47 protein-coding genes, 1 tRNA gene and 1 pseudogene (2 of these 49 only partly in view) are annotated in these 57,671 nt (G+C 57.7%); 28 read left to right on the forward strand and 21 right to left on the reverse strand.

The features are described 5' to 3' along the window. The 4 genes from ACSYSS_RS05765 to ACSYSS_RS05780 form a co-directional block, all read right to left on the reverse strand. A protein-coding gene (locus tag ACSYSS_RS05765) for a glycoside hydrolase family 3 protein (RefSeq protein ID WP_491703097.1) crosses the window boundary here: on the reverse strand, positions 1-2,240 show its 5' portion. Its footprint begins 664 nt before the window's first position; 2,240 of the gene's 2,904 nt are visible here — the first part of the coding sequence; the start codon lies at positions 2,238-2,240; the stop codon falls past the left edge of the window. 395 nt (positions 2,241-2,635) lie between these two features. Then, on the reverse strand, positions 2,636-3,730 hold the full coding sequence (locus ACSYSS_RS05770) for a glycosyltransferase family 2 protein (RefSeq protein ID WP_491704249.1): 1,095 nt from the start codon (positions 3,728-3,730) through the stop codon (positions 2,636-2,638). 266 nt (positions 3,731-3,996) lie between these two features. After that, positions 3,997-5,442 (reverse strand): amidohydrolase, encoded by a 1,446-nt coding sequence (locus ACSYSS_RS05775; RefSeq protein ID WP_491703098.1) that lies wholly within the window; start codon positions 5,440-5,442, stop codon positions 3,997-3,999. A 65-nt stretch (positions 5,443-5,507) separates the two neighbouring features. Next, positions 5,508-6,794 carry an MFS transporter gene (locus tag ACSYSS_RS05780; protein WP_491703099.1) on the reverse strand — a complete coding sequence of 429 codons (1,287 nt, stop codon included), beginning with the start codon at positions 6,792-6,794 and terminating at the stop codon, positions 5,508-5,510. A gap of 204 nt (positions 6,795-6,998) precedes the next feature. On the opposite strand from ACSYSS_RS05780, the gene ACSYSS_RS05785 reads away from it, so the two are divergent. Then, positions 6,999-7,862, forward strand: coding sequence for a TetR/AcrR family transcriptional regulator (locus tag ACSYSS_RS05785; RefSeq protein ID WP_491704250.1), 864 nt, complete (start codon positions 6,999-7,001; stop codon positions 7,860-7,862). Between the two features lie 139 nt (positions 7,863-8,001). On the opposite strand, the gene ACSYSS_RS05790 is transcribed toward ACSYSS_RS05785, so the two are convergent. Continuing rightward, complete coding sequence (locus tag ACSYSS_RS05790) at positions 8,002-9,918, reverse strand: C69 family dipeptidase (protein WP_491703100.1); 1,917 nt, start codon at positions 9,916-9,918, stop codon at positions 8,002-8,004. A 230-nt stretch (positions 9,919-10,148) separates the two neighbouring features. Between ACSYSS_RS05790 and ACSYSS_RS05795 the strand changes: the two genes are divergently transcribed. The 3 genes from ACSYSS_RS05795 to ACSYSS_RS05805 all read left to right on the forward strand — a co-directional run bounded on the left by ACSYSS_RS05795 (position 10,149) and on the right by ACSYSS_RS05805 (position 11,438). Further along, positions 10,149-10,433, forward strand: coding sequence for a mycoredoxin (locus tag ACSYSS_RS05795; RefSeq protein WP_491703101.1), 285 nt, complete (start codon positions 10,149-10,151; stop codon positions 10,431-10,433). A gap of 282 nt (positions 10,434-10,715) precedes the next feature. After that, positions 10,716-10,788, forward strand: a tRNA-Lys gene (locus ACSYSS_RS05800). Positions 10,789-11,222: 434 nt separating this feature from the next. Next, entirely contained in the window at positions 11,223-11,438 is a 216-nt protein-coding gene (locus ACSYSS_RS05805; protein ID WP_491703102.1) for a helix-turn-helix domain-containing protein, read from the forward strand. Positions 11,439-11,718: 280 nt separating this feature from the next. Here ACSYSS_RS05805 and ACSYSS_RS05810 read toward each other — a convergent pair whose 3' ends face one another. After that, entirely contained in the window at positions 11,719-11,889 is a 171-nt protein-coding gene (locus tag ACSYSS_RS05810; protein WP_491703103.1) for a hypothetical protein, read from the reverse strand. Here ACSYSS_RS05810 and ACSYSS_RS05815 point away from each other — a divergent pair. The 16 genes and pseudogenes from ACSYSS_RS05815 (at position 11,889) to ACSYSS_RS05890 (ending at position 27,622) form a co-directional block, all read left to right on the forward strand. Continuing rightward, entirely contained in the window at positions 11,889-12,143 is a 255-nt protein-coding gene (locus tag ACSYSS_RS05815; RefSeq protein WP_491703104.1) for a hypothetical protein, read from the forward strand. The two genes, ACSYSS_RS05810 and ACSYSS_RS05815, sit on opposite strands and share 1 nt — an antisense overlap. Next, positions 12,140-13,339 carry a helix-turn-helix domain-containing protein gene (locus ACSYSS_RS05820; RefSeq protein WP_491703105.1) on the forward strand — a complete coding sequence of 400 codons (1,200 nt, stop codon included), beginning with the start codon at positions 12,140-12,142 and terminating at the stop codon, positions 13,337-13,339. The genes ACSYSS_RS05815 and ACSYSS_RS05820 overlap by 4 nt, the downstream gene beginning before the upstream one ends. Before the next feature lie 99 nt (positions 13,340-13,438). Next, positions 13,439-13,849 carry a WhiB family transcriptional regulator gene (locus ACSYSS_RS05825; RefSeq protein WP_491703106.1) on the forward strand — a complete coding sequence of 137 codons (411 nt, stop codon included), beginning with the start codon at positions 13,439-13,441 and terminating at the stop codon, positions 13,847-13,849. Between the two features lie 170 nt (positions 13,850-14,019). Further along, the gene (locus ACSYSS_RS05830; protein ID WP_491703107.1) at positions 14,020-14,628 is read left to right on the forward strand and encodes a nucleotide-binding protein; all 609 of its coding nucleotides are present in this window, start codon (positions 14,020-14,022) and stop codon (positions 14,626-14,628) included. A gap of 297 nt (positions 14,629-14,925) precedes the next feature. After that, positions 14,926-15,807, forward strand: coding sequence for a hypothetical protein (locus ACSYSS_RS05835; protein ID WP_491703108.1), 882 nt, complete (start codon positions 14,926-14,928; stop codon positions 15,805-15,807). A gap of 227 nt (positions 15,808-16,034) precedes the next feature. Then, positions 16,035-19,910 carry an LPXTG cell wall anchor domain-containing protein gene (locus ACSYSS_RS05840; RefSeq protein ID WP_491703109.1) on the forward strand — a complete coding sequence of 1,292 codons (3,876 nt, stop codon included), beginning with the start codon at positions 16,035-16,037 and terminating at the stop codon, positions 19,908-19,910. 168 nt (positions 19,911-20,078) lie between these two features. After that, entirely contained in the window at positions 20,079-20,273 is a 195-nt protein-coding gene (locus tag ACSYSS_RS05845; protein WP_491703110.1) for a hypothetical protein, read from the forward strand. 7 nt (positions 20,274-20,280) lie between these two features. After that, a complete protein-coding gene (locus ACSYSS_RS05850) occupies positions 20,281-21,123 on the forward strand; it encodes a VirB6/TrbL-like conjugal transfer protein, CD1112 family (RefSeq protein ID WP_491703111.1) in 843 nt (280 codons plus the stop codon). A 16-nt stretch (positions 21,124-21,139) separates the two neighbouring features. Further along, complete coding sequence (locus ACSYSS_RS05855) at positions 21,140-21,523, forward strand: PrgI family protein (protein WP_491703112.1); 384 nt, start codon at positions 21,140-21,142, stop codon at positions 21,521-21,523. Beyond that, on the forward strand, positions 21,520-24,066 hold the full coding sequence (locus tag ACSYSS_RS05860; RefSeq protein ID WP_491703113.1) for a VirB4-like conjugal transfer ATPase, CD1110 family: 2,547 nt from the start codon (positions 21,520-21,522) through the stop codon (positions 24,064-24,066). The genes ACSYSS_RS05855 and ACSYSS_RS05860 overlap by 4 nt, the downstream gene beginning before the upstream one ends. 53 nt (positions 24,067-24,119) lie before the next feature. Further along, a complete protein-coding gene (locus ACSYSS_RS05865) occupies positions 24,120-24,650 on the forward strand; it encodes a hypothetical protein (RefSeq protein ID WP_491703114.1) in 531 nt (176 codons plus the stop codon). 81 nt (positions 24,651-24,731) lie between these two features. After that, positions 24,732-25,043 (forward strand): hypothetical protein, encoded by a 312-nt coding sequence (locus ACSYSS_RS05870; RefSeq protein ID WP_491703115.1) that lies wholly within the window; start codon positions 24,732-24,734, stop codon positions 25,041-25,043. Position 25,044: 1 nt separating this feature from the next. Next, positions 25,045-25,857 (forward strand): hypothetical protein, encoded by an 813-nt coding sequence (locus tag ACSYSS_RS05875; RefSeq protein WP_491703116.1) that lies wholly within the window; start codon positions 25,045-25,047, stop codon positions 25,855-25,857. Positions 25,858-25,949: 92 nt separating this feature from the next. Further along, positions 25,950-26,306: a hypothetical protein gene (locus tag ACSYSS_RS05880; RefSeq protein WP_491703117.1), complete on the forward strand. Its 357-nt coding sequence runs from the start codon at positions 25,950-25,952 to the stop codon at positions 26,304-26,306. A 57-nt stretch (positions 26,307-26,363) separates the two neighbouring features. Then, positions 26,364-27,050: pseudogene (locus ACSYSS_RS05885) on the forward strand (HNH endonuclease family protein); the annotation flags it as partial. Positions 27,051-27,457: 407 nt separating this feature from the next. Continuing rightward, a complete protein-coding gene (locus ACSYSS_RS05890) occupies positions 27,458-27,622 on the forward strand; it encodes a hypothetical protein (protein WP_491703118.1) in 165 nt (54 codons plus the stop codon). Between the two features lie 242 nt (positions 27,623-27,864). Here the strand turns inward: ACSYSS_RS05890 and ACSYSS_RS05895 are convergent, their stop codons facing one another. The 3 genes from ACSYSS_RS05895 to ACSYSS_RS05905 all read right to left on the reverse strand — a co-directional run bounded on the left by ACSYSS_RS05895 (position 27,865) and on the right by ACSYSS_RS05905 (position 30,737). Then, on the reverse strand, positions 27,865-28,854 hold the full coding sequence (locus tag ACSYSS_RS05895) for a hypothetical protein (RefSeq protein WP_491703119.1): 990 nt from the start codon (positions 28,852-28,854) through the stop codon (positions 27,865-27,867). A 96-nt stretch (positions 28,855-28,950) separates the two neighbouring features. Continuing rightward, complete coding sequence (locus ACSYSS_RS05900; protein ID WP_491703120.1) at positions 28,951-29,478, reverse strand: tyrosine-type recombinase/integrase; 528 nt, start codon at positions 29,476-29,478, stop codon at positions 28,951-28,953. 233 nt (positions 29,479-29,711) lie between these two features. Continuing rightward, positions 29,712-30,737: a zinc-dependent alcohol dehydrogenase gene (locus ACSYSS_RS05905; protein WP_491703121.1), complete on the reverse strand. Its 1,026-nt coding sequence runs from the start codon at positions 30,735-30,737 to the stop codon at positions 29,712-29,714. Positions 30,738-31,365: 628 nt separating this feature from the next. Here ACSYSS_RS05905 and ACSYSS_RS05910 point away from each other — a divergent pair. From ACSYSS_RS05910 to ACSYSS_RS05920, 3 genes are all read left to right on the forward strand, one after another. Then, entirely contained in the window at positions 31,366-32,034 is a 669-nt protein-coding gene (locus ACSYSS_RS05910) for an ECF transporter S component (protein WP_491703122.1), read from the forward strand. 9 nt (positions 32,035-32,043) lie between these two features. Continuing rightward, positions 32,044-33,189: a phosphotransferase enzyme family protein gene (locus tag ACSYSS_RS05915; RefSeq protein WP_491703123.1), complete on the forward strand. Its 1,146-nt coding sequence runs from the start codon at positions 32,044-32,046 to the stop codon at positions 33,187-33,189. Positions 33,190-33,362: 173 nt separating this feature from the next. Continuing rightward, the gene (locus tag ACSYSS_RS05920) at positions 33,363-34,331 is read left to right on the forward strand and encodes an ABC transporter substrate-binding protein (RefSeq protein WP_491703124.1); all 969 of its coding nucleotides are present in this window, start codon (positions 33,363-33,365) and stop codon (positions 34,329-34,331) included. 128 nt (positions 34,332-34,459) lie between these two features. On the opposite strand, the gene ACSYSS_RS05925 is transcribed toward ACSYSS_RS05920, so the two are convergent. Further along, positions 34,460-35,110, reverse strand: coding sequence for a TetR/AcrR family transcriptional regulator (locus ACSYSS_RS05925; RefSeq protein WP_491703125.1), 651 nt, complete (start codon positions 35,108-35,110; stop codon positions 34,460-34,462). Positions 35,111-35,276: 166 nt separating this feature from the next. Here ACSYSS_RS05925 and ACSYSS_RS05930 point away from each other — a divergent pair, with 166 nt between their 5' ends. After that, positions 35,277-36,557 (forward strand): MFS transporter, encoded by a 1,281-nt coding sequence (locus tag ACSYSS_RS05930; protein WP_491703126.1) that lies wholly within the window; start codon positions 35,277-35,279, stop codon positions 36,555-36,557. Between the two features lie 61 nt (positions 36,558-36,618). Next, complete coding sequence (locus ACSYSS_RS05935) at positions 36,619-37,551, forward strand: alpha/beta hydrolase (protein WP_491703127.1); 933 nt, start codon at positions 36,619-36,621, stop codon at positions 37,549-37,551. A gap of 108 nt (positions 37,552-37,659) precedes the next feature. On the opposite strand, the gene ACSYSS_RS05940 is transcribed toward ACSYSS_RS05935, so the two are convergent. The 8 genes from ACSYSS_RS05940 to ACSYSS_RS05975 all read right to left on the reverse strand — a co-directional run bounded on the left by ACSYSS_RS05940 (position 37,660) and on the right by ACSYSS_RS05975 (position 51,281). Next, positions 37,660-39,216, reverse strand: a complete 1,557-nt coding sequence (locus ACSYSS_RS05940) for an amino acid permease (protein WP_491703128.1) — start codon at positions 39,214-39,216, stop codon at positions 37,660-37,662. Positions 39,217-39,561: 345 nt separating this feature from the next. Then, a complete protein-coding gene (locus tag ACSYSS_RS05945) occupies positions 39,562-40,356 on the reverse strand; it encodes an ABC transporter ATP-binding protein (RefSeq protein ID WP_491704251.1) in 795 nt (264 codons plus the stop codon). A gap of 91 nt (positions 40,357-40,447) precedes the next feature. Continuing rightward, the gene (locus ACSYSS_RS05950) at positions 40,448-41,716 is read right to left on the reverse strand and encodes an ABC transporter permease (protein WP_491704252.1); all 1,269 of its coding nucleotides are present in this window, start codon (positions 41,714-41,716) and stop codon (positions 40,448-40,450) included. Between the two features lie 118 nt (positions 41,717-41,834). Next, the gene (locus tag ACSYSS_RS05955; protein ID WP_491703129.1) at positions 41,835-43,187 is read right to left on the reverse strand and encodes an ABC transporter permease; all 1,353 of its coding nucleotides are present in this window, start codon (positions 43,185-43,187) and stop codon (positions 41,835-41,837) included. 109 nt (positions 43,188-43,296) lie between these two features. Continuing rightward, positions 43,297-44,571, reverse strand: coding sequence for a Fe-S-containing protein (locus ACSYSS_RS05960; RefSeq protein ID WP_491703130.1), 1,275 nt, complete (start codon positions 44,569-44,571; stop codon positions 43,297-43,299). 193 nt (positions 44,572-44,764) lie between these two features. After that, positions 44,765-45,412: an iron transporter gene (locus ACSYSS_RS05965; protein WP_491704253.1), complete on the reverse strand. Its 648-nt coding sequence runs from the start codon at positions 45,410-45,412 to the stop codon at positions 44,765-44,767. 52 nt (positions 45,413-45,464) lie between these two features. Continuing rightward, positions 45,465-47,459 carry an FTR1 family iron permease gene (locus tag ACSYSS_RS05970; protein WP_491703131.1) on the reverse strand — a complete coding sequence of 665 codons (1,995 nt, stop codon included), beginning with the start codon at positions 47,457-47,459 and terminating at the stop codon, positions 45,465-45,467. A 207-nt stretch (positions 47,460-47,666) separates the two neighbouring features. Next, a complete protein-coding gene (locus ACSYSS_RS05975; protein WP_491703132.1) occupies positions 47,667-51,281 on the reverse strand; it encodes an RCC1 domain-containing protein in 3,615 nt (1,204 codons plus the stop codon). A gap of 530 nt (positions 51,282-51,811) precedes the next feature. Between ACSYSS_RS05975 and ACSYSS_RS05980 the strand changes: the two genes are divergently transcribed. From ACSYSS_RS05980 to ACSYSS_RS05990, 3 genes are all read left to right on the forward strand, one after another. Continuing rightward, a complete protein-coding gene (locus ACSYSS_RS05980) occupies positions 51,812-52,546 on the forward strand; it encodes an MIP/aquaporin family protein (RefSeq protein WP_491703133.1) in 735 nt (244 codons plus the stop codon). A 284-nt stretch (positions 52,547-52,830) separates the two neighbouring features. Continuing rightward, positions 52,831-53,826 carry a class 1b ribonucleoside-diphosphate reductase subunit beta gene (gene nrdF, locus ACSYSS_RS05985; RefSeq protein WP_491704254.1) on the forward strand — a complete coding sequence of 332 codons (996 nt, stop codon included), beginning with the start codon at positions 52,831-52,833 and terminating at the stop codon, positions 53,824-53,826. 272 nt (positions 53,827-54,098) lie between these two features. After that, on the forward strand, positions 54,099-54,785 hold the full coding sequence (locus tag ACSYSS_RS05990; protein WP_491703134.1) for a DUF4234 domain-containing protein: 687 nt from the start codon (positions 54,099-54,101) through the stop codon (positions 54,783-54,785). A gap of 141 nt (positions 54,786-54,926) precedes the next feature. Here ACSYSS_RS05990 and ACSYSS_RS05995 read toward each other — a convergent pair whose 3' ends face one another. The 3 genes from ACSYSS_RS05995 to zwf form a co-directional block, all read right to left on the reverse strand. Next, a complete protein-coding gene (locus tag ACSYSS_RS05995; protein WP_491703135.1) occupies positions 54,927-55,832 on the reverse strand; it encodes a 6-phosphogluconolactonase in 906 nt (301 codons plus the stop codon). Between the two features lie 348 nt (positions 55,833-56,180). Next, complete coding sequence (locus tag ACSYSS_RS06000) at positions 56,181-57,269, reverse strand: glucose-6-phosphate dehydrogenase assembly protein OpcA (RefSeq protein WP_491703136.1); 1,089 nt, start codon at positions 57,267-57,269, stop codon at positions 56,181-56,183. Next, on the reverse strand, positions 57,266-57,671 hold the 3' portion of the coding sequence (zwf, locus tag ACSYSS_RS06005) for a glucose-6-phosphate dehydrogenase (RefSeq protein WP_491703137.1). The gene runs 1,130 nt beyond the window's last position; the window shows 406 of its 1,536 coding nt (coding positions 1,131-1,536); its start codon lies beyond the right edge, outside the window; it ends in the stop codon at positions 57,266-57,268. Before zwf ends, ACSYSS_RS06000 begins: the two co-directional genes overlap by 4 nt.

Consider the following 57,671-nt stretch of genomic DNA (forward strand, 5'->3'; position numbering starts at 1 on the left):
TCGGAGTAGTATTCGAAGTTTCGTCCGCCAATGGCCGTGCGATGGGTGTTCATGGCAGGCGCATACCAACCGGTCACTCCCATCTCACGACCCATTTCGCCCATCATTTCGCCGTATTTGCGGGCGAGCTGCTGACTCCAAGTGTTGGCAAGCACCACGGCCACAGGAAATCCGATGGACCCTTGCTTGGTGAAGTTGTTGTTGATAGCTGCCGGTCCGTCGCAGTCCGTGGTGGCCACCTTGCCGATGGAGTCCACAGCCGGAGTCTGGAAGCCTCCAAGGGAGGTCAGCTTGGTCATGTCGTCCACGGTCAGCTCGTCAAGCAGCTTGTCCCACTTGGGATCATTGGCCTTAAGGCCTCGCAGGTCCTTGAGTTTGATGTCGTTCTTGGCACCGGTTACAGGCATGGTGTCCTTCGGATTGTTGTACGTGGAGTAGTCGAAGTTCTTGTTGACGTGGTACTGCTTCACGTACTTGTCCGCCAGTTTATCGCTTGCAGGAGCAGCGACGGCCACATCATGGTTGGCGAAGTGATCCTTACGGGAGAGATAAGTCACGTCGCCGGCAATATCCGAGATCTTGTCGGTTGCAGCGGTCTTGTCTCCTGGGCGAGGATTGTTCTTGCCATAGGTGATTGTTGTCGGAACCGTATAGTTCGCGGAGTCGAGCACCGTGTGGGAATCGGAGTTGATTGAAATACCGTAGCTGCCCTTTTCCAGGACGTATGCTTTGGCGCCTTTCTCATCGTAGGATGCGAGTTGGGAAACAGGGAAGGAGATTTTCACCGTCTTTGAGGTACCGGGTTCGATGGAATCAGTCTTCTTGGAGACGATGAGGTTTGCGGAGGCTTTTTCAATGCCGCCATTGGTGTATGGCGGGTCGGAATAGACCTCGACGGTGTCCTTGCCGGCCACCTTGCCCGTGTTGGTGACATCCACATCGAAGGTGATGTTGTCGCCGCTCTTGGACATTTTGCCCATTTTCTGCTTGAAATCGGTGTAACTCAGACCATAGCCGAACGGATACTGGACGACGTCATCATAGTTGATGAGGCCTTCCTTAGCGGCCGTCTCATAATACTTATAGCCCACATAGATGCTTTCTACATAATCCGTGAACGAAGGTTCGAGATGGAAGTACATGCCTTTGCCAAGCGCCAGCTTCAACGAGTCCTGCTTCATATTGCTGTACTTCGTGGCCTCGGCGTTGTTCCACCAAGGTGCCTTGCTCATGTCGTAGAGGAACGTGTCGGTGGTACGGCCGGAAGGATTAATCTTGCCGTTGAGTATGTCTCCCAAGGCATCGAAGCCGACATTGCCAGGAGCGGGTGTCCATAGTGCGGATTTGATCTGTTTGTACTGATTGAGGAAGCCGAGCTCCATGGGGTTGGCGCCGTTGTAAAGAAAGATGACGTTGTTGAAGTTCTTGCAGACCACATCGATCATATCCTTCTCGGTCTGCGAAAGCGTCAGATAGGACTGACCAGGCTTGAAGTCCTTGTATGCCTTGGAGTTGTCCTTATATTGCACCTTGCTCATATCGGTAGGCATGTCATCGTACCCTTCGCCGCCCACGCGCGCTACTGTGATGACAGCAGTATCAGAGAACTGCTTGGCCTGATTTATCACCTGCTCGGTGTAGGCATCCTTGGTGGCTTCCTGCAGCGACCAGCCGGCACCCATCGTGGTGTTGGAATTATCACGATGCCCAATCTTGTCGTAAATGGACGCAAGGTTGCTATTAGTCTCGAAACCGGCCTTTTTGAGTCCCTTCTCCAAAGACTCAACGGGGTAGTTCTGGTTGATTGCCCCAGAACCTGTGCCACCATAAACCGGATTCTCCGAAGCCCATCCGAAAAGATTAAGCTTCTTCGTGTTCTTAAGCGGCAACAGGTTATCGTCGTTCTTGAGCATCACAAAACCTTCGCCTGCGATTTGACGAGCCAAATCCGAGGCCTTGGCCGTGGTTGCCGCAGAGATGGTCTTGGATTTACCGCCCGCCGCAGCCAGATTGAGCAGAGTCGACATCGGACCCATCAACATCATTGATATGGCCGCCACAATGGCAACCACCGGCACCACGATGGCGTTGGAACGAATCAGCTTTCTCGTCGGTGCATTGACCTTGCGTACAGCCACAGCAACAATGGCTGCGACGACAATGATGGCAACGATCACCGCCAGATACCACTTAATTGATTGAAAGACGCCTATGACGTCCGACCATGCTATACCTAGCATTCGCCTCTCCTTTGTAGTTTCCCATCCCCTTCACCTCAACGCTTGTGCGACTTCACACAAATCCACAATACGATAAAGAAGACTCTCATTACAGAGGTTACGCATCAGAATTCATATATCACAGACTTCACCCCATTTTGCCGTTTTCACCGAATAATCTGCATCAAGACACCACCCGTAACAGACTCTTTACACTAGGCCATCAATGGGTGCCAACGAATATAATCACAAACTCAAAAAGAACACAGATGGAACTAAAAACGTTTTTTGTCAATTTCCAAACGATGAATCGGGTGGAATCGACATAAATCAGCTCAAAAATGTCGATTCTGATTGAATTCAAAAAACAGACCAGCAAACAAACAGCAAATTATCTGGCCCAGTTGCTCCACCGCTCAGTTAAATCCGATGACATGCTCGGCCACGCGGTAGCCGGCTCTGATGATGGCTCGGCCCACACTACCACGCAAATTAATTGCGCGCGAGGGAAGCTGACGACGCACAGCTTTGGCATTGGCCGGCGAGTCACGCTTCAAATTGGCCCAAAGCTCCCGCTTGAGCGCATAATTGGCCGGATCCTTGGAGAGAATGAGAAACACACTGGTCACCACCGACTCGATGGAGAGGAAGTGAATCATGTATCGGTACAAGCCACGTGGAACGGCCGCACGAGAAGGCGTGGCCCGGCTCATCAGCCGATTGACCCGCACCAGCTGATTGACCCGGCGTATCATGACATCGGTCTGAACGCTCTGGCCATCGCGTCCAATGAAGTAGTGATAGAGCGGAACGTTGACGTACATCAGCGATCTCACCCACGGCAGAGGCTGGTAGGCGTAGATGAAGTCAACGTAGAACGTGTGCTCGGGCAACTGCAACCGTGACCGCCGAAGCACATCCGTACGGAAGGTGAGCGCATGCATGATGAGGTACTGGGCGATGCCGAAGTGACGCAGATCGTCCCAACCCAAGCGCATATCGGGACGCATGACGTGCGAAAAACTGACCACGTGCTTGCGCCGTTTGCCTACTTTGTCGTAGACGTAATTGGTGACGACCATGTCGACCGGACCGTCTCCCGCCGCGCCGTCTGCGCATTGCACACGCAGAACCTTCAACAGCCGCTCCAGAGCCTGACGCCCAACCCAGTCATCGGCATCGACGACTTTGACGTATTCTCCCCGAGCCGCGGCAATGCCGGCATTCACTGCACCGCCATGACCTTTGTTTCTCTGATGAATCACGCGTATTGCGCTTTGGAGGGAATCGGCGGGCGCCAGAGCGCCGTCGCGATTGAATCGCGCCGCGAGCTCGTCCGCCAGAGCCTCGGTGCCGTCCGTGGAACCATCGTCGACGATGACGACCTCCACATCCGGGCTGCCCGTCGCCATCAGCGAATCCACGCAACGCCGCAGATATGATTTCATATTGAACGCGGGCACCACGAACGTCAGTGTCACAAGGGCATCGACAGCACTGACCGGCTGCATAGGAACATTGGTCACTCCATCAATCCTACTCACAGCAGCATCTCGCCACCCCGCATCACCTGGCCTGCAAACGGAGAGATCGTAATCTCCTCGCCACCAACCATATTCTTTTATAACAAAGCGAAAACTCCAAATTCCATTCCAATGTAACATTCGGCAAGATGACAGCGCAACCGTTCCAGCACAAAACGCATAAATCCACGCATAGAGTGCATCCGCGCCAAAATCAGCCCGACACGATGCACAAACCGCCTAAATCCATGCACTCAGCCGTGCGGATGAACGTCCGCGGGAATCACCGACTTATATTGCTCGTCCTTGAAGTCCTCGGCGTATGCGGCTTTGGCACGCGCCAGCAGATCAGCATCGGTCAATGCGTCATAGGCGGTCAGCGCGATGGTCTTCGCAGCCAGCACCAAACCTTTATGCGCCACGGAAGACTGACCGTTGGCCACCCACTGCCAGGAGTGGGCAGGGCTTCCCTGCGGCTCGAAACCACCGTTGAACTGGGCAGTGGGCGTGCACCAGCTCACATCGCCTACATCGGTTGATGCCTGGCCTTTGGTGCTGGTGGTGTAGACCAGCGGGAACTTCGGGGTGGCAATACCGGCCTGGGCAATCCGGGCAATCTCCTCGTCGGACTTATCGGGAAACGCCTCTTTTGCCTGAGCGACGAGATGCTGGGCGACGCCATCGGCATTGTGCTCCTTAATCTTGCGCTCGAAAGCGTCCTCCTCCTCGGTGATTTCCAACGGCCCCACCAGATCGAGGTTCCTGTCCATCGCCTCACTGAGCGGATGGTTCGGCACATAGTTGGCGCAGGCTGAATCGAAATCAATGGAAAGCGTGGTGTCGGTCATCATGGCGGCTCCCTTGGCAATCTTGACCACACGGTCGTAGATCTCCTGAGCTTGTCCCAGCTTGGGGGCACGCACAAAGAAGTACAGTGTGGCAGTGGGATGCACCACGTTGGCAGACTCACCGCCAGCATCAAGATAGGCGTAATGGATGCGCGCCTCCTCGATGACGTGTTCACGCAGGAACTGCACGCCCACCGTCATCAGCGTCGCCGCATCCAGCGCGTCACGCCCTTGCTCCGGCATAGCGGCTGCATGGGCGGCGATGCCTTTGAAGCTGAAGCTGGCCTGCATGACGGCCAATCCACCGCCGCCGGCGACGCGGGTGATGTCTCCCGGGTGCCAGGTGAACGCCGCGTCCACATCGTCGAACACGCCGTCACGCGCCATGAACGCCTTGCCGTATCCACTCTCTTCCGCGGGGCAACCAAAGAGTTTCAACGTGCCTTTAAGATGTCTCTCCTCCATCAGCGTCTTAAGCGCCACTGCGGCGCCAAGCGCTCCAGTGCCGAGCACGTTGTGGCCGCAGCCTTGCCCTGGCTGGCCTTCCACCAACGGCTTGCGGTTGGGATTGCCAGCCTCTTGGCTCAAGTTGGCGAGCGCATCGTATTCCGAGGTTATGCCGATGACCGGCCTGCCGCTGCCGTACGTGGCAATGTAGGCATAGTCCATGCCGGCCACACCTTTTTGAATGTCGAAGCCTTCTTTTTCGAGCACCTTGTAATGCTGCTCAACCGACTTCGGCACGGTGAACCGAGTCTCCGGCGTCTCCCATATGCGGTCGGACGCCTCAATGAACTCGCCCTTTTTCTCGTCCACGATGTCCATAATCCGCTGTTTGTCTTCAACGGTCATATTGTTTTCCCCTTCATTCATTGCAAAACCTCCAGTATTTATTTTCTGATTCCAGCTTTCGCACCTCACCGCCTCACCTTGACAAACAAGGCCACAACCGCTGTAGCTGCGGCGCAGACGGCAAGGAACAGGAAACCTGGGGTAAAACTGCCACCATTGGCCTTCACCAGACCCCCGATGATCATGGGAGCCAGAAAGCCGCCAAGCGTGCCACCTGTGTTGATGATGCCGATGGACGAACCGATGACGCGCGCATCCATGATCTTGTGCGGCCATGTGAAAATGCCGGTGAAAGCAAGCGTGCAGAGCATGCTCAGACAAATCATGAAAACGACGGCCAGCACCAGATTATGAGACATGACGAATGCCACCAGAAGCACGCCGACGATGAACGACGAACCCATGATCGCCTGCTTTTCACGGCTCAGGAAGAACTTTGACAGCAGTTGCCCGGAGAAAATCGTGGCGATGGTGGTGAACACGGAATTGCCCGCGAGAATCCAGCCGGCCTGACCTACGGAAAGATGGAAGGTTTTGGTGATGTAGGAAGGCAGCCACGACATGTTCCCATACATCACCACGTTGAGGAGCAGCATGGCTAGGAACAGCACAATGACATTGCGGTCGAATATCACATCGCGGAAACCGAGCGGCCTGTTCTTCTCATCCGAATCACCTGCCAGCAACTGCGCCTTCGCCTGTTCATGCGTGGTTTTCGCCGTTTCGAAATCCTTCGGCACAAACAGAGCGATGAGCACGAACGCCACGAGGTAGAGGCTTCCGAGCACCGCATAGGCCATCTGCCAGTTGTGAGAGACAAGCTGTGCGCCCAATGTAAACGCGAGGATGCCGCCGATGCCCGAGGTCGAAAGAATCAGCGACTGCACAAACGTGCGACGGGACTGCACGAAGTTCTCCGAAACGGCCTTGGTGCAACTTGGCGGATAGCCTCCGTGCCCCATACCTGCAAAAAAGCGGATGACCATGAATACCACGAGACCGCCCGCCGCGCCAAGTCCTGCGAACGAGCCCACAGCACCAAACAAATACGAGAACGCAGCTATGACTACCACGGAAACCATCAGCACGCGCTTGGCGCCGAACCTGTCCGCCAAGGCACCGCAAGGAATCTGCATGATGGAGTAGCCAAGGAAGAAGAACGACATGATCAGGCCCGTCTTGCCTGTGTCGAGGCCGAACTGCTTGGAAATCGGAATGATGGCGGTGGAGATCATGCTCTTGTCCATGTAGACCACCGAGTAGCCTGCCATCAATGCAACGATGAGCCAAGCGCCGCCTTGCCACGACTGACGCTTCCCCGCTGAATTCTGTTGAACTGCTTCTTCCTTCATACTCACCACCTTGCTGCTGAACTGAAACTACTTGAATTTCGTTTAGCGTAACAATGAATTGTTACGAAAGACCTCATAGTTCCAAACACAAGATGCGATTCATACATTGCCGCGCTAAATGATGAACGGAAACGAAGAAAACCATACAACCTATCCATCGGCAGCCGAATAACTAAAATGGTGCGCATGGCAAATGCATCGAGAATGACTTCGTACCAACGCCGCGAGCAGCTCATTGCTGTGGGGCGTTCACTGTTCGCAGCCAAGGGCTTCGAGGCCGTAAGCGTGGAAGAGATTGCAGCCACGGCAAAGGTGAGCAAACCCATTGTCTACGAGCATTTCGGTGGCAAGGAGGGACTCTACGCTGTGGTGGTAGACCGCGAGATGCGTGCGCTGACGGACACGCTCATCGGCTCACTTTCGCACGATGACGAGCATCCGCGCCAGATCGTGGAGCGAACGGCGCTGGACCTGCTCACCTACATCGAAGAGAACGCCGAGGGATTCCAGGTGCTCGTGCGCGACTCCCCCACTACCGACCCCGCCGGGTCGTTCAGCTCCCTGCTCGGCGACGTGAGCCTGCGCGTAGAGGAGATCCTAGGCAAGGCGTTCAAGAAGCACCACCTGCCGGTGAAATACACGCCCTACTACGCCCAGATGCTCGTGGGAATGACCGTGTTCACCGGGCAATACTGGGCCAGCCACCCCAAGATCAGCAAGGAACAGCTCGCCGCCCACATCGTCAACTTGGCATGGCATGGGCTCTCACGCCTCGAACCCAAACCGACACTGCAATTCGAAGGCAAGGACGTAGAAAATAATGCCGGCAGCAAGTCAAAAGAAAAGACTTCAGAAAGCGGCAAGGAAGGCACCGACGACGGCGACGCAAACAAGCGCGGAAAAACCGAAGGCGATGGAACTGGAACCGGGAACGGAGCAGGCGGCAGCATTGCCGACAAGGACAGTGTCGATAACCAAGACGGCAATAGTGCCGACACCGACAATAAAGGCAACGCCAACCATGGCACCGCAGATAATAGCGATGCCAGCGATGCCGACTCACGATGAGTCAAGTGAGCATACGGCTCACAGTCGAAGATTCCTCACCCACTTCTTGCACAAATTGAACGGTAGGTGAGGAATCGCTGAATCCGGAGACTGCATCATCCTACTTCCATCGCATTTCTTGACACCACATTCCATGGCATCAGTGCGGGCGGTCGGAGAGGGCGAACGCACTCTTCATGTGGTCGCTTGAAGTGTTGAGCACTCGCCCTAGCAGTTGTGCGTTTCGTCGCTCCAAATAATCAGAAGCTCGCTGGTTCGCACGCTCAAGCAACGTACGTATCGCATGCAACGTTGAACTGAGCGAATCGGGCGACACCGACTGCAACTGTTCCGCCAACCGCAGGGCCACGGCATCGGTTTGCTCCACAAACGTATGGCCATGGCTCATCACGTCCTCATGGAACGCTTCGATGGCGCTGGCGTTGAGGTCGTACTGCGCATCGGCAATGACCGCAATGAGGCGATTCGTCCAATAGAGCGTGTGCGTATCCACCTCTCCTGTGGTGTCACGCAGATAGGCGGGAGTCTCGCCGACCGCGGTGTAGAACGGCATGGGGGCCGTGAACGGCTGCGGGCCGAACGCAAGCCACATCACCGAGCGGAACGCCTCGGGCATATAGGAACGAATCTGCATGATGGCCAGATGGCCCGTACGGCTGATGCCGATGGGCCTGAACCGGTGGCGTGATTCGTCGGTGCCCCTGTGCCCATACGGGTCGTATGGCGTATCTTCGTAGTGCGAGCTCAGCACGCGGTGCACATCTTCTATGCTGACTTTGGCCTCGGGAACCCGACACCACGGAATGTCGTCAGAAAGCGGCGTATAGCGGGCGGACGGCGAATCCCAGTCCTCGCTTGGATTGAGGCAACGCTCCATGTACCACGCCCGTGGAGTGTTGTAGACGTGATCGGTCACCGTGGCCGTGCCGAACAGCTTGCGCGGGTTGAGATGACGCCAATGCTCCGGGCCTTGATCCATGGTACAGTCCAGATGATTGTCTTCGATGAACTCGCGCAGATCGGCGGAAGCCATGAAATCGCTGGGAGCTCCGTGCTCATCCGTTCCTGCGAGCGCCGCCGTCAGGTCAAAATCGTCGATGCCGAGCTGATTGGGAATGGCGGCATAGCAGTCATCCGGCACCCGGCGGGCAATCCAGTGATGGCCGCCTATGGTCTCCACATACCACACCTCGTTGCCGTCGGAGATGCTGATGCCATTGGCTTCGTAAGTGCCGTAAGTCTCCACCAAGCCTCCGAGGCGCTGCACACCTTCGCGGGCTGTACTGACGTATGGAAGCACCAAAGTGATGATGTCTTCCTCACCGATGCCGCCGGGAATCTCCTCGGTCTGCTCCGCGTCCGAAGGAAGGTCGGCAGGGATATTGCGTCCGGCGCTGTTGCCGGTATTGCCACCCACACCGTTGCCGGCATTATCGCCATCACTCGCATCGTAGTCGAAGAGATCTGCCACCTTCAGCCCTGTATCAGGTATGCCAGAATCATACGCCTTCGGCTCGCCGTGCACTGCCCAGAACCGATCGACTGCGAGCGCAGCCTGAGCCGGCTCGTCACCTTCGGTGCCGTCACTCGACGCGTTGCTGCAGGCAGAGGCATTGTCTACCGATCCTCCACCGTCCGAAGCGCTAGCCGAATCACCAAGCGGGCCCTTGGGCGAAGCGCTGTCCGAATTACTAGCCGTATGATTGGTTTTCGCGGGTCTCAGCACTACCATAGGGTCGGCTCCAAGCACCCGCTCATTGACCGCGATGGTCTCGGTGGCGCTCATGGCCACGTTGCGTTCCGAAACCCCGGCTTCCGCCAGTATGCCACGGTTTCGCAAGGCGTTGGGAGCCATCACATAAGCACACGGGTTGTCTGGCAGGTCGATTTGGACATGACTCAACGTGCTGCGGTAGCGCCGGGGCTGGTCTGTAGGTTTCACCGCCACGAAACGCTTCGGGTCGTACCTTCCACCGCCGCTGTCATCGTTGCGCGCAATCAGCGTGGACCCGTCGTAACTGGCATTTTTCCCTACAAGAAGCGTTGTGCAAGACATACCTCAATTCTAAGACGCACCCTACGAACGGAGACGCCGTTCAAAATCCAAGACCCCGACTTCTCTGTCCCCGACGCGCGACGAAACACCGGACATGGCAAAGCGCTCAGTGAAACATTGGAGTCATACCGATTAACCTGTTATATTGATGCACAAAACCATCGATACCGAAAAACCGACCGGAATCACACATGACACTGGCGAAACCGATCGATACATAAGGAGACAATATGACAGAGAGCAAGACTGCAGACACTGATGCGACGGTGGAGGTCTACGGAGCCGACTGGTGCGGCGACTGCAAACGAGCCAAGGCCGCGCTCGATCGTTTCGGCGTAGGCTACAACTGGCATGACATCGAGCATGAGGACGGCGCCGAAGCGAAAGCCATTGAAATCAGCGGACAGAAGCATATTCCAGTAGTGCTGTTCTCCGACGGTGCGTTCTTGGTGGAGCCGTCCTCAAACGACATCAAGAACAAACTGACTGAACTTGGTGTGTCGATTTCGGCCTGAAATCTCGAGGATTTTGCCCACATTTTCGTTCGGTAGATAGATTTCATTTTCTCTCTAAAATTAGGTACTTAAAAATCGTTGGAATCTCAACGATCAAAAGGGGCGTAGGTTCAGACCAGAGTGAATTCCCATATAAAATTTCCTTACCAAATAAAACGAAGGACAGCCAAGACGTTTTACAGCCCAATTCCAACGTCGCAGCTTCCCTGCAACAGCCGTTCGATATTTGCAAAACCTTAATCCGTGTGTCTCGTCTACGGAGCAGCTATAATAATTGTTTGTGCCCCTCTGGCTCAATGGTTAGAGCAGCGTCCTTTTAAGTCGTGGGTTGTCGGTTCGAGTCCGACGGGGGGCACTTCCAATGGGATTCGTTTCGGCAGTTTCCATTTTTTGTTTCTGCACATTCAATTGGCGCCTCATCGAATCATCTATCAATGACGCAACATCAGTATTAAGAAAAATAGCAGCATTTACCAAATCACTTGCAGACCACGCGCTTCGACCCGTCATTTTCTGCGACATTGATGCACGTCCAATTCCCAGGAATTCTCCCAATGCGGTTTGCGATAAAGACTGTGCAGCCAATCTAATTCTCACATTGAAGGCAATAATAGAGTCTAGCTCTCTTGCATCTGTTTGTGGCTTGTTTCTTTCAAGTAGAGTCGGCATCATGTCCTCCTAATGTTCGTAATTCTCAAACAAATATAACAGAGTAATTTGAATTCGTCTACAACAAACACTATATTGTATGTCATAAGCATACATAGAAAGTCAATTACAGACAGTTCAATGAAGCGTTGGATGTCTCGACAACATTTGTCGCAGCGCCAACTTGCCGCTTGTTTGGATTTGACTGTTGGCGTGGTGAACGGCAAGGTGAACGGCTGGATTGCCTGGCAGCCTCACGATCTTGAAGTCCTTCATGACCGTTTTGGTCTATCTGCTGATTTTGTTTTGGGTTTTACCGGTTCATCTGAGGAAATCAAGGAAGGAGCTTCGCTTTAGAAATAGTGCCGGTTCCGATGTTCCAGCATCGGAACCGGCTGTGTAACAGTTCCAGCGCGGCGGTTTGGTTTGGTTTGTTTTGCATTGCCCTGCCGTCGCTCCTGTTGAAAGGAGTCACACATGTGTGATTGTACTCGGTCTCTGTTCGGAGGCCATATTTTGAAGAATACCATTGGGTTCGGTGTGCTTGGGCGGACATCCGCTTTCGGCGGTGGTGATTCCGCCCATGTTTCCGCACGGCTGATTCAGCTCGAATGGATGCGATGTTGCATCATCCCTCCTATACGGGGAGGGCGGACTGATGGCGTGGGTTGTCACGGGAATCGTCGTCGTTCTGTTCCTTCTGCTCGATACTGCGGGCGTGTACGGGCTGTGCCGCGCCGCCAGGATGGGCGATAACCAGCTTGCATACCTGGATGCCGAACGGAGGACGAAGCGGGGAAAAGAACAATGAGCATGAACGATGACAGGGACCGTTTGGTGGAACGCGTAGGCCGGCTGATGGCGATCGCCAAGAATCCGGCATCCAGCGACAATGAGCAGAGGGTGGCTTTCGAGAGGGCGTACGCACGCAAGGCAACCACAAAGCAACGCCGGGAACAGCAGCAGAGAGATGCCGATAAAGAGACCGACGAGATTGAGATGCTGGCCGTTCTGCTGCTCGTTTTCGGTGTCGACGTTTTGATCTGTGTGGTGTTGTCATGAGCACGCAGTGCACGAGTTGGGTCTACCGGTGTCGGGTGGGCAATGCGACTGCGAAGGCGGTGCTGTTGTATCTTGCGGACCGTGCCAGCGATGATGGGACGGGTGCGTGGCCGAGTGTGGCGACGATCTGCAAGGTCACGGAGTTCAGGGAGCGGAGCGTGCGCAACGCTTTGACATACCTGGAGGCCCATGGGTTCATTCGCCGTGGCGACCAGAGGTATGCGGCCCTGGCGCCCAAGGGGCGTACCAGGCCCAGGCAGTATCGGAGTGTGGTGTGGGATCTGGCGGTGGACACTGAGCCGGAGCGGCTGTCGGCCTGGCTGGATTCCACGCACTCCTCGGAGCATGAGGCCGACGGCGCAGGTAGGCTGGTCAATCCCGACGGCCCCAGCACCAAAGGGAACCCTATTTTAACTGCAGATTCCAGAGGTGCATTAAATGCACCCCTAGAACAAGATCAGAGGTGCAGCAGATGCACCCCTAGACCTGCATTAAATGCACCTCTACTAGAACCGTCAGTAGATAACCATCAATTAGCCCCTCACGAGTCCCCCGTTCGGGGCGCACGCGCCGATGCGGATTCGGAAACGGGAACCGTGGAGGAGCCGACGCCCGAATCCGGCGTGGACTCCCCCTCGGGTCTCCTTGCCGCCTTGGCAAGGCAACGCGATGCCCGCGGCCTGCCAGACGGCGCAGGCGGATCCCGCAGGGAGCTTGCCGCCGCTTCGAGGCTTTTCGAGGCCCACACCGCCGACGAGGTGCTGTCCGTGGCGGGCTGGGCGCTGGATGATGCCTTCTGGCGTTCCAACGTGCTCGATGCGGTGCATTTGGAACGCAATTGGGTGCAGGTCGCGCTCCAGCGCTTCCGTGATGATGCAAGTCCGAACCGTCCCGGCGGCGATGCATCTCCCGCTCCTGACCCGCACCGACCGGTGGCCGTGTGCTGCGAGGGCGGGACCGGCAGAGTGTTCGGCGGCGCCGTGCTCCATCTGGACCAGTGCCAGGCGCATCTGACCGGCTCGGTCCCCTCCTCGCAGTGCCCACTATGCGCCTATGACGAACGCAACAAGCCACTTCACGGTTCCAGGCCGGTCGATCCACTGCCTCCCTTCATACGGCAGCCGGAGGCCAGGAAACGCTCGACTCGCCAGGGAACGGGGTTCGTCGGCCGCTGTATCGGGGAGGCTTCGAAATGACGTCATCCGGAACGGATTTCAGAAGCGTCGTCTCACCCCGTCTGGGTGTGCGGGGCGGCACGGCGCAGCTGTGCAGATCGTTTCCACAGCCGTTCGCAGATGCCATGTGGGGGTTTGGACGAGGAGATCGACTCCACGCCGGAGGGGCAGGTGCTCCAACGGGCGGGGGCCGCAGTGTGCGAAGTATGCCCGCTGCGGATCCGATGCCTCGCGCAGGCGATCGCCCGCCGCGACCGGTATGGGCTGGCGGGAGGCCTGGGTTGGACGATGCGCAAGCAGGTCGCCAGGCTTGCGGCCGCGGACGGGGTGGACCTCGCCCATGGGTCCGAGCGCAGCCGCTACCGTGCGATGCTCTCCTGGCTGGCATCCAACCCCGATGCCGGGGCGCGGGCCAGGGCAGTCGAGGCCGATGGCCGCAGGAGACGGCGTAGGCATGAACGCGTGAGGACTCCCACGCTCCCCCGGATCCGCGCCCGCGGCCCGGCACCGGGCCAGATGTCATTGTTCTGACATGTCTTCGCGCATGCATGAAGACATGCATGCAAGTAGTAAAGACGACAAGAAGACATGAAAACGTTTATGCACATCGGTCCGGTTCCTTACGGACCGGGCTGCAAGTGAGCTGTAATTTATCTGTTATGTCTACAAGACGGAAAGTCTTTATTCGAAAGGAGCGAACCATGAGGATCGCGTTGGCGAACATGAAGGGCGGGGTCGCCAAGACCACCTCGTCCATGTATCTAGGTGAGGCATTGGCTGTGTTCGGGCTGCCGTGCACGGTGCATGACCTGGATCCGCAGGGTAGTGCGACGAAATGGAGGAGGATGGCGAAGGGTGCCGGCCACCCCTTGCCGTTCGGGATGGTTGCCTCGAACGCGGAGAGCCTGCTGGACTTGGATGGCGGCTCCGGCCGTTGGGATCTGCTTGATGTCCCGCCGTCGGGGCCCGGGCTCGACGCGGCCCTCAGGACCGCGGATTTCGTCATCGTGCCGACCTCGGATTCGCCCGGAGATATCCAGCAGACCTGGGCCACGCTCGGGTTGCTGGGCGAGCGGCGCATCCCATCGGCAGTGCTGCTGTGCAGGGTCGAAGGCAGGACAAGGTCGCTCGCACAGGCCCAGCGGACGCTAGAGGACCATGACGCGCCACGTTTCGAGACCGTCATCCGCAAATGCCAGGAGCTCAAGGCCGGTGCGGCACGCGATATGACGTTGACGCACGGCCATGCTCCCAGGCTGTTCGGATACGGGCAGGTGCTCCAGGAGCTCAGAGGGGAGCTAAGCATATGAAAGGCATGGGAGACGCGGCGTGGGAGCCGCTGCCGCAGGACTCTGAAACCACGCAGGCGGTGCTGGACAACACCACCATGCCAGGCAAGCGGAAGACTCCAACAAGGTCGTTTTTTCGGCGCGCATACCCAAGGGCCTGCGCCAGCGGGTCAGGCTCGCGGCCGTCAAAAACGGCCGGACGCTGGAGGACTGCACCGTCGAGGCACTGCAGGATTGGCTCGACAAGCAGACGGAATGACATGTCTGCAAGATGGAAAACATGCAGTCACACGGTAGGATTGGAGACAGGAGAACATCATGGAAGAGAAGAACACAAGCACTGCAGAGGAACAGTCCTCGCGCAAGTGGGTAAGACCGGCTCTCATCATCACGGCAATCGTGGTGATAATCGCGCTGTGCGTGGGAGGCGGCTGGATGTGGTGGAGCCACGGCGCCACCGCGAAGGCGCAGGAGTCGTGCGCCCAGGCGTCGCAGACGCTCACCAGTGAACGCAAGGCCTATGACAAGTTGCTCAATGGCGACGTGAAGACTGCATTACAGACGAAGCCCGCTGACGTGCTCGACGGCAGGACCCTAACGAAGCTTGCGAGGGATTCGAAGGCCAAGGCACCCAAGACGGTGCAGTGCCCCGCGAAAGGCCGGAAGGCCATGAATGAGGCCACGTCAAGGCTCACTGAAGGTTCCTCCTGGTACCGCGCCCACATGAAGACCCTGAAGGCGGATGTGAGGGCGGTGGACGCCTCCCGTGATGCGAAGACGTTGAAGGACGCGCAGGGGGTCTACGACTCCAGCGACGGCAAGGTGCAGGATGAGAGCACACGTACGGCGCTCAAGGCCGCCCTCGACAGGAAGGACGCGGCCAAGGCGAGGGACGCCGCAGCGAAGGTGCAGGTCAGTGTGAAGGCCAAGGCCGACGCCGACGCGAAGGCAGCACAGCAACAGGCTGAGCAGGCGGCGCAACAGCAGGCCCAACTCGCGCAGCAGCAAGCCACGCCGTCATATTCCGGCAATAGTGGGTATTCGGGCTATACGGGCGGCGGATACTCAGGCAGCTATTCGGCGCCAAGCAGACCTACACCGGCTCCTGCGCAGAACAGCAGCCCTGGTTACGACCCTCATTGGGCAGATCATGTGGGACCACCCGTTTGTCACGCCGGCGATGCCTGTGGCATTGGCTGATTCTCTTTAGCGCTCGTGTCTCAGGCCTCTGGCGGTTCTTCCGCCGGAGGCCTTTTTCGTTTTCTCCGCCGCCGCTCCCGTGAGGAATCTGCATAGTGGTTGCATGTCCGCCCAAAACCCCGGTAAACGGGTGCAGGGTGGATGGTGCCGGTCGGACCCGACCGGTTCGGAACATAGCGCGGAGCGGTATTTCTCCTCCGCCCCGCCCTTTACAGAGGAGAAAAGGCATGAGGAAACACAGACTTATCAGGCCACTCATCGCGGGTCTGGCGGCCATCGCCACACTCGCTACTGGAGGTGCCGCGTACGCGGCGGGCATCCAGCCGCGCGGCGGCGGGGGTGGCAACCGTCCCGGCGACGGGACCGGCACGGACGACGTGGGTACCTACTGGGCTTACAGTGATGGCAACGACGGTGCGTTCGGTGGCCATTCGATGTCGAGCATCGACGCGGCGTTCGCCAGCATGGGCGTGACCATGATCGGCGAACGCGACAAGGCACAGGGCGCTTTGGACGATGCGAACGCCAACTGCACGAGCCGGTTCGATGTGAACCATCCCGACCAGCGAGGGCACGCGCAGTGCCGCGTGGTCGGCGTGGGTGTGAAGGCCATGAGCAACGGCAAACGCTGGAGCGGCGAGGAATGGAGCCCGAAGGCCGACTACATCAATGCCTGGCTCTCCGGCCCCGCCCAAGGCACCTGGAGCAACCACGGTTACGTTTATAAGACCGATAGTGCTTTTAGTGACGATACAAACAACACAGTTAACAAGATTGTCGATCAGTACAGCACGGATACGGCGTCGATTGTGGTGGTCATGTTGGACCAGTATGAGCCGAAGCCTGCGGACCGTGCCCCGGACCCGCCGTCGAAGAATGTGCAGGATGGCGTGTCGGCCGATTCGATGACCAACCACACAACGATCAGCACGGGCACGGGCAACAACGGGAAGCAACTCAGGTTCAGGGACACGTTCCACCCGGACGGGCAGCGTTACACGGTCTCCCGCCAGAAGGTGACGGACGGGGACTCAGACATCTCCGACAGGTTCAGTTTCAGCGCTTCGGATGGCTCAACACCTGCGGGCGATGCGATGACGGCCACGTGGAAGGGCGGCGACCTTCCCACGGACCACACGTTCACATGGGGCTTCGACGTCACCGTCGCCGATCCGAAGGTGTCGAGCATCAAGGACACCGGCGACGTGTGGTGGAAGGGATCCGTCACGGAGGCCGACCAAAACACGCCCGAACGGCGGTTCCCCACCTGGAGGCCGAATCCCGACAAGAGCTGGGTGCGCCGGGACCCCTCCAACGGCAGGTGGCAGACCGTGGTCGACCCCGGCCACACGAACGCGACAGGCGCGGACAACATGAAGTTCCTCGACGGCGACACGATCGGCAGCGTGGTGAACGGCACGGTGGACGCGCATCTCATCGAGGCGCCCTCGAAGCTCGCGCTCTCCGACGACTGGGGCAGGGCCGACTACCTCGTGGACCCGCAGGACGCGTCGAAGGCGCGTGTGTACGAGGCCGACGCGCCTGTGGGCGCGGACGGCCACTACACCTCGTCCTCGATTCAGGACGTCACGGCCAAGGGCCGTGACGTGACCGCCATGTTCGACATCACGGTCAAGGGCCATGAGGCCACGGCGACAGCGAAGCCCGCGTACCTGGCCAAACTCAAGGGCATGGCGCAAGGCAAACAGGTGACGATGCTGGTACCCATGACGGTACGTTTCTCCAACGCTCAGGCAAGGGCCGACCACGACAGGAAGCCGGGCGAGGAGCTGACGTTCTGCACGAACCCCGACGGTTCTGATTTGACGAATTCGGGCAGCGAGACCATCAACGGCCAGGGCGAGCCGACGAACACGCCCAAGGTGTGCGGCTACGTGCCTCCGATCAAAAAGCAGGTGGTCTCCGAAGGCAGCCAGGGCGGGGGCCAGGAGGACATCGACGGCAGGAAGGTGCTTCCCGGCCAGCGCATCGAATACCGTGTGCGCACCGAGCCGCAGCTGCCCTCCGACCTCGCCTACGACATCACGGATGTGGGTATCTCCGACACCTATGACGCCAGGACCACGCCGGACAAGCAGACGCTGGAGGCCACCGACCTCACTACCGGCGACGCCATCCCCCACACCGCGTGGACGGTGAAGTGGGACGCCTCCGCGCACTCGTTTATCATGACGTTCGACAAGGCCTGGGTGAAGGCCAACTGGAAGCCGGGCTCCCATCCGCGCATCCTCGTGCGGTTCGAGGCCACCGTCGACAGAGACGCGCCCGCGGACCATGTAATCGACAACCAGGCTTGGGTCACCGTCGACAACTCGGTGACGCCCAGCAACATCGTCCACAACCCGCAGCCGGACATCAAGCCGGGCAAGGGCGTCACGCAGGAGAGGACCGGCGTGGATGTCGACGGGCGCACGTTCCTTGCGGGCGACCGCGGGGAATACCACCTCACCCTGGACGCACACGACCTGGGCACGCTGGCCTACCGCATGCAGAGGCTCGGCATGGTGGACGACTACGACGAATCGCACCTCACCCTCGACCCGGAGCACATCAAAGTCTCCGACAAGGCATCCGGCGCGGATGTCACCGCGGCGTTCAACATCCAGGCGGGCGGCGGCATCGTCTACGTGTTCGCCAAAACGGTCGACACCGTGATCCCCGCGACCGGGGAGACCGTCAAGGGGGACCCGCAGCCCAAGGACCTGGCAGAGTACAGCATGCGCACCCTTGACCCGCTGCACCAGCCGTACATCGACCAGGCGCTTCTGGGCCGCAGTTTCGACATCACGCTCCCGTTCACCGTCACCAAGGCGGACGGGGCGACGGTGAGCAACACGGCCACACAGGTCACCGACTCCCAGCGCACCCTGACGAACACCGTAACGAACCCCGTGGAGCCCATCGAACCGTCGAAGGACGTGGTCGTGCAGGTCGGCGGCCCGAGCGTGGACGGCGGCAGCGTGTACCTCAACAGGCTCTTCCTCTACCAGCTCGATTCCAGCGTGCTGCCGGCGCACCGCGCCTACCCGCGGATCGACGAGTGGACGATCGACGACACCCTGGACCCCAAGGTCGACCAGTACACCGGCCAGTGGGCGGTGTACGCCACACGCGACCTGCACTCCCCCACGGGCGCCACGATCGCATCCAAGGGCCAGCGCATCGCCGGCAGCGGCTTCGACTGGAGCCTCCTCGGCGTCTCCGCGCCATTGTTCACCTGCTCGCAGGACGCGTCGGGCAAGGTGACCGTGGCCTCCACGGGCGCCTACCGCACGCTCGCCTCCCAGGACGACGCGCACGAGCAGGGCTGGCGCGCCTACATCCAGGTCAAACGCCTCAAGGTCACGGAACGCCAAGAGAACCGGTTCACCGAACGCTACAACGGCAAGGCATTGCCGTCCAACGTGGTGTGGACCCGCACGCCCGACATGACCCCGAGCCTGCACATCGAGAAGTTCGACACCGAATCCGGCTTCCCCAAGGGCGACAGGGACGCTCCGAAGGATGCGCTCACGGTGCATGGCGACACGGATATCACCTTCCGCATCACCAACACCTCGAAGGTCGATAGCAGGACCGGCGAGGGCGCATGGTTCAAGGCGAGCGACCTGAAGCTGGAGGACGCCACCATCGCCGGCGACGGCAAGGTGGAATCCATCGCCTACCCGAAGGGCTGGGATTCGCTCGTGCTCAAGCCCGGCCAGAGCGTCGACGTGCACGGCACCCTCAAGGGCGTCGCCACGCACCACACCGACCGCGCGCAGGTACACGGCGTCCCGCTCGTGGAATGCCCCGCGGCCGCCGACCCCGCCCAAGGCGAGGGCCCCGGCGGCGGGGCCAGCACACGCTCCGACGCCACGCCCGCGGACAGCAGGATGCAGGTGGAGGGGCGCACGCTGTGCACGGACACGAAGGTCGACAGCAACCAGGACGACTGGAACGGCATCGCGCCTGCCAGACTGTCGCTGACCGGCTCCTCCGTGGCCACGGTCGGCGTGGCTATGATGCTTTTGGCATCGTGCGGCCTGCCGATGATGCTGGCGCACCGCCGACGTCACGGGTTGCACGCGCGTAGACGCTGACGCACAGATCCACCCAAGGCCTCCGGGAACATGACCTGCAAGTCGTTCCCGGAGGCCTTTGCGTTGCCATCGAACCGTCCGCCCAAGAACCGTCTTTCAGGACCGATGATGGAATGAATCGCCTGAACGGGCGTAGCGGAGAACGATTGGAGGATGAATATGGAAGTGTTGAGTTCGGTGCTAAGTCTGGTCAGTAAGGGGCTGATACTGGGCGGCGGCATCTATGGTGTCATGGGAGGGGTCTCCTTGGGCGGGGCGATCAAGAACCATCAGGGCCCGGATATTCAATCCGCGATCTTCCAGATCGCAGGCGCGCTGGTGATCATCGCGTCCGGCGGCCTACTCACTCAGCTCCATTGGTGAGCCTGCGATGGAGGATTTCATCGTACGCATGCTCAACGCGGTCGGTGGAGGCGGGGTCGGTGTCAACGAAGGCAACATGCTCACCGAGTCGCCGGAGAAATTCAACGCGACCCTCTATGGGCTGGCGTTGAACATCAGCGACAATGCGGTGAAGCCGGTGGCGGCGATCATCCTGGCCATCATGTTCGCGTTGGAGCTGCAGCGCAACTCCGTGAAGTTCGACGTGTCCAAGAACCTGGGGCTCAAGGTCACCGCGGCCACGCTGGTCAAGATCGGCCTGGTAATGGTGTTCGCGCAGAATTCCACCCTGCTTGTGGATGCGATGAACAGCGTGGGCACATACATCTCCACGCAGATCGTGAAACTGTCGCCCACGGCGGTCGGGAATGCAGGGACCGCATTGGGCGACCAGATGCGCTCCCAGGTCAAGGACGCCGGCCTGATGGGCCAGGTGGGGTGTCTGGTGCTGCTCATCATCCCGTTCCTGCTCTCGCAGCTTGCCTCGGTGGTGGCAACCGCGGTCCTTTGGGTTCGGTTCGTTGAGCTGTACACGCTCACCGCTTTCAGCAGCTGGCCGTTCGCCTGGGTGCTGAACGACGAGACCCGTCCCATCACCATCGGCTATTTCAAGGCCTACATGGGCACGGTCATTTCCTCGGTGACGCTGCTGGTGTGTTTGGTCGTTTATCGTGTGCTGGTGGTGCAGGCGGTGAGGAAGCCGGCGGCCTCGGACCAGAATCTGGCGGGTTGGATCTTCGACAACTTCGGCAGTCTGCTCCTCGCCTCGATACTGCTGTTCCTGGTGCTTGGGGTCTCCTCGAAGGTCTCCAGGGCGCTCACGGGACAGTGAGGGAAAGAAGGAAGACATGGCTTTGCAGATGAAGGTCTACAAGGATCCGGCGGACACGGAGGCGAAGGTCATGCTTGGCATGAGCTGGCGCCAGCTTGCCGCATCGGCTGTGCTGCTGGCGGTCGGCACTGTGGAGGTGGCTCTCTTCCACTTCGTGCTGCGCATGCCGAATCTGGGTGACGACCTGCTGCTCATCGTGGCGACGCCCGTGGCCGCATGGGGGTGGTGGAGGCCCAAGGGTTTGAAGCCGGAGCGGTATGTGGTCTACATGCTCCGCCAGCGTGTGGGAAACCACATCTGGCTGCATGACAGGCCCGCCGAGCACAGGGCTCGGGCACGCCGGGCCGATGAGCGTTCGACCGGCGTCAGAATGGCGAAAAGGAAGGAGAGGAAACAATGATGCGCATGTTCTTCGGAAAGTCCCAGGGCGATGGGAGCAAGCAGGAAAAGGTGCCACGCACGGCGAAGGACCTGATAGGCTACCGGTCCATGCTGCCGGGCGGGGCCGCAGTGCTTGATGGCGACCAGTACAGCATGACCATGCGGGTGAGCGACATCTCATACAGGGTCGCCACGCAGGAGCAGCAGATGGACATCATCGACCGTTGGGGCAAGTTCCTCAACCCGCTCTCCGACGGCATGCGCCTTGAGGTGACGGTGGCCACGCGCCGCATCTCCCCGGAGTCGGTGGGCAGGCGGATGACGATGGATCCGAAGCAGGACAAGTTCGATGCGCTGCGCTCGGATTTCAATGCGAACGTGGAACGCATGCTTTCCGGTTCGACAATCTCGACTGCCACCGACCGCTATATCACGTTCACCGTGACGGACCAGGACCGGGCGCATGCGATCACCGCGCTCAACAGGGCGTGCGTGGCGGCGGCGCGCCTGCGTTCCATCGACGGGTGCAGCGCGGTGAAGCTCGGCCGCGCCGAACGGCTGGAGCCCCTGCACCGCCTGCTACGGCCGCACACTCGTTTCGGCTTCGACGAGGAGACGTTCGCGCACGCGCGCACGGAGACAAAGGACTATATCACCCCTTATGCCATCGACACTTCGGACCGGCGCCGCCTGCGCATGGATTCGGGTTTGGGCGAGACTTGGCATGCGACATTGTGGGTCACCGATTTCCCTGACTATCTGACCGATGATCTGGTGAGCGGCCTGACTGATCTGAGCGCCGATGTGACGGTCAGCACCCATTTGGAGCCGCAGGGCAAGGCCAAGGGCATGAAACTGGTCGATGAGAAGATCGCGGAAATGGAGATGCAGGCCACGGACGAGCGGGGCAAGAACGCCAAGCGTCACATGCCGGAGGATTGGCTGCCCCACAGTCTGGAGGACTCGCTGAACGAGGCGAACGAGATGCGTGACGATCTGAGGCATAACGGCGAACGGCTTGTGGAGGCGCTCATCGCGGTCGGCGTGAGCGCCGGCAGTGAGGAGGGGCTCGACCAGTGCCTCCATGATGTCGCCGAAGTGGTCAACTCACAGTCTTGCGTGGCCGAACTGTGCACGTACATGCAGGTCGAGGGGCTGAACGCCGTGCTCCCGTTGGGCGTGAACACGATGCCGATGAAACGCACCCTGACCACAAGCGGCGCCGCGATCCTCGAACCGTTCACCAGCCAGGAGCTCTTCCAGCCGGGCGGGGTCCTCTACGGGAGGAACAGCCAGTCGGGCAACGCGGTGCTGGTGGACCGTTCGAAGGGCATCAACGGCAACGGGTTCATCCTGGGCACGTCTGGCTCCGGCAAGAGCCAGGCGGCGAAGAACGAGATGACGCAGATCTTCCTGCGCCATCCTCAGGACGAGCTGGTCGTCATCGACCCGGAGCGCGAGTTCACACCGTTGTGCCTGGCGTTGGGCGGGGCCGCATCGAGGTGGGCGAGTCCAGCGGCCAACACATCAACGCCTTGGACATCGAGTTCGGCGGGGCTAGTGACGAGGATCCGATCAAGACGAAGAGCAGCAGCGTCCTGCACATGCTCGACGCGCTCATCGGCGGCGAGGATGGCATGGTCAAGGTGGAGCGCAGCCTTGTGGACCGGTGCACGGTGGCCCTGTACCAGGAGTTCCGCGACGGGCAGCGACCAAAGCAGCCAACGCTCGGCGACCTGCCTGGCCTCGCTTGCTGCCTTGCCAGAGACCGAGGCCAGGCAGCTCGCCGCCGCCTTGGAAATCTACACGCAGGGTTCGCTCAACGCGTTCAATTCCCAGACGAATGCGGACGTGCGCAACCGTTTCGTCGTCTACGACGTGATGTGGCTGAGCAACGAGCTCAAGACGTTCGGCATGATGGTCATCCTGAATCAGATCTGGAACCGCGTCGTGCGCAACCGCGCCAAAGGCGTGCGCATGGCTGTGGGTGGACGAGTTCCACATGCTCTTCTCCAACCCGTTCGCGGCCGACTACTTCCTGCGCCTGTACAAGCGGTCGCGCAAGTGGGGGCTGTCGATCACCGGCATCACGCAGAACATCGAGGAGCTGCTGATGAACGACGACGCGCGCCTCATGCTGTCGAACAGCGATTTCCTGCTGCTCATGAACCAGACCTCCACCGACGCCGACGCCCTGCAGAGCACACTGAAGCTTTCGGACGAGCAGCGGCAGTATTTCACCGGCGTGGAGCCCGGCGAGGGCATGCTCAAAAGCGGCACGGCGTTCCTGCCGTTCGACGGGCGCATCAGCGAGGAAAGCCTGATGTACAGGCTGTTCAGCACCAAGTTCGGGGAGAAGTAGATGCGAAGGCCCGAGTCCTCGGGAGGGTGGAAGGCCTCCGGCCGGCTCCGCTCATTCCACTCCTCCGCCGGCAAGGAGGAAGGTTCCAGCAGGCATCTGCTGCATGGCAGAGTCGCATCCTTGCGGCGACCACACCTGTTCCGGCATCCCTCCGTCAGATCGATGCTGGGGACCGGCGCCAAATCACTCGAATCCGCTGACGGCAAAGAGGACGACACCGGCTCGGCTGCCGGCATGGAGACGGCGAACAAGCTTGGATTGGTGGGCACCCTACGCCCGCGGCACCGCACCGCACGCTTTTCCAAGAGTGCTCGACCCGCTCCGCACCCGTCCCGGTCCACACATTCCGCGCAGGCACGACAGCATCCCGGTGGCATCGAACCGCATCCACGTCACCGGCTGCATGCCCGCCTCCCTGCGCCGCCGGTTCTCGTCCGCGAGTTCGTCGCTTATCGTCCTCCACTGCGTTTCGTCGAAGGTGATCTCCTTGCGCACGCCGCGGCGTCGTTTGCGGTTCCATGCCATGCTTCTCCAGCGCCTTTCTGGTATCGGGTCCGGGTGCCCCGGTCCAGGCCCCTTGCAGGGGCCGGGTGGCGCGTGTACGTACACGCGCTATGCTCGCTGTGCCAAGTACGTACAGCGTGGATTGTGTACGTATAGTGCTTTGCTGGCCTGCTTCCAGGCACCGAATGCCTGGGCCATCGCACCTTTTCCGCCGAATCTCTTTCGTCCGTCCATTCTCCCCTGCATCCACCCGGCTTTTGGGCGGACACCACCAGCCTGAATCGGCATCGGGCCCGGCGGCGCTCGTCCGCCCAACCACCGTTCCTCCGGTTTTATTTTTGGAGGGACGGAAGGAGCAGATATGGCTAACCATGAGACGATGACCCAGGCCGAACGGTCGGTGGCCGAGGAAATAGAAAAGCTAAAAGCAACACAGAAAAAGGTCAGGGGTCTGCAGTCCAGGCTCGATGCGATGCGCGCGGCCGCAGCGCAGTTCGCGCAGGCAGCAGACGAGTTCATCACCGGGCAGGGTTCGAGCAGGAAATGGCTGACACGGAACATGGGCATCACGCATGCCGAGGCGACTCTCGTCTGGCCCCCTCATACGAGCAAAGACCATGGCACGGCATCAGCCACACCGAATCAGAACGACCGGGCAATGCCGGAGGTGTGACATGGCGGATGGGCAACGACCTGGAGACGTCGACTGGAGCCGTTGGCTCGGGGAGTCGGAAGCATACGTCGAATGGTGCCGGCAGCCCGGCCACACACAGAAGCGGCACCGGCATCCGATGAGCAGGGAACAGTACGAGCGCACGCTGGAGCGCAACCGCCGGTATGTGGCAGAGCATCACGACGAACTGCGAGCCAGGCAAAGGGCGCGCATGGCCCAGCGCATGCGCGAGGAGCCCGGCTTCGCCGAACGCAAACACAGTCAGGCCCACGCCTACTACCTCGCCCACAAGGATGAGTACAGGGCCAGGCGGCGCAAAAGCTACGACAAACACAAGGATGACCCCGAATTCAAGGCGAAGAGGCACGAAAAAAACAGATGCCAATACGAGAAGAGACACAACACGCAGGAAAGGGACAAAACCATGGAAGACAACAAGAGAGAAACCGATGCCGTCACCGAGAACGGACGGTGGCTCAAGGAGAACATCATCGACAACACTGAACACATCTGGAAACAAGTCGAGGAACTCGCCCAGTCCGCCCTCCCCGTGCATGGTGGGGCGATGAGGTTGAAGGCCGAAAGGATAGTCAACCAGGCGCTGGCCGAATGCTCCCACCAGGACCGCACCAGGCTAGGTGTGCTCTCATCGAAGGACATCGACGCCGCGGTGGCGCTCACCATAGCCGACGTGGACGAGCAGCGCACACAGGCGCACGACCTGCATCTTTCCGGCAAAGACCAGAAGACGACGCAACGCCGGAACGATCGGCACCAGGACTCTGGGCATCGTCGCCGCGAGAGAAGCAGGTGACGGTAGGCCATTCATGCACATTGCATCGGCTCGTTGCCGAACCGTTGACGGCGAACCGAGAATGAAAGCATACATGCAAAAAGGAGATCGTAATGACAGACATCACAGACAAGGCTTACGCGCTCTCGCTGGGACTGACGCCAAACCGAGGAAACAACCTCACCCACGGGAAGCTGCTCGACCTGCGTGGGGAGCTCACCGATGAGATAAGATCGTTCCTGGAAATGGAACAGCGGATGCGCGGCGGCTCCAAGGCCGATCCGACAACCGGGGAATGGGACCTCACCCTCCACGACAGCCAAGACGGGTTCGAACGGGCGCGCCACACCACGGGCATCACCGACTGGCGCGTCTGGAACCAGGCCTACCTCATCATCGGCCTGCTCCTCGAAGCCATCGGCTATCAGGTAAGCTACCATATGGCCAATGAAGCCAACATAGGCAAGTAGAGGACAAGGAAGGCAACCATGATAGCATGCGGACGATCGCAGCGGACTGTCGGCACCATGTCACTTGACTCGAAGGACAGGAAGAGGCTGGCGGCCGCATTTCTGCTCTCCATCCTCATCCCAATCTTGGACGCATGCGGGGCACCGGCCGCGGCCACGCCCCGTGCAGATGCCACCGGAACCGCAGCCGGCATGCTGGAGAAGCTGCCCGTCAAGGGCCGTGCACAGAAGACCGGGTACAGCCGCAGCCGGTTCGGCCCGGCATGGTCGGATGCGGACCGGAATGGCTGCGACACTCGAAACGACATTCTTAACAGGGATCTGACGAACACGACCCATCGTGCCGGCACCCACGGATGCATCGTCCTGACCGGGACACTCAACGATCCTTACACCGGCAGGCCCATACGATTCACACGTGGCCGCACATCGTCGATGGCCGTGCAAATCGACCACGTGGTAGCGCTTTCGAATGCCTGGCAGACCGGCGCCCAGCAGATCAATGCAGACCAACGTAAACAACTTGCCAATGACCCATACAATCTACTGGCGGTCGACGGGCCTGCCAACCAACAGAAGTCGGACGGCGACGCCGCCACCTGGCTTCCCTCGAACAAGCGCTACCGCTGCGACTATGTGGCCCGGCAGATCGGAGTGAAACACAAGTACCATCTCTGGGTCACACCATCGGAACGAGCCGCCATGAAACGGGTTCTCGGCTCATGCCCGACACAGACGATCCCCGTCTAGATGGTTCGACTACGTGGACGCCTTTCAGATATGCGAATGCCCCGGAGAGTTCCGGGGCATTCGTTCAATCACAATCGGGATCGATGGATCCCGTCTGCAAGAAGTCCAAGAGGCGAAGTATGCAATGCCGCCTATTAGCCTCATGTTGATCCGACTTGCCTGCCGACAATCACAGTATAGCATGACTCCGCTCCCTCGCACGTTCGATTCCCTCAATAGCCCATTCGTTTCTGCGGAATCGTCTTGGATCCATCATCAGAGTCGGATGCAACGGTGCTGATAGTCTAGGCGATAGCGGCAAGGAGCGGGCGCGTCCCATTGATCCGGGATGATTCCTTTCCATGCTGCCGGCGCCCCAATTCAGGTGCGTCTCAATCACAATCACAAAGGGAGTGCAATCAATGCACAATATCGATGGAAACGGGTCCCATGGCGACTCCTTGAAGGTGTTGGTGACCGTCACGGCCGGCATACTGGCAGGAAATCTGCCACCGACGCTGGCATGGGTGAGCCTTATGGCCATCCTGATCTGCGTCGTCATCTCTGATTGGAGAAACGGCAGGTAGCCCGTAGGGCTCCGGCGACAGCCGGGGCCCTCCCTTTGTTTCAAGACCTATGCCATAATGGGTGATGCATGAAAGGCCTTTCCTAATCTAAATCCTTGCATACGGTCGCAAAAACTACTGGTGCTTAGACCGACTGCGTTAGGCCTACTACCCATGGCACCAATACCATTCGTTTTCGCTCAATCCGGGCATGACCCTCCGACTATATTGGTGTCCTTGCATGATGGAAATAAGTTATACTGTTACGACTGTTTTCTCTGCACCAGACCATCATGAAATATCTGGACAACAGCCACGGCCAAGTAGACCGCCATCTTCGCCTCATCCTTCTGCATTGGCTCCACCCCGCCAGTGTCACCGTGCCTGCGGTCGGTCTGCCAGACGGCGCGCATCATACGCCGCACAAGACCACCCTCATCATCATTATCGCGGTCGTAATCGGTTTCCACTGGGGAGAACCAATGTTGCTTCAACATTTTTCTAATCACAAGGCCAAGCGTCTGCTTCGGCTCTGTCGGTGCAACCACGGGAATGGCGGCTGCTTCGATGGCCTTGACTGCCATGTCATAGGCCGCATTCGCATCAGGATGTCGCCCGAACAACTGTCGCCAGGAAAGGGCAAGAAGATCGCCAGCAGCAGCGCACTCATCCATTGCCTTCTCTGCTGCCTTTTCCATTGCAGGAGCCACGCGTTCGACCAAACCAGGGGCGCCAGCCCTTGTACCCACGCGCCATTTCGAGCCTGACTCCTCAAGGATCTCGCCGAGCTCTGCTGTATATCGTCTCACCGATGGATCCACGTATTTCCGACCTTCATCACGCTCACGTTCAGCGCTGTCAGGGGGATTCGAGAACGTCCCTGCTATCACCGTCATAACTTTGGGATGTGCTGCCGCACGAAGCCGGTCGGCAGTCCGTCTTTCGGGCTCGTACATACCATTGAGAAGATAGTCTACATAGTCGATGATGATGTCAGGCTCTAGATCTGTGTCGAATCCTGCGAAGAAACTGTCGCTGTCCATTACTGACAGTCCCGACACCGAGTGGCGTCTCGCGTCGAAACTGCCGATAAATTTTCTCCGCGCTTCCAAGTTAGTCGCAGTGAACCTCACACCTAGATACGACTCCACATCTTCAATCCAAGGTAGGATGTCAGCGAGCATGTAGTCAGGCACACCAGCTACGAGCACGTCGTCGTCGACAGGCTCCATCAACGGTTTCCAATCACTCATATAGCTATCGTAATATGCACCCGCGAAAGACAAGGTAGACCGGGTTCTAGTGATGCACAACACAATGGGATTTCCATAGATAAAGATGACAATTTGTCACAGTTCTTTTCTAGTCATGTCAATGTCGGCGCTTGTGAGGAGATAGATAAGATTTTCAGGCAAACCATAAGTAGCTAGGACATGTTCAAAATCCTTCTCCCTCGACGAATCCCGCCGCTTCCGATACCCGCCCAAGGATACGATGGCGCGTCTTGAATCCTCTTGGCTGGTGAATATATATTGTTGGGTGGTCACCAGGCTTTCGTGTCCTAGAAGGTTCTGCACCTCCACGGCGTCACCGGTGGCGTGCCACACATCGGTCGCGAATTTTCTGCGGAAGGCATGAGGTGGCCAGCCCGTGGCCTCCTTGACGAGCACATATACTGTGTCGGGGCTGATGTGTTGTCCGGATTTCGCCCCTGGAAACAGCCATCCTTTTGGCCGCTTTCCAATCTCAATTGCAAGAGTCTCATTGAGGGGAACGATGCGGTCCTTCTCCCCCTTGCCATGGACGACCAGGCTTTTGCCGATCAGGTCGTCCACGACATCATCGGTCCTGACAAGACTGATCGCACGTCGCCGCAAGCACGCGCTCCACGCGCGCAGGCTCTGACACCCAACGGCAGAAGACTTCCGGTTATAGAACCGTCCACCCAAAAACCATGGAAGTGGGCGAACATAAAATGGTTCGCTTTGCACTCCAAACAGATACAAAAATCCGCAGCCCCCGTTATCTCTAAAGGAGAGACAACGGGGGTGCGGATAAAACCATCTGTCACAAAAGTGACATCAGGATTCAATCAGATTCAATGCGTCAATCACACATCGTGATCGATCATGTACTTAATTCCCGTGGCGGTGCCGTCGGAAATCTTCTCGAACGCCTCTTGCACACCCTCCAGCGGAATCAACGTGGCATAATCTTCTGTGTCAATCTTGCCTTCTCCCATGAGTTTGATAACCTCATCAAACTCGTCAAGAGTAAACATCACGCTGCCACGGATGGAATTCTCATAGTTGATGAACTGGAAGTAATCGGCATCAATGCGATCAGGGAACGCCAGCAGCACGCATGGGCAACCCTTCTTCAAATGATCAATACCCGCTTTGGCTGCAACATGATTACCAGAGCACTCAATCACAGCGTCAAACCCTTCAGGAGCAAGCGCCTTGAGTTGTGCATCCAAGTCATCAGCACGGCCGTCTACCACATTCGTGATGTATTTTGACTGATTTAGCTGTTCGATGCGCCTGGGGTTCACCTCAGTAACAGCCACGGTGTCCGCACCGAGCACAGAAGCTCCTACAGTGGCGAATACGCCAATCGGGCCGCCACCCGTGATAAGCACACGGTCACCGGGCTTGATATCCGCGGTTTTACAGCCGTGATACGAAACAGACAACGGTTCCGTCATGGCACCCTGCACATAGCTCACATTGTCCGGTAGCTTACGCACCATGTCCTCACGCACGCAAATATATTCACCAAAGCCACCGTCCACAGAGACCCCGGGAACATCGTCCATCAAATGGTTGCAAAGCTGATACCGACCTGACTTGCAATATTCACATTGATAGCAAATACTGATGTCGATGGCAGTAACGCGATCGCCCTTCTTGAACTTCGTGCTGTTGCCCGCATCGACGACTTCGCCCGAGAGCTCATGGCCTTCATACAGATCCTTCACTGCACGGTTGCCCTGCTCCCAATACATGTGCACATCGGAACCACAGATTCCACCCTTATGCACCTTGATAACTATTCTTCCGTCTTTTCCTTCCGGAATTGGCTTATCAATAATTTTATATTGCCTTACACCGGCAATCGTAACACCTCTGTTCATAATTCCCTTTTTCTCCGTTGCTCACTGGACAATTTCATAGTATCCGACCACTTATACATAAGTATGAACATTGACATAATGTTACTCGCCGTCAATCATTTATGTAGAATACTGGATAATTTACTTCGGCGATAAACCCGCTACATCACTTTCGAATACTGGAATAGCTGTCATGGCAATCACCGCCATCGCGTTGATTTCGCGAGCGCGGGATTGTTAATCTTGCCAGCATGTCGCCGTAAGCATGGGCCACATGTGCGTCGTAGCCGACAGCAGCGAGAAACAACAGTCATAGGAAATGGTAGCGACCATCGGTAACAGCGGCAGCCATCTCATGCCTACCCGAAGGCCGACGTCAATGCCTTTCATGCAACCTTTAGAATTTCCCCCGTGTGACGCACAAGACCGTTACCCGTTCCGGAGCGCAATGACCTTGTCGGCTCTTCTACGTAACGTAATCCTTGTTATGCGCGGGAGCTCAAAAGCTGAGAGGGAGAGCGATCTCCGACCGTTGAACGTGACACGGCTAATACCGTCGAACGAAGTCATCATTCTCACCAAACCTTCCGTGGCACATGCGCCCGTACCGAAACACGGCTCGGGCTTCACGCGAAAGGGTGAAAACCACATGGCTACGCAACCAAACAGTACACGAATACACTCAAATCCAAGCGCAGGAACCACTTCAGGCACGAAGGCAGTGCATCATTCCTCGCTGCGATGGAGACCCGTGGACATCGCCATCGCGTCCGCCATCGCCGCGGCATGCGGCGTGTTGTTCTGGGTCTGCGATTTCATAGTAACCGTTCCCGCCACCTTCCTGGGAACTCTGATACCTGGTTTCGCCGGTATTCTCAATGGATTCTGGTACATTGCCGCCCCTCTGGCAATGATCATTGTGCGCAAGCCCGGAGCAGCGCTCTACGCGGAGTTGGTGGCAGGAGCCATCGAGTTGACCCTAGGCAACCAATGGGGAGCGGGAGGATCGTTGGTGGCAGGCCTGTGCCAAGGAGTTGCAGCTGAACTGGCGTTTCTCATCTTCGCCTACCATAAGTGGACCGTATGGGTCGCTGCGTTCGCCGGCGCCATGGCGGCAGCGGGCGGAGTGGCGTATTCAGCGGTGGCCTCATGGACAGGCATGTCGAAAACGGGAGCCTACATCGTCATGAACGTAGCCAGCAACCTCATCTCGGGCGCACTCATCGCAGGAGTCTTGATGTGGCTGCTGTACCGCGCCATCGCACGCACCGGAGCGCTCGATCACTTTGCCTCTGGCCACACCGTGGCAGAAGCCTAGGAGCAGGAATTGAAGACCGACGGAAATCCAGAGTTGCAGATCGTCGCGCAGCGGTGGACCGATATTGGCAGCGGGGAGGCACAGCTCGTGCTCGGCTCGTTGCAAGAACCGTTGACAGTGCAATCAGTGGCATCACATAGCGGACGTCCCACAGCGGCGGCATCCCTCGTGAACACGAACCGCGGCTTGGTGTTCATCAAGCGATATGCGCGCCAAGTGCGCGACGCAGACACCATAGCCCCGTATCATCGCTTCGCGGAGCATCTGGCGGACCATGGCATCCCAACGCCAAGATTCCTTCGATTTGCAGACCGGCAAAGCCCACAACCCAGCGATAGCACTGTGTTCACGCTGAACGGTAACGCATACGAGGCATATTTCGCGGCCACCGGGCAGGACCGATACGGCGAGGCATTAACTTGGAGCCCTCCGGAGACGCTGCAGGAGGCACGAGCACTCGGGGCGTTCGTGGCGAGGCTTACCTTGGCTTCGCAGGGGTTTGACGAACCAGCGCTTAAGCCAAACGGCATGTCGAACAAGTTCGGTCTTTTCGCTTCCACTGATCTTGACGGTTCATGGTCAAGATGGCTTGCGGAACGACCCAAGGTGGCGAGATACCTTACCGACACGAATCGTGACCCACGACACGAATGGCTGAAGATCATCCCCTACGCCGAGCAACTGGACGGCAGATACGATAAGCTGCCCACAGCTTGGACACACGGAGACCCACACACATCGAACTTCCTCTGGGAGGGGCCAGCTCCTTCCGCAGTTATCGATTTCGGGCTCGCCGACCGCAACACAGCACTGTTCGACTTGGCCATGCTTTTGGAACGCCACACCATCCAGTGGGTCGATGTCATGGGTGGAGACGAAACCGCCTACCGCGCCGACGTTGCCGACGCCCTGCTGGACGGATACTGTAGCATACGGCCGCTCACCGATCCGGAGAAGGCGATGCTGCCCTACTTGCTGGCAATTTGCCAAGCTGAGGCTGGACTCAACTGGCTTCAGTACTATCTCAACGTCGGCGGTCCCCGCCCCGAAGACGCAGCATGGTGCTACGACGAATGCTTTGTGGCCCACACGGCATGGTTCTCGACCGACTCTGGCAAACGGATGCTTGAACACATCCAAAACCGCCTACGTTGACCACCATAGCCCACAACCACCAAAGCACATGAAACTCAATCGGTGACGGCTCGCCGTGCACCCTGCCTCATCTCAAAACATTCGGCCGCTTCAACCGGCGACCGAGAGCCGGTACCTATTGCACGATATCGGCAGCACAACCAAAACAAAACAACACAAATAGGAGATTGACCATGTTGAAAGTCAGACTCGAATACGTTCATCCTTGGACCAACCATGCCGGCATGTATCTTGCTCGCCAGCAGAATTTCTACAAAGACCAAGGTCTCGACGTGGAATTCACCAGCGGCGACTTCTACCGCGGCGACCCGGCCTATCTGCTCGCAAGAGGCGAATACGACGTTGCACTCGTCAGACTCAACCAACTGCTATATCACCAGCAGGGCGAGGCCTCGCTCATCGCCGTCGGAGTGATGAACCAAGGGCAGATAGGCGGCATCATCACCAATAAATCCACTGGCATCAAGCGTTTCCGCGACCTGGAAGGCAAACGCGTGTGTGTGCCGATGGGAGTCAGAAGGCTCTATACAGAGCTGGAGCAGGCCGTCACCAAGGACGGAGGCGACTTCTCCAAGGTCAACACCATCGATCCAGGTGAGTGGGAGCCCGACATCCGCTCCGTGGAACGCGGCAAGTATGACGCTTTCATCAATGTGGCCTGGTGGGAGCCCTACCAGGGCTCAGAGCCATTCGATCAGGTTGTTGTCCTGCCATTCGACCAAATCGAAGTTGCACCTCATCACTCCTACTACGTATGCGTGCGCCGTGAGATGCTCGACCGAAACCCAGAGTTGGTCCGCCGATTCATGACCGCTACTGAGAAAGGCTACGAAATGGCACGCAACAACCCAGAGGAAGCAGTGGTTGCCCTGCAGCCGGCACTGTGTCACATCGATCCGGACGTGCTGGCCGCCTCCCTCAAGGCCGTAACGCCGTCGTGGTTCGATGCCAACGGTCACTGGGGCACCGCAAATCTTGCCATCGTGCGGTCCTACACTGAATGGATGGCAGCCAACGGACATCTGGACGTTCCGCTGAATCAGGCGCTAAAGTCCATCGACAATCATTGCGTCACAAATGCCTTGCTGCCGCAGTGCGATGAGCCTCTGCCGGCAAAATTGAAGCTGCCGGAAGTAAACTAATTCAACACTGCCATCAACTGGAAACGGTGCAATGCGATAATGCATTACACCGTTTTCTTGTCAACGCGCAGGAGCACTCGACCATTCATTGTCATGACTGGCGAACATGCATCAGGGCTCAAATCCATTCAGCACATTCCCCGCCACTCCGGCAGCGTATAAAAATAATGCTCACAATCCGCCCAACGTGCAGGAAGGTCGAAGTTCGGCTCTCCGATCCAGCGCATCTGCAGACCATCCAACGCACTTCCCATGGTCATATACAGATTGACCATCTTTTCGGGATCCTGGTAACGTTCAGGCACATTCCACCGTATATTCGCAATCTGTTTTCTACCATGCAATCCCCGATGCACATAGTATTCATGCGCGGGATGCGACTCATCCATTGCCTCGGCACGAAGCACCAGATACAGTTGCGTCAATTTGGGATTTCCTAGGGCTTGTTTTACAGACGTCCTATAAATTAGCGGGAAGAACTGAGCTTCACCGGTTTCCCGAAATTGCTGTTCAAGCTTGGCAGTGACCTGTGTCACCGAATTCGTTCTTTCGAATTCATCAAGAACCAGCAGCAACAGTCCGTTCTTGCTTTTAACGTGCCTCAGCAAGCCGGCTGTCGTGATGCCCACCTCATCAGCGACCTCCTGAAGTGAAGACCCATAGAATCCCTTCTGCGATATGACCTTAATGGCAGCCTGAGCTATCTCCTTGGCGCGCTCGGCATGGCTTTTTCTATGAGTGCCCGAAATATCATCGGAACATGAACCGCTTTGCACCATAATGCAATTTCCCCCTCGTTCAACCCCAAAGACTTTGATCGACACCCCTTGCCAAATATACGATAGCACACAGAAATTTGCATTTATTTCGACAATGATATACTGTTTCGAATGTAAGTAATTACTTACTTACATAATGTCGAATTGCTACAACAAAGGAAGTTCAATGGCATCTCAAACATCGACGCAACGCAATCCACGCGCATGGGTGGTCTTCATCGGCTGCTGCGTAATATCATTCATTGGATTCGGACTTATCTGCAATACTCCTGGCCTGTATTTCAACGCGCTTTCCAAAGAGTTCGGAGCGACCCGCTCACAAGTGAGCCTTCCGCTCTCCATCGAACAGATCACTGCGGCATTGACCATGCTCGTTGCAGGAACACTGCTCAAAAAGGTGGACTCCCGCATACTGATCAGTATCTGCGCCACCGTCTGCGGCGGAATATTTCTGGTAGGTTCCACTTTCAATTCCATCTGGGACTTCTACGTAGCCTATGCCATCCTCGGCGTGGCGTATGTCATTCCAGTAAGTCTGGTACCCCCAGTATTGATGTCGAACTGGTTCCAGGAAAAACTGGGAACGGTCATGGGAATCAGCATGGGAGTCTCGGGAATCGGCGGAGCGATCTTCAACCCTATCGTCTCCAATCTCATCACAAACTATGGGTGGAGAAAGTCCTATCTCTTCACCGGAATCGTAATACTCGTCTGCATTCTGCCGTTTTCGATCTTCGCGCTGAAATTCGCACCTGACGCAAGCAAGGGCGAGCATCCCTATGGCTACAATCCAAGTCAGAAGGACGCGACGCCTCCCAGTGAAACCGGCATTGAAGCACGAAAGGCCTATACGACCCTTTCGTTCGTTCTGCTGACCGTAGCCATCGTCATCCAACAGTTCTCGAATTCACTGCTTCAACACATCTCCGCCCATGAGGTCCAATATGGTCTGAGTTTGGAGCAAGGAGCCCTTGTAATGACAGGCACATTACTCGGTGCGGCAATCGGCAAGATGCTGATCGGCATTCTGCTGGATCATCTCAAACCACAGGTGGTCATCATCCTCTTCACCTGCGTCGGCGTTCTGGGCTGGGGCGGATTACTGCTCTCTCACATGACCGTCACATCGATGATCGCAGGTCTTTTTACCGGCATCGGCCAAGGATTCGTGCTCGTGGGCATCCCCTGGGTGATTCAGAACTCCTTCGGCGGCAAGGACTATAGCAAGATCCTCTCCATCATCACAATGTTTGGCAACTTCGCCAACGCAGCATTCGTGACGCTGCACGGCGCACTGTTCGACAGCACCGGCAACTATATCATCTCCATTTCGGGAGGCATGATCATCTACGTCATCACGGCGGCCCTCACCATCTATGCGTATAAACATCGGCCTTTCAGGCCAAGCGAACAATCGGAACCCGAGGTAACCGGAAAAGATGAATGAAGCAGGGAATGCAACACCCAAAAATACTACAATCAATAACGCAAATTAGAAAAGAGCAAATATGATTGTCGACAAAAACGAGGCCATCAGCCTTCTGGCACAACGAGCAGAAGGCATGGCCAAAGGCGACGCTCCACATCTTAAGGCACAGATACTGCCCGAAGGCGTGAAGAAACAATGTGACATCGCTTATCTTGACGACGGATTGGACGAACATCTACTCGACATCTACAGTCCGAAACGCACACAGCACGAAGACGGCCTACCGGTGTTCATCGACTTCCACGGCGGCGGCCTATACTACGGCAGCAAGGAAAACAACCTCTGCAGAGACATGCGACTAGCCGCAAAGGGATTCGTTGTGGCCAACGCGAACTATCGCCTCGTACCCTCCATAGGATTCTTTGACGAACTTCAGGATGTGCTCGATACCATGACCTGGGTCAGGTTGCATATCAGTGAATACGGCGGGAACCCCGACCAGGTTTTCCTCACCGGAGACTCCGCAGGAGCCACCATTGCCCTCTATGCCCTTGCCGCCAACACCTCTTCGACCATCAACCAACGTTGGGGGCTACGCACTTCCACGCTGAACGTCAAAGGCCTCGTATCGACCTCAGGTATGTTCAGATTGGAAGGCGGTGTATACGAGCCGCTGATAAGCTACTATACCGCCGCCTATTTCACCAAGCCGAGCGAACTGGTCGCTTTGGGCCCCTATAAGGCTGATCTGGACCGACTTGTGATTGACAGCAATCTGCCACCGACGTTTCTCATTACCAGCTGTGAGGATGTGTTGGCCGACAATTCAATCGAACTGGCCAGGATCATGGTCAATCGTCACCGCGATTGCGAACTGAAATTGTGGCCCATAGGTCGCCATGGGGCTCTGGGGCACATCTTCAACGTCACACAGGCTGGAAATACTGAAAACCAGGATGCCATGCAGGCAATAGACGACATTGCACAATTCGCTTTCAACGTGTTGCAATAACATATTGTATGGTTGAGCTTATGCGGAACTTCCATGAGATGGCCGCCAGCCCATACAGCTATGAAGAGGGTCGAGGGAATTCTCCCCCGACCCTCTTTTCAATAACTGTCACTCCGAGTCTGCTGTGTGATTGGCATCGGCGCCAACCGCGTCTGGTCTTGCCGAAGAGACGTCCATCTCGTCGAGTTTCACGACGTGGGTGTGGTTCTTCCACTTGTAGCCGAGGTACAGCACGGCAACGAGGATGACACTGAAGTAGGTCATCAGCAACTCACCCCAGTTGCCTGTGGCAAAGCCCTTGATATCCTGCCCGCAGATTACCACAGCACAGACCACCAGCGCCACCAGTGGACCCAGCGGGAAGAATCTGGCATGGTATTTGAGTTCGGAAAGCCGATGTCCTTGTTTCTTGAAGGCTCGACGGAAACGGAAATGACTCAGTGCGATGCCCATCCAAGCAATGAAACCGGTCAGCCCTGTGGCAGTGACCAGCCACATGTAGAACTTCGGGCCGAAGATGGACGAGGCGAACGCCAGCAGTTCCACCGCCATCGTGAGCCCCAGAGCCGCAATCGGCACGCCTTTTTTCGTGGTCTTCCTGAGGAACTTCGGCGCAAAACCGTCCTCGGCCATCGAATGGAGCATACGCGAGCTGGCATAGGCACCGGTGTTGACCGCGGAGAGGATGGACGTGAGCACGACGGCGTTCATCACGCTTGCCGCCCCGGCGAGACCTGCGCGCTCGAAGACGATGGTGAAGGGGCTCATGGCCACGTTCGTGTCCGACCCATTGAGCAGGTTCGGGCTGGTGTAGGGAATGAGAGCGGCGATGATGAAAATGGAGAGCACATAGAACAGAATGATGCGCCAAAACACCTGGTTGATGGCCTTAGGCACGGCGCGGCCCGGGTCGCTGGACTCCCCGGCCGTGACTCCCACCACTTCGGTGCCTTGGAACGAGTAGCCGGCAATGAGGAATACGGACATGATGGCCGGCAGGCCGCCAACGAACGGAGCATCCTTATATGTGAAGTTCCTAAGACCCACTGCAGGCTGGAACATGATGCCGCAGATCATGGCCAGACCCACCACAATGAAGACGATGATGGTGACCACCTTGAGCATGGAAAGCCAAAACTCGGTCTCGCCGAACGCGCCGACCGCCAACGTGTTGATGACGAAAACCAACGCCAACACCAGCAGGCTCCAAATCCACCCGGGGGTATGAGGCAGCCAGTACTGCACCAGAAGGGCAGCCGTGGAGATGTCGACCGCACCGGCAATGGCCCAGTTGAGCCAGTAGTCCCAACCCATCGCGAAGCCAAGTGCCGGATCCACGTACTTGGCACTATAGACGGAGAATGCACCAGAGACCGGAAGATTGGTGGCCAGCTCTCCCAGACTCGTCATGAGGAAGTAGATCATGAGGCCCATCGCCGTATAGGCCAGCAATCCCCCGCCCGGGCCGGCCTGGGCGATTGTGGAGCCGGATGTCATGAACAGGCCGGTGCCGATGCAGCCGCCGAGCGCAATCATCGAAACATGCCGGGTCTTGAGCCCCCTCAGCATTCCGCCTGATTTGCGGCTTTCCCTGCCGCTATCGCTGACCTCTCGAGCCTCTGCCACTTCGTCGGACTCCGACCGTTCACCGATTTTGTCACTCATCCAACCAGCCCTCTTCTCAGCGTCACAATAGATTTCATATTATGTGTTCTACATCAGGGACGCACCGATACGGCCAGATAAACTTCCACAACACACAACATCTCACAATCCAACACAACATACGAACATTTGCAGTGTCGAACAGTCGCTCAGACCAGTTTCTTGCTCTCTGACACTCTCCTTTCGTTCCGTGAGCAGTTTTCCACGATGCCACCGACCGCAACAATATTCAAAACGTTGGAATCTCAGCCCTCTTCATTTGGCAGCCACAACAATGTTACGAATTTTCCACGGAAAAGTCCCCTCTGAACGAAAGATCGCTCATTCGCACCATATTTGCTTCTCTTAGGCCCCAATTTTCGCCCGTTTGGTGGGATCTGCAAACGTTATCGGAGCATCACCTTCCGCTTGGGCGCCTTCGGCCACGGCCCCTGTGAACGCAGGTTTACCGCCAACAGCCTCATAATCGGCATGGGCCACGTCGTCGTTCCATTTTTCACCTACGAGCACGCCGTGGTTGAGCATGATTTCACGCTGCGCACATGAAGCGACCAGTGCGTCATGGGTCACCACAATGATGGTGGTGCCCTGATCGTGCAATTCACGAAACAGCTGAAGCACGATTTTCTCGTTCTTCTCGTCCAGGTTTCCAGTTGGTTCGTCAGCCAGAATAAGTTCGGGATGGTTGATGAGTGCCCGTGCGATGCAGACACGCTGCTGCTCGCCGCCGGAAAGCTCACGGGGCAAGTGTTTGGCACGGTCTGCCAGTCCGACATGATCCAACGCTTCAAGTGCCTCGTCTTCATCGACCACGGAGTGATAATATTGCGACACCATTACGTTCTCCACCGCCGTCAGATGCGGCACCAGATAGAACTTCTGGAACACCAAGCCGATGACGTTCTTGCGCACATCGGCCAACTGCGTGGCATTGAGATCTTCCAAACGTCGCCCTTCGAGCGCCACAGAGCCCTTGGACGGCGAGTCCATGCAGCCGATGATATTCATCAACGTGGTCTTGCCGGACCCCGACGAGCCCACAATGGCGAGCCACTGGCCTGCCGGCACCGTAAGGCTCAGGTCGTCCACGGCGTGAAGGTCGCCGTAGATCTTGGAGATGTGGTCAAGTTCCAATAACATTTGTTGCTCCTTATTCATGTCGCCCATTGCCTCGCTCCTCATGTCGACCATCATGTCGCCCATTGCCTCGCTCCTCATGTCGCCCATCATGTCACTCCTCGCTCAGCACCACAGCAGGATCGATGCGCGTGGCGCGCCGCACTGGCGGAATGGAAGCCACCACAGCCACCAGCATGGTGAAAACCACGGATCCCAATCCAAGTATCCAACTAAAACCGATGACCCTGTCGAATACGGATACACTGAGCCACCGGGCGAAGCCGTAGCCAATGGCTGTGCCGAAAATCCCTCCGAACAGTCCATACAGCGCAGACTCTGCAAAGAATTCGACCCCTATGCTCCGTGACGAAGCACCAAGCGCCTTTCTCAAGCCAACCTCATTGCGCCGTCCTGACACGATGGACGAGATGGTGGTGCCCACACCCACCAACGTCAGCACCAGCACCACCAGGGAGACAATCCAGAACAACGCCCGAAGCATGGTGATGATGCGGGTGTTGGCCGAAGTGATTTTGGTGACCTGCTGTGCATCAACCCCAAGCCCTGTGTCGGCGTTGATGCTGGAAACAAGGCGGGTCAATGCCTCGCCCGAAGCACCTGAGCTGAATTCCACCACATCGGCCCCGCGCCGAATGCCCGTCAGCGAATCGAGATCGTGTGACGTGGCGTAGACGATGTCGTCCTCACTGCCACCAGTGGAGACGATACCTCCGATACGGAATTCCACCTTGTTCTCCTTGGGCATGCTCCATGTGCCGGCACCGCCCTGGGGCCCGTCCCCGGTCTTGTAGGTGAGCTTGACGACCGTGCCGATCTGGGCGCCGAGCGTATTGGCCAGGTTCTGGCCAATCATCAGATTGCCGTTCGTGGGCCACTTACCTTCCACGTCCCAGTGACGATTGAGGGTACGCACCTCACTGGGGTTGATGCTGGCGATGGTATACGGCGTGGAGTTGATGCGAATGGTCTCGTAACGGTACGACGCAGACCGTGCTTCAGCCACGTGCCGAACCTTGGCGTTGACCGCTGCAACCTGATTGGAACCGATGCCTTGCGTCGAAGTGGATGAACCTTCAGCTGCCTTCTTCGAACCCTCTACACCCGGAGCACCTTCCGAGTTCGCATCGGCCTTACCGTTTGACTGCTGACGTTGCTGACGTTCGCTCGGGGTGACGATGAGATTTGCACCGTAGGAACGCATGTCCTGAGTCATCTGCTGCGGCACCACCAGACAGATGGAAACCAGGCAGAACAGCGTAGCCGCACCCACGGCCGAAGCGATGACGGCCATGACCGCCCGCGAGCGACGCCGAAACAACGCACCGAACAACATGGTGAAGAACATACGCAAGTTGGTCATATGGCCTCCTTCCATACGGATGGCGCCCGTACGGCCGCCATCGCTCTTTCGTGCGGAATGCGGCCCACTGCCTGCATCAGTACCCCGGTCAGCGGCACCACTGACTTCAATCCCATAATTATCTGCCATGAAGCACCTCCGCGGGGCGCACATTGAGAATCGAGCGAATGGCCGAGAACGATGCGACCAGTATCGTGAAGGCAAGCAACACGAAGACCAGCACGAACACCATCGGACGCATGGTGATGCCCGACCCAAAGACACTATGGCCCACCACTTGGGCCAACAGCGAGCCGAACCCCGCACCCACAACCGCCCCAACGAGCGAGATCACTGCCGTCTCAGTCAGCATCAAGCGTGAGACCGCCCCGTCTGTGGCACCTATCGCTTTCAACAGCGCCAACTCAGAACTGCGTTCGCTGATGGAGGATGCCATGAGATTGGCCACAGCAACCGCCGCTGCAATAAGGCTCAGAGCCGTCATCAGAATCATCACAGCCGTGGTCTTATTGAGCACATCGCCCTGCAGCGCCGAAACCTGACGCACCTGCTTGGCCACGGCCCCTGGAATCACCTCTTCGATTTGGTAGGCGATCGACGACGGGTAGGCCGTGCAGTACCAGGTTTCCCATTCTTCAGGAGAAAGCGCGGCTGGGTTTTTTGCCGCCTTACGAGCCAAATCGTTCTCAGGACTGGTAAGGGCCTTGACCTCTATCTTGTCGACACTGCCCGGCAAATCCGACAGGTTCTGCACCAGCTTGGAGGGAATGTAGATGCTTCCCGAGTCCTCGTCGCCGGAGTCATAGATGCCGGCAACCTTCACTTTGAGGCTCCGTTGCCGGCCCGAAACCGTGGTTTTGCGGAGCACTATGGTTTCACCCACGCCAATGTTGTGGGCCTTCGCCAACGACTTGCCTACGATGGCCTCATGCCTGTTGTCCTTGGGCCAGATGCCATCCACCTTCCACCAAGGCCGCAGGGCTTCGATGCCGGCCACCGTCTTCTCCCCTGTGGGTAGGCTTAGCCTCTTGTTGAACCAGGTGCCAACCACCGGCACACTTGTGCTAGCAGTCACACCATCACTGTCATGACTTGCATTGGCGCCGGTGGCGTTCCCAAGTTCGGCATGCACATTGAGCTGCGGCGCAAAGCCGGTGATATTGAAGGCCCAGAATGTGGTCTTGATTTTCGGCGCATCGGATTCCTTGAGAAAAACAGTGGGATCGCTTTGGTTCGCGGAACCACTGTCCCCCGTCCCATACAAATCGGAGACCACGGCGTTCTGCTTGGGCTGCACCATGATATTGGAGCCATACGTGGAAAGTTCGGCGTTCACCTTGTCTCCCACATCGAACACCACGCCGAGCATCGCCTCTGACACCGTTGCCGAGAGGCACACCGTTATGGCAATGAGCAGTCTACGCTTGAACTGCCTGCTGAATGAGCGGAACACCATTCGCAATAGGAACATTACCACACCACCTTTCGAACAATCTCATTGATCCAGCGTGCCATGCATGATCATCTCCATTCCTTCCTCGCCGTTGCAGCCGCCACAGCCACCATCACCATCCCTCGGCCTATTCCTTGAAGTGAGAGGAAAGCGCGTCAAGCGCACTCGTGTGAATGGTGATGTAGCCGTGACTGGTGGCGTACTCGAATGGTATTGGGTTGCAGCCCCCCTTGAATCCGATGGTGGCCACGTTCATTTCCACATCGCAGCGCTTGCAGATGATCTTCCCGTCCTTTTCATAGTAACCAGCGTCGCCGCAGGTCTCACAGGCATCAAGACCCACACCGTAGGCACCGCCGTTTTTCTTGATAATGATGAAGCGCATCTTGGTGCCATCCTTGGCCGCGTAGGCAAATCGATGCAGATGGCCGTCATCGACTTCCGGGAATGGTATCTTAGCCACGCCCGCCTTGAGTGAATAAGGCTCAGGAGGTGAAAGTATGGGTTCCTTATGCGCCTGAGCCACTCCAAAGGTCAACGCGAGGGCTATAGCGACCATAACGACAAAACTCCACGCCCCACTCGCAAAAGCCTTGCGCCGAAAGGCACGGTGCTCACGACGCACTGCGGGGTTCGGACCCTCGAAATCCTGTCTGAACCCTGCAACAATCGAAGCCACCGCTGGAATAACGAAGACGGCGACTTGTGCAATCACCAGCGCCATATCATTGTTGGAGACGATGATGAGCATTCGAAAAGCACCACCATGCAAGACCACCAGCATCATGGACATCAACAGCGAGAGCAACTGAGCCAAATGACGCACGAGCAACAGCACCAGCATCAGTATCACAGCCGCAAGGAAAGATTTCCGGTATGCCGTCAATCGCATGGTCCGCAGTATCGCAGCGCACACCACCGCCAGGCCGATGCCGAGCAACCACCCCAGAGCCCGCATCAGCATGTCGGAAGTCAATGGGGACTTCCCCGCCTCAACGAAGCTGGTCAGCTGCATGATGACATCCTGCAACGCAAAGAACGTCGTTACGGCGATGCCCACCGCTGCAATGGCGTTGGCCACGTGTAGCCGCAACGGATGTTCGTGCCATCGGGAAGTCAGGCTATGGGCACCTATGGCAACGGATATCATCAGGACGTCACAGACCACACAGACCACCAACACAGGGAGGTTGATGCCAGAGCGTCTATCAATGATGACAAAATATCGCAGCACCGTAAAGACGATTGCCGCCAACAGGCCCACAACCAGGCCCACCAACCGCCAATTACGGCTCAGCGGCTTGTCTCGCCTCTCACCGACAGTCAGCAGCACACTCATCGACATCACCAGTAGTGCCGGCGCAAGCATACCCGGCAGTGCCTGCACAAATTGACCCAGCATTGCGGATCCCTTCCACCTCGTATTCGAATCGGACCGTTTCGTGGCGGTTCAGCCACTACCTACGTCCGTTTCATCCGACATTGTTCGCAGAATCGGCCTGAACGGACACTTCTTGCTGTAATTACGTCCGTTTCATCAGATTGCCGTTCCGGAAGCCGACGAAACGGAAATTACGGAACGACCCCTTGTGCTTTCACCACTGATGAACCGTGTAGTCCCAATCGAAGTTCGCGGTGATCGGTTCTGTCCAGAAGCGGCCCTTGACACCGGTATCCGGATCGACATGTAGTGTCCAACCGTTGGTCTGCGGACTGTAGATGATGAAGCTGAGCTTGTATTGGCCCGCCTTGTCAAGCTTCAAATTGGCGCCATAGTGCGGGCCGTCATCGGCGTTCATCTCCATGAACGTACCATCCTGCTTGTTGTTTGGGTCGTTCTTGTCTTGAATCTTGTACTTGACGGTGAGCTTGGGAATGAACTCACCTGTGCCGTAGCCCAGCTTGTTGTCCTTCAAGGCGTGGATGTCGGCCTCAAGGTGAAGGTTCGACTCCGCAGCGGAAAGGCCCATGCCCTCTGGATACATATCAACCGGTTGGAAGTACACCGCACCGATGTTCAGTGGGAAGATCTGCTGATCGTCGCCGATAGGAATCTCCTCGAACTTGGCACCCGTGGCTCCGCTGTTGCCTTTGGCATCGTTCTTCGTGGCACTCTGGGACTGCGAAGAGGACGATTTGCCGCCCTGCGACGATGCGTTGCCCCCACAGGCGGAAAGCGAGACTGCGAGCGCCGCAGCCGCCAGCACGGCGAGCGCACCGGTGAGTTTGTTGTGCTTCATGATACTTCCTTTGCTGTTTTGATTGATTGGTTGATTTGCTTGTTTCCTGAAAATCTCATGAGACAGCCGCCCCCGTGCTGCCAGCGGCATTCACAGCATCGGCAGCAGCAACGGCACCCGTGCTATGGATATCACCTGAACCGTCGCTCGGATTCGTCGAGTCAGCGACATTCATGGGACGGGTGTTCACCTGCTGTTTTTCACGGTGCTCCCTCAATGCAAAGACCACATAGAGCGCCACCACCACAACGGCCATAACCACTTGGGCCGCAATGGTTTCAGCGTATGGATAAAGCCCGAGCCAATCGCTGGTGGGCATGCTTGGCAGGTACGTGCCGGCGATGAGGTTGCCTTCGATGAGCGAGTGCACACCGCCGCCGGCGAAGATGACCACAAGCAGCGCCATCAGGATCGACGTGATGACGAAGAACGGGCGAATCGGAATGTGCACCGACGTCAAGCGGAAAATGGCGAAGATGACCACAAGCACCACAGCGGCTGCAATGCCGCCGATCCACATGCCCCGCGAATCCCGGGTCATGGAGTAGATGCTCTCGTAGAACATCACCGTCTCCGCACCTTCCCGAAAGACGGCGAGGAAGCTCAGCATGGCCAGCGAGACCATGCCGCTGAACCTCAGCCGATCCGCCGCGGCCACACCTTGCACCGTCTTTTCGGTTTTGCCCCTGATATAGTCGTTCCACTTGTCCACACTCGATTTGGAGAGCATCCAGTTGCTCGTATAGAGCAACATGACCATGGCGATGAGCGCCACCACGCCCTCCATAATCTCCTGCTGAGGTCCGTTGCCGCTGAACAGCACACCAAACAGCACCGCCATGAGCCCAGAGCCCAACAAACCGACCAACACACCCACATAGATCCACTTGGTGAACCGTTTGTTCCCAGACTTCACAAGATAGGCGATGATGGCGGCCACCACAAGCAGCGCCTCCAGCCCCTCGCGCACAAGGATGATGAACGCCTGGCCGATAGAACTGGTGATAAACTTCGTAAATCCGCTAACGTTCTCTTCGGCGCCACCATCGAGCTTCTTGGCATCCTCATTGAGCATGCCCTTCAATGTGGTGACGTGCCCCTGCACGGTTTGGACGCTCTCGCCTTGAATCATCGACTTGCGGCAGTCCTTGAACGTGCTTTCCACCAGTGAGACGCGGGAACCGGAGATGGCGTTCATGACGTTCTTCTCAAATCCGAGTTTTTCGTAGTACTGGTAGTATGCCTCGTTCACTTTGTCGGAACCTTTGCGAGCATCCCCCGCTTTGGTGGCCTTGACGGCATCGTCGAGGATGCCGTCCATTTCACTGGCCACATCACTCCAGGAGCGAGAGCCCTTGCCGGTGAACTTGGTCTTTTTCTCCTTCTGGAGCTTCTTGCGTTCGGCCTTCGTTTTCTGCTCACGCTGTTTGGCATATGCCCGCGGCTTGGCCACGGCCGGGTTGCCGTCAAGGGCAGAGGCAGCCTCCACCAAATCCTGCTTAAGGGCGGATATTTGAGCGGCGAGTTCAGTTTCCTGACCAGGGGTGCGAGCCAAATTCTGCAAGGATTGGAAGGCTTGGCTTTCTTGTGCTTGCCGTTCAGTGCCCAAAGTAGCAGCGATTTGCGAGACCAGATTGCTGGCGACGTATGTCACATTCTGAGCCTGGCTAATCTGCGAAGCGGCAAAGGCGCAATCACCACCGCGATAGGTCCGCAGGGCCCCGTCGAGCTGCGCACCCACGCTCTGTCCAACAGCCGACCAGGAATCATAATCAGTAGGTGAGGCTGGGACTGTCTTACCCGAGACATCCACCACGGCATATGCGGCGCGGCCACGAATCGGCCGCATACCATGGCTGGCATGAGCAACTGCAACCGTGCCGAACCATAGAACAGCCGAAACCAGCACCACGGCGACGGCCAACGGCAATGCGTCGCCAAGCCGGACTCTGTGATTCCGTTTGAACGAATCATCCGCGCCGTTCATCATGCCAAGACCAGCAACGGATCCATTACCGCGATCATGCCAACGACCACCACGCACACGCATGACGTCCTCCGCTCTTCAACATGGGTTCATCACCCGTCGTTCCAGACTCAATACCATGAGCCTAAACCAAAAAGAAACAAAAGAACAGACTTGACTTTTAGATCGTTCGGATGTAGAAATCAGAATTCCCACATGCCATCAATGACAACGCAATCGACGATGCCGTCGTGCAGGGCATCGACCTCATCATCGCTGCGACATCCATCATCAGCACTTACGACGCCTGTATCGAGGCAAGGCCAACGCAAGAACCAGCATCACCACCGCGATGACACACAGCAACAGCCCCAGAAAGCCGACGCCTCCCGTGAACGGCAAAGCATTCTTCGACGAATCATACGTGTAGTCGGGTGGATTGTAGGTCAACTCATCGCCGCCCCGGCCCATGGTCCAGGTGACGGATACCGGTACGGTGCCAGGCGTGTGGGCGGGCGCGGTCAGCGTCCACTTGCCGGTGTCCGGATCCCTGACGGGCGCCACGGTGCTGGTCGTGCCACCGAACACACTGGCGGTCGGAGTGGGAACGGGGTTATGCACCTTGCCCGGCGTGGTAGCTACGATGTCATTTGCCGCACCGTTGCCCAACTCGCCGACCTTATTGCGGCCCCAGGCATAGGTGGCGCCATCCGAACCGATGGCGAAGGACGACTGATACTGGGCATAGACATCGATGAATGTGACTCCTGCGGGCATCGACACCTTGACCGGCCTCAGGGTATCAGCCCTTGAGCCGTCGCCCAACTGTCCCTGGCCGTTGCTTCCCCAGCCCCAGGCGTCGCCGTTGGAGTCCAGAGCGAGCGTCTGGGCCGTAAAGCTATCGCCGTTCGTGCTGATGCGGGTGATCTTGGCATTGCCCGGCATGGTGAGTTCCACCGGCATGGATTTATCGCCTCCATCACCGTCGCCCAACTGACCATGCTGGCCATTGCCCCAAGCATAGACCTTGCCATCCTCATCAAGCGCGAAACAGGAATTGTTATTCGTATCGACAAAGGTGAACGAGACACCGTTCGGCGTATGGACCTCAACTGGCTCTGTGCTGGCTTTGTTTGACCCGTCGCCCAACTGACCAAGATCGCCATTGCCCCAAGCATAGACCTTGCCGTCGGTGCCAATCGCCAACGCCGAATCCACGCCCATCTTCACACGGATGAAGCCAACACCCGATGGCATATTGACCTTGACAGGTGTGGAACTATCCTCTGTCCCGCCATCGCCCAGCTCACCGTCATGGTTCCATCCCCAGGCCCAGGCGTTGCCGTCGGCACCAAGCGCCAGACTGTCCAGATTGTTCGCACTGATGTGCGTGAATGTGACACCGGTGGGCACGACGACCCGGACCGGCGTGAGCGCATCGATTGTCGTGCCGTCACCCAGCTGACCGTGGTCGTTCCGTCCCCACGCATAGACGTTGCCGTCACTGCCGAGCGCAAGGACGTGGTAGTTGCCCACACTGATATCGGTGAATGTGACACCTTCCGGGGCCTTGACCTTGACCGGGGTGAACGAATTGTTCGTCGTGCCGTCACCCAGCTGGCCGCTGCTGTTCCACCCCCAGGCCCAGGCGTTGCCGTCACTGCCGAGCGCGATCGACGAGTCGGCGCCCGTCTTGACACTGGAGAACCTGACGCCTTGGGGCGGAGTCACGCTCATTGTGCCGCCGCCAGTGGCCGGACCCCGAAGACCGGAAGTTGAGGAGAACTTACTCCAATGAGCCGTAAGACTCACATCCACGGTGTCCGGCTGGGTGAAGTCGTACGGTGCCTCCTTATCCTTCTCGTACCAGCCGTCGAAGAACTGGCCGTTCTTGGATGGCATGGCGACGACCTTGGCCACCGAATCTCCATCCCGTATGCTCGCACAATAGGCTTTGGAACCATTCGGGCTCGGGCACAACGCCAGTCCTTGGGGCAACGTTGCCGGCATGGTGCCGTCTGCAGGATCGAATCTGATCTCGTGGTGCTGGGCCGAATCATAATAGGTGTAATCGTGCAGGGAAAACGTCTGAGGCGTCGGATCCGTGTCCATCCGCCACGTGATGGACACCGGCACCACGCCCGATAGATGCGCCGGAACCGCCAGCTCCCAATCGTCTCCTGCCTCGTCATAGACAGGAGAAGCCGCGTTCACATCTCCGAAGGTGCCTGCGGTCAGCTTGTACGTGGGCGTAAGAACCTTGGCAGGCGTGCTATGCGCAGCGGCACCATCATCATTCGTGCCGTTGCCTAACTCGCCGACCTTGTTGCGGCCCCAGGCATAGACGGCGCCGTCCGAGCCCATGGCCACGGACGACTGGTATTCGGAGTAGACACGGGTGAAGGAGATATGGGACGGCACCGCCACCTTGACCGGCACGGCACTTTTCACATCGGTAAAAGCAGGGTTCCCCAGCTCACCCAGGCTGTTACCTCCCCACGCATAGGACGAACCGTCGGCGGCCGTGGCCAGGACGTGCTCGTCACCAGCGCTCAGGCTGGTGAAGGTGACTCCGGAAGGCACCGTCACCTTGACCGGCGCAGCGCTCTGCGGGCCGGTGAAATCCGAATCACCCAGCTGACCCATGCGGTTGTCGCCCCACGCATAGGTGGCACCATCGCTGCCAAGCCCAAAGGAATCTCCCCCTCCCGCGCTGATGCCCGTGAAGGAGACGTCGGAGGGGGCAGCCACCTTGACCGGTGTGGCGCTCAACGCACCAGCACTCGGATTCCCCAACTGGCCCAAGCTGTTGTCGCCCCACGCATAGGTGGCACCATCGGACCCTTTAGCCAACGCCGTGTTGGCTCCCGCGCTGATGACGGTGAAGGAGACTCCGGACGGCACCGCCACCTTGACCGGTGTGGCGCTCGACGCACCAGCACTCGGATTCCCCAACTGGCCCAAGCTGTTGTCGCCCCACGCATAGGTGGCACCATCGCTGCCAAGCGCCAGCGCAGCACCATTCTCGGTAGCGATATGGGTGAAGGTGACACCCGACGGCATATCAATCTTGACCGGCGTGGATCCATAACTGAAACCATTATATCCCCACACGTAAGCGATGCCTCGGGCATCGAGTGCCACAGAGAAGGTATTGCCCATGCTGATATCGGTAAAGGAAGTAACCCCCTGCGGCATATGGACCTTGACCGGCGTGGACCTGTTTTCAGTGGTCCCATCACCTAATTCTCCGTTGGCGTTCCAGCCCCAGGCCCATGTGTTGCCGTCCGAGCCGATGGCCAGCGCCGAATCGCTGCCGACACGCACACTCGTGAACCTGACGCCGTTGGGCGGGGTGACCTTGATGGTGCCACCGCCGGCCATGGGCCCCCTGAACCCGGAAGACGAGGCGAACGTGCTCCAATGCGCGGTGAGCACCACATCGCCGTAGACGGGTGCGGTGAAGTCGTACGGGGTCTGACTGCCGGACTCGTACCAGCCGTCGAAGAACCAGCCGGTTTTTGCAGGTGTGGCGGTGGCGCGTGTGGCGGAGTCCCCATCAGCCACGGTTGCACAATAGTCCTTGCCGTCACCCGGGCATGGTGTCAGGGCATGGGGCAGCCGATCAGGCATGGTGCCACCTGCCAGATTATAGGAGACCGTATGTGTGGAGGCCTCCCTGCGGAAGGACGCCCGCAAGACCGGGTGGCCTTCCTGACGAGCGACAGCCGCTGAACTCAAATCTACCGAAGCGCCGCCCAACCCGATATCCTGAGCTTTCGTCACAACGACTCCAGAGGGCAGCAACACCATGGCTGCCACAGCGAGTGCGACCACAACGCCCCAAGCCGAGCGCCTCAATACATTCGCATGGTAGTTCATGGCCCCATCCCCCATACCAATCATGGACCATCCCGTATCAACAACATGTGGACAATCTCAAAAACCCAATAACCAACTCAAGACGGCGAACACCATCCGCCGCTGCACCCAATCATCACGACCAAGATGTGTAAGGTGGGCACGAATCAAATGCAAATACCCATCCACACCATGCGCATCGTCCGTTCCATCACGCCGCACCCCGACCGGCGCGCGAAGCCTTACCAAACTTCATGTAAGCAACTTTAGTAACCAACCATTCAAGTGGCAAATTCGCCCCTACGGCCCTGAACCACATTTCACCCTACGCGTAAGCGCCGAAACAGGATGCCCCGTTGTTCACAAAGCCGACCATTGTGATGCGTATTCCAGATGCAGCGTCCATAATCGAGTTCCCCGTGGTGCACGCACTACGAGGTACGACCGCCACGCATGAGCGCAAATCGCCGGATGCATAAAAGCTTTGACATAGGCTTATAATATGTATTGTTCAATATGAACGATTATCTCAAAGATGAGTGTGAGCAGTGTTGCAATAAGAACGGAGAAGCACCATGGAATATCAACTTTCAATGAAGTTGGCCGCAGAATTCATAGGCACCGCCCTACTGATGGTATTCGGCAACGGAGCTGTGGCAAACGTTGAACTTACAGGCACGAAGGGCAGCAAATCAGGCTGGCTGACCATAGCGATGGGCTACGGTTTCGGCGTGATGTTCCCTGTGCTGATGTTCGGAGGCGTCTCCGGAGCCCACATCAACCCCGCCATGACAATCGGGCAGGCGATCAACGGCATGTTCCCATGGAACGAAGTGATGCCCTACATCGTCGCCCAGCTTCTCGGCGCGGCGGCGGGCCAACTCATCGTCTATGCCGCTTATTACCCACATTATATGAAGACCGAGAGCGCCGAATCCATCCTGGCTACGTACTGCACCACGGATGCCACAGGCTCGAAGATCAACTACTTCCTCAATGAGTTCTTCGGCACCATGATCCTGGTGCTCGGAGCCCTATGTTGCCTTCAACTGCCTTGGGGAGCCAAGAACCTGGGAGCCGCCTCCATCGTGGTCGGTTTCATCGTCTGGGGCCTGGTTACATCGTTGGGTGGCCCGACAGGCCCAGGACTCAACCCTGCACGGGATCTGGTACCGCGCTTTCTGCATTGGATTCTTCCCACCCCACACAAAGGCGACTCTCGTTGGGGCGAGGCTTGGATTCCTGTGGTGGCACCGATTGTAGGAGCTATTGTGGGCGCCTGGATCTTCAAGATCTGTTTTTCCGCCTAAGGATTGTTCGTGTGAATCCTGTCACACTGACCTGATCTTCAGCGAGTCGATACGATTGGGACGCATGTTGTGTTCTACTATATATAGGATGTAGATCTTGGATTCATACTATATATAGTGCAATGATATTGTCAGACAATGCTGTTGCACTTGCACCGCATAGGCAACGTCGAATGGCATGCGGCACATGGTATTGTTCACGATTTATGGAACCGTATAACCGAAGGATAGCGATGACCGAAAAGTTTAAGACCGATGAAGTGAAGCTTGCAGACGACGCCATGATGGCCGCATCCATCACCCCGCCCGAGTTCGCAAGCAACCCGAATGGACGCATTCGCCCTGTCAACTGGAATGACATCAAGGACGACAAGGACCTCGAGGTGTGGAACCGACTCATCGCCAACTTCTGGTTGCCCGAAAAGGTGCCGCTGAGCAACGACATCCCTTCCTGGAATTCACTGTCCAAGCACGAACAACGCACCGTCGTGCGTGTTTTCACAGGACTCACCACACTCGACACCGCTCAGGCCACCGTCGGCGAGCTGGTACAGATTCCCAATGCCCTGACTGAGCACGAACAGGCGATATACACGAACATCGCCTTCATGCAGAGTGTGCACGCCCGCTCCTACTCCTCCATCTTCTCCACGTTCTGTTCATCCGAGGAGATCGACGAGGCCTATCGCTGGGCCGTGGGCAACGACCTGGTGCAGGAGCGCGTCCATATCGTCATGGAGCAATATCAGAGCGATGACCCGCTGAAACGCAAGATCGCGGCCGTTATGCTCTCTTCGCTGCTGCTCTACGCGGGCTTCTACCTGCCGCTGCACTACTCCAGCCGCGCCAAGCTCATGAACACTGCGGATATGATCCGGCTCATTCTGCGCGACAAGGCCATCCACGGCTACTACAGTGGCTACAAATACCAGAAGCACTTGGAGCTGCGCACCGAGGCCGACAAGGCCATGCTGAAGAAGTTTACTGACGATCTGCTCGACAGGCTCTACAACCTCGAGGTGGAGTATTCCAACCAGGTCTACGAAGGCTTTGACTTCCTCGACGACGTACAGGCGTTTGTGCGCTACAACGCCAATAAGACGCTGATGAACCTCGGCTACGAAGCCAAGTTCACACCTGCCGAAACCAAGGTGAGCCCCGAGATCATCGCCTCTCTCTCCCCTTCAGCCGACGAGAACCACGACTTCTTCTCCGGCTCAGGCTCCTCCTACATCATCGGCAACGCAGAAGCCACCGATGACGACGACTGGGACTTCTAAATCAGAAACGATTCCGTACCTTCCTTCAGGTCTGCCAGATATGTTGGGCCATGCAGACCTGAAGGAGACCATCAGAACCGCCAATGGTTCTGCATTCCTTCTTTTTGACTTCTTAGATTACAGTCTGGTCACCGCTGTTCAGACTTTTCAACCTATTATTATATAATTTGCATAATGTCGTTGAGTTTGGCTCATCAATGCAGCATAGCCTGATTCTCCGCCAATGTTTCCCTACGGCAGTCAAAATAGAAGACAAAGAAGGTAAGCAATCGATGACCGAAAGCAACCAAGACCCATCGCAAGGTCAACAATTCCAGTATCAACCACAGCCCACGGATGTGCCACTACCAGGAGTTATGCCCGCACCTGGGCCACAGCAACAACCTACCGGACAACCACAGTACCAGCAGCAACCTAATCAGTCTCTCCCCGAATACGGCCAGCCACAGTATTCACAACCGAACCCACAGCCGCAGTATGCACAGCCTCAGTATCAACCGCAATACCCACAACAGATGCAGGCCTATCCTCCACAGCAAATGCCGCCTGCACAAACCCCTGTCGGGCAAATCAAAACCAACCGCAGCCTGATGAAATACATTTTCCTTGGCATCATCACTCTTGGCATCTACGACATCGTCGTCATGACGGGGATATCGGAAGCCATCAACACCATTGCCAGTCGCTATGATGGCAAGAAGACCATGAATTATTGCCTTCTGTTCTTCCTTGTGGGCTGGCTCACCCTTGGCATCGGCAACTTGGTATGGTATCACCGCATATCGCAACGAATCGGCAATGAACTGCAACGCCGTGGGCATCCACTTGAGATCGATGCGGCTACCTATTGGCTTTGGTGCGTGCTCGGCTCACTGATCATCGTGGGACCATTCATCTATTATTACAAACTTCTCCATGCCATGAACGAGCTTGCTGCAGACTACAACGTTCGCGGCTGAACTTGCAAAGCCCCATCTAACGTCTAAGACAAAGACCATGACACACCGTTTGAGGTGATGCGTCATGGTCTTTGTCTTAAACGCCATTAATCCGACAATCATCGGCTAAAAGCACTAAAATCAACGAAACACGTCCAGATACTACTTATTCATCTTCGCCAGGGTATCCGGTGTGGTGAACCACACGAATTCTTTAGTACCATCGGCATAACTTGCCGGGAACTTGGGATCGTTGCGGCGCTCGAACACCCCAGCGGTGGCGGCGGCCTTCCCATCGCCCTTGGTCATCATCCACGTGCGGGTGGAACGTGCCATGAACGGGGCGGTCATCGAGATGCGCAGCGGCGGCATCTTCGGCGAATGCGAGACACCGACCACCATACGGTCATCGACCTCAATCTCATGGTGTGCTGGCGTCGGGAACAGTGAGCCGAAATGGCCATCAGGACCCATGCCCAAAATCAACAGATCGAGCGGCTTGACTGTGGCGAGCGCCTCCTCGGGGGAAAGCGGCTCCAGCCCGGCCTCGTCCGATGCCGCATAGGCATTGATCGGGACCGCGCTGCCGACCTCACCGGCAAGCTGATAGATCATCTCGCGCATATAATTGGAAGCCGCGCCAAGCAGCAGCATGTCATTCTGCCCGTCGCTGGCTGCGGCCACGCGTTCGGGGTCGCGCTCATCCGGATCCATCTCGTGGATGTTGCCCTCCGGCAGCAGTCCGCGTTCCACCAAGTCGCCGAGAAATGCCTTACGAGCCTGCAGAGCGTTGCGGTCGGGGTCAGTAGCTGCCACAAACCGCTCGTCGCCCCACCAGAAATGTACCAGATTCCAGTCGATGGAATCCACCAACGGATCGGAGGCCATCGCCTTGAGCGACGCAATGGAATCCGAGCCACCGGTCAGACCCACATCATACCGCTTGGCATTTCCAGTGGCGTTACTACGTTCAGCAAGGCCATCTGCTATTGCCTGCAAGGTGAGATGACCAACCTCTTTGGTCATCGTATCCGCATCATCGTAAACCTTGAGAGTGCGCTCACTCATGCTGTTTCCTCCTGCTCTCCTTAAATTCAGTTTCACTTTGCACTATACGACCCGAACACTATAGAGACATGATCCACGACACGCTTGGCAAGCGGGGCGAAGCCGCAAGGCAACGGCGTTCAGGACATCAACAGCATCGACACTCCCACAGTCAGGGCAAGGACAAGAACCGAAACCACAAGCCGATGAAAGCGCAACATGCCGCCGTTGCAATCAAAACATCCATAATGTTCAGCAACAACGGCGGCACATGAATCACAACCATGCATACAAGGGATGGCACTTAGTGAAAGCAGAGACCACCATGCCGGCAAATCTCAGCAGACCCGTAGGCGCGGCTCAGCGCCTCTACCCCTCGCGCACCACCTGAGCGTAGATCTCATCGGGATCCGTGCGGCGCAGCTCTTCGGCCAAGCAATCCTCCAAAGTGCGCAACGGCATGGACATCGGCTGCGGAGCCTGACCGGGCTGGCTGATGCTACCGATGGCACCATTCGGTCTTGTCAGTGAAACCACACCATCTTCACGGGTGAAATAGACCCCGGTCAGCGCATCCGCGTCGGCACTCGTCTCAACATCCACTTTCACGTCAAAGCACAGGCCAAGCCAGGAGGCGAGCATGTCAAGCGGCAGGTAGTTCGCCTGACCAGTCACCTTCACAGCGGTGACCGGCAGATGCGGCGGCTGGTCAATCATGCTGGCGAGCATGGCACGCCAAACCGTAAGACGCGTCCACGAAAGGTCAATGTCCTTGGGGCTCCAGTTGGCACGCAGGGCATTGATGGTGGCATTCGGATCGTCGGAACGCAAGGCATCAGTGATACGACGCACCGACATGGCCCCCAACGGATCGGAAGAGGGATCGGTCGGAGGATTCGTGGGCCACCAAGTGACCACAGGAATATCCGGCACCAACAGCGGGATGACCAACGTGTCCGCATGGCCCATCAACTCGGCGCTCGGGCGCAGGATGATGACCTCACCCGCGCCGGCATCGGCACCGAACCGTACCTGGGCATCCAAATCAGTGCCATCCACCACACCTGAAGCAGAGTCCTTCGGATAGTCCACTGAGACGCATTCGGGCTTGTCATTCAAGCCAACGAACACGGATTCAACTGTGCCATTGGCTGCAACTGCGGCTCCGACTCCAGTGCCGCCAGCAACACCAACACCTTCCACGGTAGGTTCGGACGCAGAGCCAGCCTCTCCGGGAACGCTGCCACTCTCTGAGCGCGGCACCACGGCAATCACACGGCATGGGTGCTCACGGCTCACAGCATTGGCCACTTCCAACGCACACTCAAGCTCACTCTCCTCGGTGGAGATGATGAGCGTGAGCACGCGGTCATTGCCGGCCTCGCCACGTTGCTCATGCAATTCGGCCACTTTGCGGGCGATGGCGCTCGTCTTGGTATTCGGCATTTCGATAATCATGGCATCCTCCAATGGCGTCCATCGCGCTCCAGCATTTCATCGGCTTCCTTTGGCCCCCATGTGCCGGAACGATAAGGCTGCGGCTGGCCAAGCGTGCTCCAATATTCCTCAATCGGATCGAGGATCTTCCAACTCAGATTCACCTCGTCAGTGGTCGGGAACAGCGGCGGATCGCCGAGCAACACGTCAAGAATCAAACGTTCGTAAGCCTCTGGCGAGTTCTCCGTAAACGAGCGGCCGTAGCTGAAGTCCATGGAGACGTCACGCACCTCCATGGCGGAACCACCAGGAACCTTGGCTCCGAAGCGAATGGTCACTCCCTCGTCGGGCTGCACGCGGATGACGATGGCGTTGTTGCCAAGCTCGCGCACCGCAGTCTGCTCGAACGGCAGATGCGGCGCC

The organism is Bifidobacterium sp. ESL1118, from assembly GCF_058505595.1.

What these genes read in the sequence shown, in the direction of transcription:
- ACSYSS_RS05770 (WP_491704249.1), bottom strand. Translation starts at nt 3,730, where the DNA reads ATGCAGCCGGTCAGTGCTGTCGATGCCCTTGTGACACTGACGTTCGTG.
- ACSYSS_RS05775 (WP_491703098.1), bottom strand. Translation starts at nt 5,442, where the DNA reads ATGACCGTTGAAGACAAACAGCGGATTATGGACATCGTGGACGAGAAA.
- ACSYSS_RS05780 (WP_491703099.1), bottom strand. Translation starts at nt 6,794, where the DNA reads ATGAAGGAAGAAGCAGTTCAACAGAATTCAGCGGGGAAGCGTCAGTCG.
- ACSYSS_RS05785 (WP_491704250.1), top strand. Translation starts at nt 6,999, where the DNA reads ATGACTTCGTACCAACGCCGCGAGCAGCTCATTGCTGTGGGGCGTTCA.
- ACSYSS_RS05790 (WP_491703100.1), bottom strand. Translation starts at nt 9,918, where the DNA reads ATGTCTTGCACAACGCTTCTTGTAGGGAAAAATGCCAGTTACGACGGG.
- ACSYSS_RS05795 (WP_491703101.1), top strand. Translation starts at nt 10,149, where the DNA reads ATGACAGAGAGCAAGACTGCAGACACTGATGCGACGGTGGAGGTCTAC.
- ACSYSS_RS05805 (WP_491703102.1), top strand. Translation starts at nt 11,223, where the DNA reads ATGAAGCGTTGGATGTCTCGACAACATTTGTCGCAGCGCCAACTTGCC.
- ACSYSS_RS05815 (WP_491703104.1), top strand. Translation starts at nt 11,889, where the DNA reads ATGAGCATGAACGATGACAGGGACCGTTTGGTGGAACGCGTAGGCCGG.
- ACSYSS_RS05820 (WP_491703105.1), top strand. Translation starts at nt 12,140, where the DNA reads ATGAGCACGCAGTGCACGAGTTGGGTCTACCGGTGTCGGGTGGGCAAT.
- ACSYSS_RS05825 (WP_491703106.1), top strand. Translation starts at nt 13,439, where the DNA reads ATGCCATGTGGGGGTTTGGACGAGGAGATCGACTCCACGCCGGAGGGG.
- ACSYSS_RS05830 (WP_491703107.1), top strand. Translation starts at nt 14,020, where the DNA reads ATGAGGATCGCGTTGGCGAACATGAAGGGCGGGGTCGCCAAGACCACC.
- ACSYSS_RS05835 (WP_491703108.1), top strand. Translation starts at nt 14,926, where the DNA reads ATGGAAGAGAAGAACACAAGCACTGCAGAGGAACAGTCCTCGCGCAAG.
- ACSYSS_RS05840 (WP_491703109.1), top strand. Translation starts at nt 16,035, where the DNA reads ATGAGGAAACACAGACTTATCAGGCCACTCATCGCGGGTCTGGCGGCC.
- ACSYSS_RS05850 (WP_491703111.1), top strand. Translation starts at nt 20,281, where the DNA reads ATGGAGGATTTCATCGTACGCATGCTCAACGCGGTCGGTGGAGGCGGG.
- ACSYSS_RS05855 (WP_491703112.1), top strand. Translation starts at nt 21,140, where the DNA reads ATGGCTTTGCAGATGAAGGTCTACAAGGATCCGGCGGACACGGAGGCG.
- ACSYSS_RS05860 (WP_491703113.1), top strand. Translation starts at nt 21,520, where the DNA reads ATGATGCGCATGTTCTTCGGAAAGTCCCAGGGCGATGGGAGCAAGCAG.
- ACSYSS_RS05870 (WP_491703115.1), top strand. Translation starts at nt 24,732, where the DNA reads ATGGCTAACCATGAGACGATGACCCAGGCCGAACGGTCGGTGGCCGAG.
- ACSYSS_RS05875 (WP_491703116.1), top strand. Translation starts at nt 25,045, where the DNA reads ATGGCGGATGGGCAACGACCTGGAGACGTCGACTGGAGCCGTTGGCTC.
- ACSYSS_RS05880 (WP_491703117.1), top strand. Translation starts at nt 25,950, where the DNA reads ATGACAGACATCACAGACAAGGCTTACGCGCTCTCGCTGGGACTGACG.
- ACSYSS_RS05890 (WP_491703118.1), top strand. Translation starts at nt 27,458, where the DNA reads ATGCACAATATCGATGGAAACGGGTCCCATGGCGACTCCTTGAAGGTG.
- ACSYSS_RS05895 (WP_491703119.1), bottom strand. Translation starts at nt 28,854, where the DNA reads ATGAGTGATTGGAAACCGTTGATGGAGCCTGTCGACGACGACGTGCTC.
- ACSYSS_RS05905 (WP_491703121.1), bottom strand. Translation starts at nt 30,737, where the DNA reads ATGAACAGAGGTGTTACGATTGCCGGTGTAAGGCAATATAAAATTATT.
- ACSYSS_RS05910 (WP_491703122.1), top strand. Translation starts at nt 31,366, where the DNA reads ATGGCTACGCAACCAAACAGTACACGAATACACTCAAATCCAAGCGCA.
- ACSYSS_RS05920 (WP_491703124.1), top strand. Translation starts at nt 33,363, where the DNA reads ATGTTGAAAGTCAGACTCGAATACGTTCATCCTTGGACCAACCATGCC.
- ACSYSS_RS05925 (WP_491703125.1), bottom strand. Translation starts at nt 35,110, where the DNA reads ATGGTGCAAAGCGGTTCATGTTCCGATGATATTTCGGGCACTCATAGA.
- ACSYSS_RS05930 (WP_491703126.1), top strand. Translation starts at nt 35,277, where the DNA reads ATGGCATCTCAAACATCGACGCAACGCAATCCACGCGCATGGGTGGTC.
- ACSYSS_RS05935 (WP_491703127.1), top strand. Translation starts at nt 36,619, where the DNA reads ATGATTGTCGACAAAAACGAGGCCATCAGCCTTCTGGCACAACGAGCA.
- ACSYSS_RS05940 (WP_491703128.1), bottom strand. Translation starts at nt 39,216, where the DNA reads ATGAGTGACAAAATCGGTGAACGGTCGGAGTCCGACGAAGTGGCAGAG.
- ACSYSS_RS05945 (WP_491704251.1), bottom strand. Translation starts at nt 40,356, where the DNA reads ATGTTATTGGAACTTGACCACATCTCCAAGATCTACGGCGACCTTCAC.
- ACSYSS_RS05950 (WP_491704252.1), bottom strand. Translation starts at nt 41,716, where the DNA reads ATGACCAACTTGCGTATGTTCTTCACCATGTTGTTCGGTGCGTTGTTT.
- ACSYSS_RS05955 (WP_491703129.1), bottom strand. Translation starts at nt 43,187, where the DNA reads ATGTTCCTATTGCGAATGGTGTTCCGCTCATTCAGCAGGCAGTTCAAG.
- ACSYSS_RS05960 (WP_491703130.1), bottom strand. Translation starts at nt 44,571, where the DNA reads ATGCTGGGTCAATTTGTGCAGGCACTGCCGGGTATGCTTGCGCCGGCA.
- ACSYSS_RS05970 (WP_491703131.1), bottom strand. Translation starts at nt 47,459, where the DNA reads ATGCGTGTGCGTGGTGGTCGTTGGCATGATCGCGGTAATGGATCCGTT.
- ACSYSS_RS05975 (WP_491703132.1), bottom strand. Translation starts at nt 51,281, where the DNA reads ATGATTGGTATGGGGGATGGGGCCATGAACTACCATGCGAATGTATTG.
- ACSYSS_RS05980 (WP_491703133.1), top strand. Translation starts at nt 51,812, where the DNA reads ATGGAATATCAACTTTCAATGAAGTTGGCCGCAGAATTCATAGGCACC.
- nrdF (WP_491704254.1), top strand. Translation starts at nt 52,831, where the DNA reads ATGGCCGCATCCATCACCCCGCCCGAGTTCGCAAGCAACCCGAATGGA.
- ACSYSS_RS05990 (WP_491703134.1), top strand. Translation starts at nt 54,099, where the DNA reads ATGACCGAAAGCAACCAAGACCCATCGCAAGGTCAACAATTCCAGTAT.
- ACSYSS_RS05995 (WP_491703135.1), bottom strand. Translation starts at nt 55,832, where the DNA reads ATGAGTGAGCGCACTCTCAAGGTTTACGATGATGCGGATACGATGACC.
- ACSYSS_RS06000 (WP_491703136.1), bottom strand. Translation starts at nt 57,269, where the DNA reads ATGATTATCGAAATGCCGAATACCAAGACGAGCGCCATCGCCCGCAAA.